We start from the raw sequence: 55,760 nt of genomic DNA on the forward strand, positions 1-55,760 counted from the left end.
ACGCCCGGACCCATTCCGAACCCGGAAGCTAAGCCTCTCAGCGCCGATGGTACTGCCCCGGAGACGGGGTGGGAGAGTAGGACGCCGCCGGACAACCATTCACGAACGGGGGTCGGAGCCTTTGGCTTCGGCCCCCGTTTCGTTGCTCATGGGTCCCGCACCACCGGTGCGGGACCCGGCTGCATTCCCGGGGAAGGCGCGCGAGGGCTGTCGGGCCGCGGCGCGGCAGCGCCTCTGGCGTTCCGTCCTGACGAAATCCTCGCCGGGCGGGTCAGACGAGGACGCGCCGGCCGTGGACGGGGTCCGCGGCCTCGGCGGCGAGCAGGATCCGCCGGGCGGGGCGGTACCGGCCCTCCCGCAGGCTGCGGGCCCGGGCCGGGTCGTAGGCCGCCTGCTGTGCGGCGGCCGCGAGGAGGTACTGGTTCTCGGCCAGCTTGACCAGGCGGCCGAGCGGGTGCGCCGCGCACCGCCGGATGAGGCCGGCGATGTACGGCTCGCCCGGACGCGGCGTCACGGCGTCGATCGCCTCGACGACGACCGCGGGCACACCCAGGACGAGCAGCCGGGCGACGTCGTACCGGCGGGCGGGATCGGGGTGGTCGCCGGTCATCCGGGCGACGTCTTGCAGCACGCCGGCCATCTCGGCATGGGGCCCGTACGGCCGCAGCGACTCGGCGATCGGTCGCAACCGCGCCAGGTAGAGGTCCCGGCCGTGCTCGTCGGTCTGTCCCTCGTGGGCGGCCAGGGCGAGGAGGTGGGCGTCGGGAACGGTGAACGCCACGGTTCGAGGCTAGGCGGTTGCGGGCGCACGGGGTCCCCGTGCGGGCCGTGTCGGGCGGTGCTGCGACGGGATCACAGCCACTCACGGCCGGTGGAGCCCGCCCGGGCCCGCGCTCGGCGCAGCGGACCCGGGCGAGCCGGGTGCCGGGACGGTGCCGGGCCCCGCGGTCACCGACCGCGGGGCCCGGCGGTCCCGGTCAGAAGGGCGGCTCCTCCTCGGCGAAACCGCCGACCGGCGCTGCGGCCCAGGGATCGGGCGAACTGCCCCGGCCGGCACCGTTGCGGCTCTCGCGAGGTCCCTGACCGCCACCGGAGCTCCCGCCGGGACCGTCCCCGGAGCGGGCGACCTTGGCGACGGTCGCCGTCGCGTAGCGCAGGGACGGGCCGATCTCGTCGACCTCGAGCTCGATGACGGTGCGCTTCTCGCCCTCCTTGGTCTCGAACGACCGCTGCTTGAGACGCCCCTGCGCCATGACGCGCGAGCCGCGGGTCAGCGACCCCGCGACGTTCTCGGCCATCTGGCGCCAGACGCTGCAGCGCAGGAAGAGCGCGTCGCCGTCCTTCCACTCCTGGGTCTGGCGGTCCAGGGTGCGCGGGGTCGAGGCGATGGTGAAGTCGGCAACCGCCGCTCCCGAGGGCGTGAATCGCAGCTCGGGGTCGCTGGTCAGGTTGCCGATGACGGTGATGACAGTGTCGCCGGCCATGATCCGGTCCTCCGTGTTGTCAGTGCATCGCTCAGGTGAGCGTCCGGAGGCTACGAGCACGGTCCGACAGTTCCGCGCGCTCGGCGGATTTCGTCATCGGGGGGTGTGACGATCGAGGGCAGGACGGCGCGGCAGCGAGAGGACGGCAGGTGGCAGAGGCGCGGACGGGGGCGGTCCTGGAGGCGACGCTGGAGCGGATCACGTTCGCGAACGCCCAGACCGGCTACACCGTGGCCCGGGTCGACACCGGGCGCGGCGGTGACCTGGTCACCGTGGTGGGCTCGCTGCTCGGCGCCCAGCCGGGGGAGACGCTGCAGCTGCGCGGCCGGTGGGGCGCGCACCCCCAGTACGGCCGCCAGTTCCAGGTCGACGACTACACGACCGTGCTGCCCGCCACCGTGCAGGGCATCCGGCGCTACCTCGGCTCGGGACTGGTCAAGGGCATCGGTCCGCGGCTGGCGGCGCAGATCGTCGACCACTTCGGGGCCGACGCCCTGCGGGTGATCGAGGAGCAGCCGGGCCGGCTGGCCGAGGTGCCCAAGCTCGGCCCCAAGCGCACCCGGCTGATCACCGAGGCCTGGGAGGAGCAGCGGGCCATCAAGGAGGTGATGGTCTTCCTGCAGGGCGTCGGGGTCTCCACCTCCCTCGCCGTCCGCATCTACAAGCAGTACGGCGGCGCCTCGATCGGCGTCGTCCGCAGCGAGCCCTACCGCCTGGCCGCCGAGGTCTGGGGCATCGGCTTCAAGACCGCCGACACGATCGCCGCCGCGGTCGGCATCCCGCACGACAGCACCCAGCGGGTGGAGGCGGGCCTGCAGTTCGTGCTGTCCGAGGCGACCGGGCAGGGCCACTGCTTCCTGCCCGAGCCGGAGCTCACGGCCCGCGCGATCGAGATGCTGCAGGTCCCCGCTGACCTGGTGCGCCACTGCCTGGCCCTGCTGGTCGCCGACCAGGGCCTGATCCGCGACGAGCTGCCCGCCGCGCACGGCGGCCCGCCCACCGTGGCCCACTACCTGGTCCCCTTCCACCGGGCCGAGGTCTCCCTCGCCGCCGGGCTGCGGAGGCTGGCGACCGCCGCCGAGGACCGCATGCCGGCCTTCGCCGGCGTCGACTGGGACGCCGCCCTCTCCTGGCTGCACCGGCGCACCGGTGTCGAGCTCGCGCCCGGCCAGCGGGACGCCGTCCGCCTGGCGCTGACCGAGCGGCTCGCCGTCCTCACCGGCGGGCCCGGCTGCGGCAAGAGCTTCACGGTGCGCTCGATCATCACCCTGGCCAGGGCCAAGGGCGCGCGGATCGTGCTCGCGGCGCCGACCGGCCGCGCGGCGAAGCGGCTCACCGAGCTGACCGGGGTCGAGGCGGTGACCGTGCACCGGCTGCTGGAGCTGCGCCCCGGCGGCGACGCCGCCTACGACCGGGACCGGCCGCTGGACGCCGACCTGGTCGTCGTCGACGAGTCCTCGATGCTGGACCTGCTGCTGGCCAACAAGCTGGTGCGCGCGGTCCCGCCGGGCGCGCACCTGCTCCTGGTCGGCGACGTCGACCAGCTGCCGTCCGTCGGCGCCGGCGAGGTGCTGCGCGACCTGCTCGCCGAGGGCACCTCGGTGCCGCACGTGCGCCTGACGCAGGTCTTCCGGCAGGCCAGCCGGTCGGGGGTGGTGACCAACGCCCACCGGATCAACGCCGGCACCCCGCCGCAGGTGCAGGGCCTCGACGACTTCTTCCTGTTCGCCACCGACGACGCCGAGGAGGCCGCCCGGCTCACCGTGGACGTCGTCACCCGGCGGATCCCGGCCCGCTTCGGCCTCGACCCGCGCCGCGACGTCCAGGTGCTCACCCCGGTGCACCGCGGGCCGGCCGGCGCCGCCGGGCTCAACGAGCTGCTGCAGGAGGCGCTCACCCCCGCCCGGCCCGACCGCGCGGAGAAGCGGTTCGGCGGGCGGGTGTTCCGCGTCGGGGACAAGGTCACCCAGATCCGCAACGACTACGACAAGGGCCGCAACGGCGTCTTCAACGGCACCCAGGGCGTCGTCACCGCGATCGACCCGGTCGACCAGAAGGTCACCGTGGTCACCGACGAGGACGAGGCGGTCGACTACGACTTCGCCGAGCTCGACGAGCTGGTGCACGCCTACGCGGTCACCGTGCACCGCTCGCAGGGCAGCGAGTACCCGTGCGTCGTCGTCCCGCTGACCACCAGCGCCTGGATGATGCTGCAGCGCAACCTGCTCTACACCGCGGTCACCCGCGCCAAGCGGCTCGTCGTGCTGGTCGGCTCGCCGCGGGCGCTGGCCCAGGCCGTGCGGGCCGCCGGCTCCGGGCGCCGGCACACCGCCCTCGCCCACCGGCTGCGCGGCCGCGTGTCCTCCGACGACGGGCCGGACCAGGACTGACGCGGATGCCGGGGGTGGGGTGTCAAGCCGACACGCCGTTTTGTCGGTACCCCTTCCTAGATTCGGGATCGACATCTTCCCCGTGTCATCCAAGGAGTCCGACATGGCCGTCCCTGGCCTCAAGACCCGCAAGCCCACCGGCCGCGTGCCGTGGCCGTGCATCCTCCTCGAGGGCGAGGAGAAGGCAGGAAAGAGCTGGGCGCTGGCCCAGTTCAGCAGCAGTGACCGGATCGGCGCGCTCTACTGGATCGACCTCAACGAGGGTGCCGGTGACGAGTACGGCGCCATCCCCGGCGCGAAGTACCAGCTCATCGAGCACGACGGCTCCTACGCCGCGGTGCTGGCCGCCGTCCAGGCGGTCAAGGCCGAGGCCCGTCGCGCCTGCGACGCCGGCGAGCTCCCGGTCGTGCTCGGCATCGACACCGGCTCGGCGATCTGGGACGGCCTGAAGGACTGGGCCAGCGAGCGCGCCGCGAAGTCCGCCCGCAACCGCGAGCTGCTCAAGCGCGACCCCAACGCCGAGGTCACCATCAGCCAGAACCTGTGGAACGACGCCGGCGCCCGCTGGCGCAAGCTGCAGACCGAGCTGCTCACCTTCCCCGGCATCGTCGTCGTGACCGCCCGGGGCAAGGAGGTCACCGAGGTCGACTCCAACGGCCGCCCGATCGAGGGCCAGAAGACCTGGTCGGTGCAGACCCACCGGGAGTTCCCGTACGCGGCGTCGGTGTGGATGAGGCTGCGCCGCGGCCGCCGGCCGCTGATCGTCGGCGCGCGCAGCGTGCACGTGGGCATCAAGCCCAACGACGACCCGGCCCGCGAGGTCACCGACCCGAAGGCGACCGGCCGGCTGCTGGAGTGGCTGGTGTTCGACGCGCTCAAGTGCGACCCGGGCACCGCGCACGTGCGCGACCTCGTCTCCTTCCACGGCGGCGGGCTGCTCGACCACGAGCGCACCGAGGAGGCCCGGCAGGGCCGCCCGGCCGCCCGGGCCGGCGGCCGGGGCGAGCCGGACGCCGCCGACCTGGTCGCGCGGATCGACGACGCCCGCGACGACGACGAGCTGCGCGAGGTCTGGACCGAGGCCAACCGCAACGGCCTGCTGCAGGCCGACGTCCCCACCCCCGGCGGCTCGTACACGGTCGCGGAGCTGATCCGCGCCCGGCACGAGCAGCTGGTCGAGGCGTCGATGACGGAGCACCCCGCCGGCAGGCGCCGGGTCGCGGCCGGCGACCCGTCGGTCCCGCAGACGCCCGCCGGGGTGCTGCAGGCCGCCCAAGCCGCGGCCGCGGCGGCGCAGGCCGCCGTCTCGGCCCCCCGGCCCGACGCCGAGGAGGCCGCGCCGGCGAACCCGCTGCTGGAGTCCTCGCCGACCCCGGACGACCCGCGGGAGCGGCGGAACACCGCGGCCCGGCGGGGCGTGCTCGCCAGCCTGGAGAGCCTGGGCGTCACCGACGAGCAGATCGGCGCCCGGTTCGGCCGGTCCGTCGAGCACGTGGCGACCAAGCGGCTGACCGCGCTGGTGCGCGCGGTCATCGCCGAGCGCCGGGACGGCGACGACGGTCGTGCGGACGTCGCCTGAGCCGCGGGACGGAGCGGGGCCGGTCCACCCGGCCCCGCTCCGCCGCCGCCTCCGGAGGGCGGGACGGTGACCGCCGTCCTGCCCGCCCGTCCCAGCGCCGCCGAGCGGCGGGCCGCGCCCAGCCTGGCCGCGGCGGTCCGGGACCTCGACAGCCGCCGGGCCCGCTCCCGGCAGCGGATGATCGGCGCCTCGGAGGTCGGCGAGTGCCGGCGCCGGGCGGCCTACCGAATCGCCCGGCGCCGCCCGACCAACGCCCGCGCCGGGCTGCAGGCCTTCATCGGCACCGAGCTGCACCGCGGGGTCCTGCGCGCGCTGCGCCGCCAGTACGGCGGGCTCACCGAGGTGGGCCTGCGGGGCGAGCAGGTCAAGGGTCGCTGCGACTGGTGGCACGAGCCGGTGGTCGAGGACCTCAAGACGACGTCCCGGTTCGGCTTCGAGCGGGTCCTCACCCGCGGGGTGCCGGTCCGGCACTGGTTCCAGGTGGCCCTGTACGCGTGGCTGCTGCGCACCGGGCAGACCGCCGACCGGCGGCTGCCGTCGGGCGACGGGCAGGACGTCGAGGGCCTGCGCCTGCGCTACCTGTCCCGCGACTCCGGCGAGGACGTCGTCTTCGAGGCCGACCACGACCCGGCGCTGACCGCCGAGGCGCTCATGTGGCTGACCGACGTCTACGCCACCGTGGAGGAGGACGGCGTCGACGCCGTCCCGCGCGACGGGTTCGGGCCGGGCGTGGACGGGATGTGCGACTGGTGCCCGTTCCTCGACCTGTGCTGGGGCCCGCCGGTGGACCCGGAGACCGAGGGCGAGGTCTCCCGCCAGTCCCGGCTGACGGTCACCGACGCCGACTATGTCGAGGCCGTCCACGACTACGACGCCTGGCGGGCGGCGGAGAACGAGGCCCGGCGGCACAAGGAGTTCGCCCGCGAGCGGCTGCGGGGCCGGTCCGGGCCGGCCGGCGACCTGCACTGCGAGTGGTCCGGCGGCGGGCTGCGCACGCAGGTCGACAAGGACGCCGCGGTCGAGCGGCTGGCCGAGCTGGGCGAGGTCGTGCCCACCCGGCGGACCCGCAGCGCGTCGACGATCCGGGTCACCCGGACCGGCATCCGGCCCGACTGAACCCCCGGTGGCGCGACGTCCCCCTCCGGGTGCACCATCGAACACACGTTCGAACACTCGATCCCGGAGGCCCGCGATGACCACCGTCCCGACGTCCCACCTGTCCGCCGGGGAGCCGGTCCTGACCGGCGACGTCATCGGCACGGACTTCGGCCTCCCGCTGGTCCGCCCGGTCAAGACCGCCCGCGGGGGGCAGGTCCGGGTGGTGCGCTCGCGCTGCCGGGCGCACGGGGGCGTCGTCGTCTGGTTCACCGACGGCACCAAGACCCCGCCGCTGCACGGGCGCACCAGCTGGATCCTCGCCGAGCCCGGGCCGGACGCACCCGCACGGGACGTGGCCTGACGCCGGCCCTCACACCCAGGCGGTGCGCCGCAGCGGCGGCGGCGCACCGCCGGGCCGCTGGACGAGCACCTGGTCCACGCCCATCGTGCCCGCCTCGAACGCCAGCGCGCAGGCCGCCATGTACAGCCGCCACACCCGGGCGCGCCCCTCGCCGGCGGCGGCCACGGCCTCGTCCCAGTGCTGCTCCAGCCGGGCGACCCAGGCGCGCAGCGTCAGGCCGTAGTGCCGGCGCAGCGCCTCGACGTCGAGCACTTCCAGGCCGGCGTCCTCGAGCGCGCCGACGGTCTCCGCGAGACCGAGCAGCTCCCCGTCGGGGAAGACGTAGCGGGCGATGAACGAGTCGGGGTCCGGCCGCCACCGCCCGTCGCGCCAGGCGATGGCGTGGTTGAGCAGCCGGCCGCCGGGGCGCAGCAGGTCGCGCAGGTGCGCGGCGTACCCGGGCATCTGCTGCCGGCCGACGTGCTCGGCCATCCCGATCGAGGCGATGGCGTCGAACGGCCCGTCGGTGACCTCGCGGTAGTCCTGCACCCGGACGTCGACCCGGCCGGCCAGCCCCGCCTCGGCAATCCGCTCCCGCGCCAGCGCCGCCTGCTCGGCGGACAGCGTGACCCCGACGACGTCGGCGCCGTACCGCCGGGCGGCGTGCAGCGCCAGGCCGCCCCACCCGCAGCCCACGTCGAGCAGGCGCATGCCCGGCCGGAGCCCGAGCTTGCGGCAGACCAGGTCGAGCTTGGCCTCCTGGGCGGCGTCGAGGCCGGTGCACGCGTCGGTCCACACCGCGCACGAGTAGACCAGCGTGGGCCCGAGGACGAGGGCGTAGAAGTCGTTGCCGACGTCGTAGTGGTGGGCGATGGCGGCGGCGTCCCGGCTCCAGGTGTGCCGGGCACCCGTCCGGCCGACGCGGGCCTCCTCCGCCGGCGGGGGCGGCGGGGGACCGACGGCGCCCAGCCGGGCCGCGGTGCGCAGCAGCGCCCAGCGCGCCGACGGGGGCAGCGGCGGGGCCGGTTCCCCCTGCCCCCACGTCGTGAGCACGCCCAGGGCGGTGAGGGTGGCGAACACGTCGCCGGGGACGTCGACGTCCCCGGCGACGTAGGCGCGGGCCAGGCCCAACTGGGCCGGCGACCACAGGACCCGGCGGAACGCCCGCCGCGAGCGGAGGACGACCACCGGTGCGCCGGCCGGCCCGACCTCGCTGCCGTCCCAGGCCCGCAGCCGGACGGGGAGCCCGTCGGCGCCGAGGACCGCCGCCAGCGCGTGCGCCGCCCGGGGCGCGACCTCCCTCGTGCGCATGCCGGCTCCTTCCCGGCGCGACTGCTCACGCCGCAGGAGGCACCGTGCCAGGGAACCGGCGGGATGTGCACCGGTTTCGATCACGCGGTGTCAGGCGGCGCTCTCCGGCGTCAGGGACCGGTCCGGACGCCCGGTGGCCGGCGGCCCACCTGCCCGGCCCGGCGGAGGGCGTCGAGGGTCACCGCGGGGACCGGGCCGAGGGGGTGCTGCGCTTACCCCCGGACCGTGGCGCCGGGACGGCGGAGGTCCGCAGCGGGAGCTGCACGAGCCAGGCGTCGACCGCCGCGTCCCTGCCCTTGAGCTGCAGGCCGGACACCGGCACCAGGTCGACCGCGCCCGGCAGCTGGTCGCGCGTCCCGGTGCCGACGAGGATGCCGCCGACCGGGGCGTGCTGCTGCAGCCGGGCCGCCACGTTCACGGTGTCCCCGACGGCGGGGTAGACCAGGTAGCCGCTCCCGCCCATCTCGCTGAACACCACCGGGCCGCTCTCGACGCCGATCCGCAGCCCCGGCCAGTCGGGGTGCCCGGCGCGGATCCGGGCCACCTCGGCCTGCAGCGCCGCGGCGGCCTCCACCGCGCGCAGCGCGTGGTCGGGCTGGTCCCCGGCGCGGTTGAACGTCGCGAACACCCCGTCGCCCGCGAACTTCTCCACCTCGCCGCCGAACCGCCGGGAGAGCAGCGGCGCGGCCCGCTCGTAGTAGGCCCGCAGCATGGCCGCGACCTCCACGGCGTCGCGCCGGGCGGTAAAGGCGGTGAAGCCGGCCAGGTCGCCGACCAGCACGGACACCTCGCCGCGGTGCTCGCGCGTCGTCGGCAGGTAGAGGGTGCGGAAGCGCTCGTCGCGCCACTCCCGCTGCGCGGCGGCGAAGACCAGGAGGTAGGCGATGACGATGAGCGCGTGCCACACCCACCAGGCGGGGTGCCACTTGCGCTCCCCGGCCAGCGCCACGCCCACCAGGGCCTCCGCGAGCAGGCCGTAGCAGGCGACGACGCTGAAGAGGAGCAGCCCGAAGTGGGCCCGGTTGACCCACCAGAGGCGGACCGCCGCCAGCAGGTAGAGCAGCGCGCCGAGCGCCGCGGCCACCGTGAGCGCGACGTGCTCCCCGCCCTCGGCGGTCACCTGCTGCAGCGGCGGCCACTCGGCCACCGACCACAGCCCCCAGACGACGATCGCCGCGAAGACGGCGCCCCGCAGCGCCTGCCGGTGGCGGGCCACCCACGCCTCGGTCGGGGGCCGGGCGTCCACCAGCGCCGACGCCGCGGCGAAGGGGGCGGCGACGAGCAGCCCGATCGTGATGGCGACGGTGAAGCCGGGCATCGCGTCGTGGGTGAGCACGTGCTGGGTGCCGATGGCGTGCAGCGCCATGAACCCGCTGGTCGCGAGGAACGCCAGGGACAGCAGCAGGACGCGCGCGTCCCCGCGTCGGCGGGCCGCCTCCCCGGCGACCAGCGACAGGCTGGCCGCCACGGCCCCGACGGTCAGGAAGACGGAGAAGTGCAGCGCCGCCCCGGTCCAGTGCAGCCCCTCGAAGTCGCTGCGCAGCAGGAACACCAGCCCGGCCAGCGGGAGGGTCAGTGCGACGAGCACCATCGCCGCGACCGTCGGCCGGCGTCCGTGGACGGCGACCAGGTGGGCGAGGGGGCCGGGCGTGGTCCGGCCCGCGCCCGCGAGTGCCGGGGGGACGGCCTCCCGGCGGTGGCGGAGGGGTGACCCGGTCGCGGGGTCGCGGTGCCGGCCGCTCACCGCACGTCCCCGGCGCGGGCGCGAGCGGGGTCGCGCCGCCGGGGCTCCTCCCGGAGCCGGCGGCGTGCGCACCCGGCCGAGGTGGCCGGCGCCGAGGCCACGGAGGGCAGTCTGCTCCCCGGGAGGGGCGGGCACCAGCACCGCGCGGCACCCGGCCCCTGGCCGGTGCCGCCGGTCAGCGCGCCGGGCGGCCCGTCCGGTCGCGGTAGCGGGCGGCGCGCCGGGCCGCGGCCGCCTGGCGCCGCTCCCGGTCGCGCTGCTCGCGCACCTCCCACCGGGCCTCGCGGTGGGCGGCGGCGGTGCCGACCGGGTAGCCCGCCTTGACCACGCGGTTCTCGGTCGCCTCCACCATGTAGGCCAGCGAGTAGACCATCCCCAGCGCGATGCCGCCGCCGGCCGCCGCGAGGCGCAGGCCCCAGCCGGCCGGCAGCAGCAGCATGACCAGGGCGATCGGGACCGCCATCTGCACCAGGCTGCGCACCACGTGCCGCGCCCACCAGGTGCTCGTCGTCGTGTCGAACAGGACCCAGCCGCGGTTGCGCCGGGGGAGCCCGCCGCCGAGGGCGTACCACACCCACCGGTGCGGGGCGGGACGGACGACGGGGTCGGCAAGGGCGCCGGGTGCCGGACGGGGCTCGCTCATGACGGTGGGGTGCTCCTGCTCGACGACGGCCACGTCCCCATGGTCCCCCCGATCGCGTGGTGCACCAAGCGTTGGGGTGCCATGTGTGTCGGACCAGACAGTGTGCGGGTGGTCAGTCGTGGGCGCGGGCGGCCAGGGCCTCCTGCGAGGCGGCGATCACCCGGGTGAGGGCCCCGTGCAGGCCCATCAGCTCCTCGAGGGGCATCCCGAGCCGCTCGACGATCCCGGCCGGGATCGCCTCCGCCTTCGCGCGCAGCGCCAGCCCCTCCTCGGTCAGCGCGAGCGCCAGGTTCCGCTGGTCCCCGGGATCACGCTCGCGGCGCAGCAGGCCGGCCGCCTCGAGCCGCTTGAGCAGCGGGGAGAGGGTGCCGGGGTCGAGCTGGAGCAGCCCGGACAGCCGCTTGACCGACAGCGACCCGTGCTGCCACAGCGCGAGCATCACCAGGTACTGCGGATGGGTCAGGCCCAGCGGCTCCAGGACGGGGCGGTAGACGGCGACCACGTTGCGCGCGGCCACGGACAGCGCGAAGCACACCTGCCGGTCGAGGGCGAGCACGTCCTCGGCCTCGAGGGCGGCCTGCGGGGTCTGGCTCGGGGTCACCCCGCCAGGGTAGGCCGTTGGGGCACCAACGGTTCCGCGGCCGAGGGGTCGCCGGCCGGTGTCGCGGGGAGCGGGGTCGACGGGGTCGGCGAGGTGAGCAGTGCCGGCTTCCCGGCGTCCGCCGTCCCCGGGTCGGCGTGGTGGACGGCGAGCAGCTGGCCGTCGGTCCCGTTGACGGGGAGCTCCTCGCAGCGCAGGGTCAGCGCGCCACTTGCGGGTCGTCGAAGGTCACGTGCGAGCCCATCGCCACCTCGACGTCGTGCTGGGCCCACAGCTGCCGGACCCGCTCGCCGGCCAAGCTGAGTTCGCCGACGAGCCGCACCACGTGCGGGTCCTCGGTGTCGCCGCCGATCCGCTCGCGGAAGCCGGCCACGAGCCGGGCCGTGCTGGACGGCACCGCGGGGAGCCGCTGACCGCCGCGGGACCGCCCGCTCCGCTCCCGCCGTGCAGCGCGCCGTCCCCGCGCCGTCGCGCTGAGCAGCGGTGCGCCGGGCGGGCGGCACGGCGGGGCGCGCGTCGCCCGCGCGGGGGGTGCCGGCCGGGAGGGTGGCTGCGGACCGGTTCCCCGAGCCCACCCGGGAGGCACCCGTGGCACAGGAGCGCGTCCCCCTCGGGGCCGCCGTCGGCCCGGCCGGGTCCGACGGCAGCGTGGGCACCGCCGGCAGCGGCGCGGTGGTCGGCAGCGCGGCCACCGCCGGGAGCGCGGCCGTCGTGGGCAGCGCCGCCACCGCCGCGTCGGCCGGGGTGGTGGGGAGTGCGGCCACCGTCGCGAGCGCCGGCGTCGGGGCCGGCGTGGCCGTCGCCGCCGGCGCCGGGGTGGTCGGCAGCGCGGGGGTCGCGTTCAGCGCCGGGGTCGTCGGCAGCGCCGGTGTCGTGGCGGGTCTGGCGAACGTCGGCTGCGCCGCATGCGTGGCGTGCGTCGCCTGCGTGGACTGCGTGGGCTGTGTGGCGTGCGTGGGCTGCGTCGGCCTGCGCGGGGCGGTCGGCGCCGTCGGCGTGCGCCGCCGGTAGCGCAGGTCCCGGTTGCGCCGCCTCCGTGGCGGCCCTCGGGCCGGCGACGGCGACCGTCCCGGGGAGCCGCCCGACCCCGGGCCCGCGCGGCCGCGACGTGCGCAGAAGTGCCGACGGCTCCGGCGGGTGCGCTCCGCGATCCTGCCGATGTGCCCCCGCCCCGGTCTCCCTAGCGTGCCGGACACGGATGCGACGAGCAGCGCAGGAGGCGGACATGAGCCAGCACCCGCACGTGACCACGGTCGACCGGATGACCGGGGCCGTCCTCGGGGGCGACCGGGCGGTCCTCGACGAGCTCCTCACCGACGACTTCACGTTCCACTACCGGGGGCCGTACCCGGAGCCCGGGGACTACGCCGGAGCGGCCGGGCTGATGGAGGTCATCGGCGCGGTCGTGGAGGCCACCGGCGGTGACGTCGACCTGCAGCAGCGCTTCTGCGTGCCCGCCGGGGAGTGGGTGTCGGAGTGGGAGCACGCGGTCCTCGGCCGCCGGGACCGTCGCCTGGAGTCGGACAACGCGTTCGTCTACCGCTTCGACGACGGCCGGATCGCCGAGATGTGGATGTTCATCGGGGCGCCCCCGGGGAGCGAGGCGTTCTTCGCCTCCTAGCGCGGTGCTCGCGCCGGTCCGGGGTGCTGGTGTCCCGTCCGGGCCGGCGCGACACTGTGCTGCATGCGACGGCCGACCGGCTGGAGCACGGGTGGTCCGGCCGACTGGGAGAGCGCCCACCGCGAACTCGCGGCCGTCCTCGACGACGGCGAGCCGTCCCCCGACGACCTCGACGCGGTCGCCGCGGCGGCCTACCTCACCGGTCGCGCCGAGGAGGCGTTCGGCCTGTGGGCACGGGCGCACCGCGCCTGCCTCGACGCCGGGCAGGTGCCCGGGGCCGCACGCGTCGGGATCGGTCTCGCGCGGTGCCTGGCCTTCTCGGGCGACCTCGCCCGCGCCCGCGGGTGGGTGGGACGCACCCGGCACCTGCTCGACGAGGCGGGGCCGGACTGCGTGGAGCAGGGACACCTGGAGCACGTGGCGGCGATGTGCCGCATCGTCGAGACCGGGGACGTCCCCGGCGCCCACGCCGGTTTCACCCGGGCGCTGGAGGTGGCGGCGCGCTTCGAGGACCGGGAGCTGGACACCCTCGCCCGCATCGGCCTGGGCCGGTGCCGCGTCTACCTCGGCGAGGTGGCGGAGGGACTGCGCCTGCTGGACGAGGCGATGGTGGCCGTCGAGGGCCGCGAGATCCCGCCGGTCGCTGTCGGCGACGCCTACTGCACGGTCATCGACGCCTGCCACGAGCTGTACGACGTGCCGCGCTTCGAGGGGTGGACCGAGTCGTTCACGCGGTGGCTCCGGTCGCAGCCCGGGCTCACCGTCTACGGCGGGCACTGCGCCCTGCACCGGGCCGAGCTCACGCTCCTCCGGGGCGACTGGGCCGACGCCGCGACCGAGGCGGACCGGGCGGTCAGCCGGCTGGGCCGGCCGCGGAACCTCCTGACCCTGGGCGGCGCCCACTACGTCCGGGCGGAGGTGCACCGCGTGCGCGGGGAGTTCGACGCCGCGGACGGCGACTACCGGAGGGCGCACGAGCTGGGGTGCGAGCCGCACCCCGGCCTCGCGCTGCTGCGCCTGGGCCAGGGCCGCACCGATCTCGTCGAGGCCGCCGTCCGCAGGCTCGAGGCCGAGGTGGGCGAGCCCGTCGCCCGGGCGCGCGTCCTCGGGGCGTTCGCGGAGATCGTGCTCGCCGCCGGGGACGGGCCGGCCGCCGGTGCGGCCGCCGACGAGCTGGCCGCGACGGCGCGGGCGCAGGGGTCCCGCTACCTGGTCGCCGCGGCCGCCCACGCGCAGGCGGCGGTGCTGCTGGCGGCGGGGGAGGCCCGCCCCGCCCTGGTGCTCGCGCGCCGGGCCTGGCACCACTGGACCGAGCTCCGCACGCCGTACGAGGGGGCGCGCACCCGCGTCCTGCTCGCCGGGGCCTGCCGGGCCCTGGGTGACCGGGAGACCGCGGACCTCGAGCTCCGGGCGGCGCGGGCCACCTTCGCGGACCTCGGTGCACGACCGGACGCCGACCGGGTGGCGCGCGCACCGGCTCCCGCCGTCGCGGAGTCCCCGGTCCCGCTCTCGGCCAGGGAGGTCGAGGTCCTCGTGCGGGTCGCGTGCGGCAGCACCAACCGGGCCATCGCGCGGCACCTCCGCATCAGCGAGCGGACGGTCGCCAGCCACGTCAGCCACATCTTCACCAAGATCGGCGTGGCCTCGCGCTCCGCGGCGACCGCCTACGCCTACGAGCACCGTCTGGTCGGACCCGGCGCGCCGGACCCGACCGGCACCGGCGCCGGCCCGGCACGCCGCTGACCCGGGCCGGCCCGACACGCTGTTCCCCGGGCGGGCCTGCGGCTCAGTGCGCCTGCGGACGGCCCAGCCGCGCCTTGGTCTCCTCGACGTCGAACCCGTGCAGGCGGAGCAGGTTCTCGCCGAGGATCTTCCGCTTGGCGACGTCGGTGAGCTGCGGATAGCCGTAGCCCTCGCACAGGTCCTGCGGGATCGAGAAGTCCATGAAGGCCCGCAGCGCCCACTGCGGCTGCCAGATCGGCGCCTCCGAGCCGTAGACGATCTTGTCCTCGCCGCACCAGAACAGCAGCTTGCCGAGGATCTCGGCGAACCCACGCGGGGCCCGCACGATCAGGTTGATCGTCGCCGCCAGCGAGGCGTACAGGTTGGGCCAGCGGATGAGCTGCCAGCAGGTCTCGTCGATGAACGGCAGCCCGACGTGGAAGATCACGAAGTTGATGTCCGGGAAGGCGGCCGCGGCGCCGTCCATGTCCCAGGTCTGGGTCGCCTCGACCGGCTGCGGGCCGAGCGGCACGCCCTTGTGCACGCCGATCAGGTCCACCCCGAGCTCCTGGGCCTTCTCGAACACCGGGAAGGCGACCCGCGGGTCGTCCATCCGCCACGGGAACGGGGAGCCGTAGTCGTAGCGGACGTTGTAGAACTTGAACGCCCGGGCGCCGAACTCGCCGACCTGGCGCTCCATCAGGTCCAGCGCCCGGCGCCCCTCGAGCGGGTTGACCGAGCCCCAGAACACCGTCCGGTCGGGGTCCCGCTGGGCGAGCTCCGCGCACGTCTCCCACGGGGAGAGGCCGTCGCGGAACAGGTCGGTGAGTGGCAGCGGCATCGCGGCCAGCATGTCGGTGTCGGACTGCTCGTAGACCATCTGCCGGATGTCGGCCGGCGTCCACTCCCGGAGGAACTCCTCGGCCGACAGCGTCGGCTCGCCGTCCGGGGTCAGCGTCGTGTGGAAGGCGTACAGGTGGTTGGCGAACATCTGCCCCGGTGACCCGAACGCGTTCTTGGCCGTGAAGTTGAACGGGTGCGCGACCCCGTCGAACACGAACGCGTCGCCGATCATGGTCGTCCTCCTGTGCTGGGGCCGAGCGGCCGGGGGCGGTGGGCGGAGAGGAAGGCGTCGCGGTCGGGGACGGCGACGGGGTCGGGGAGGGACCGCAGCCGGCGGGCGGCCGCGGGGGAGAGCCGGTCGGTCGTCCAGGCCTCGTCCCAGACGACCTCCACCTCGCAGGTCTCGACGCCGGGCTGGCGCAGGATCACCGTCTCGACGTCGGTGACCACCCGCGTGGCGAACGGGCACCAGCCCGAGGTGAGCAGCAGCTCGACCCGGGCGTGGCCGTCGCGGACGTCGACCGACCGGAGCAGGCCCATGTCGACGACGGAGATGCCCTTCTCCCGGCAGCAGGGGTCGAACACCGTGGACAGCGCGCGGGTCGCCCACCCGGGCACCGCGGGGGACGGCTGCGTCATCCCGCCATGGTGTGACCTGTGCCACATCCCGGCCAGGGGTTCGGTCGCGACCGGCGCCGTCCGGGCGGCGGGGGAGGGGGGTGGGAACAGCGCGGCGACCCAGGTGTTGACACCATGGAGGCCCCGCCCCCGGGACCGGAGCGGGTCGCCCACGGCGGCGTCCCGCCGGCGGGGCTCCCGGACCCGCCGCCCGTGGCCTCCGGGAGCCCGGAGGCGTCCCGCCGGCCCAGGGGCACCGGTCCCGTCCGGAGCGTCCCCGCTCCGGCCGCGGGACCGTGCGCGATGCTGCCGCGGCGACCCTGCCCGGCACTGCAGAGGAGGATCCTTGGCTCGACCAGGCCAGCGCCGGTCAGGCGCTCGCCGCAGCGCCCCGCGCGACCAGCGGCGGGGCCGCCGTGACGACGACGTCGTCGCGGTGCTCGCCCGCACCGTCCGGGACGTCGAGGCGGCCGCCCGGCGTGGGCGCGTGACGCCCGCCGTGCGCACGCGGTTCCAGGCCGTCGCGCTGCTGCTGCGCGACGAGCGCGCCCGGGTCCGCGCGGACACGGGCCTCAGCGACGGCCGCCGGACCGAAGAGCTCAAGCGCCTGGACGGCGTCGCGACCATCCTCGCGACGACCGCCGTCCGCGACGCCGGGCTGCTGGCGCTGCTCGGCGAGGACGCCGTCGTCTCCGACGCGGCCCGGTCGCTGGTGCGCGAGATGCAGAGGGCCGCCGGCCTCGAGCCGGTCGCCGAGGAGGCCGCCCCGGCCGAGGAGCCGGCCGAGCCCGCCGCTCCCCAGCGCCGCGCCGTGCCGCAGTCGGTGGTCTCCCGGCAGCTGGCCAACCCGTTCCTGGCGCCGGACTTCTCCGCCGCCGCGCCGCGGGCGCCGCGCCCGCGCCGCCTGGCCGGCTGGGAGCTGCTCGGCCCGCTGCTGACCTCCTTCGAGCGCGCCGGCGGCGGGGCCCCGGCGTGCATGGACCTGCCGTTCCCGACCTCCCGCTTCACCCCGGCCGGGCTCGAGCTGATGCCGCACCAGGGGCAGCTGGTCGCCGCGGCCGCGGCCGGGCACCGGACGTTCCTGCTCGCCGACGAGCCGGGCCTGGGCAAGACCGCGCAGGCGCTGCTCGCGGCGGAGGCGGCCGATGCCTACCCGCTGCTCGTCGTCGTGCCGAACGTCGTCAAGACCAACTGGGCGCGCGAGGCCGGCCGCTGGACGCCGCACCGCCCGGCCACCGTGGTGCAGGGCGACGGCGAGACGGTCGACGGCTTCGCCGACGTCGTCGTCGTCAACTACGACGTGCTCGACCGGCACGTGGGCTGGCTCGGCGACTTCGGCTTCCGCGGGATGGTCGTCGACGAGGCGCACTTCATCAAGAACAAGACCTCGCAGCGCTCGCAGCACGTCCTCGCGCTGTCCGAGCGGATCCGGTCGCGCACCGTGCGGCCGCTGCTCATGGCGCTCACCGGCACCCCGCTGATCAACGACATCGAGGACTTCCGGGCCATCTGGCAGTTCCTCGGCTGGATCGACGACACCAAGCCGCTCGGCGAGTTGATGGACGCGCTCGAGGACACCGGCCTGACGCCCGCGGACCGCGGCTTCTCCGCCGCCGCCCGGCAGCGCGTGATCGACTTGGGCATCGTGCGCCGCCGCAAGGTCGACGTCGCCGCCGACATCCCCGCCCGCCGCATCGCCGACCTCCCGGTCGAGCTGGACGGCGCGGCCGGCCGGTCGATCCGGGCGGCCGAGCAGGAGCTGGTCCGCCGGATGGTGCGGCAGTACGAGACGGCGCTGGCGGCGCGGACCTCCGGCGTCGTCGAGGGCCGGGGCATCGAGGGGATCGACGCCGACCTCGTCCGCCGGGTGGCCCGGTCCGAGCTCAAGGACGCCACCACGACGACCGGCGAGAACGTGTTCGGCATGATGCGGCGGATCGGCCGGGCGAAGGCCGGGCTGGCCGCCGACTACGCCGCCCAGCTGGCGCGCAGCGCCGGCAAGGTCGTCTTCTTCGCCAAGCACGTCGACGTCATGGACGCCGCCGAGGAGACCTTCGCCCGGCAGGGCGTGCGGTTCTCCTCCATCCGGGGCGACCAGACGCCGACGGCGCGGCAGCGGGAGGTCGACGCGTTCGTCACCGACCCCGACGTCCACGTCGCGGTGTGCTCGCTGACCGCGGCGGGCGTGGGGCTGAACCTGCAGGTGGCGTCCAACGTCGTGCTCGCCGAGCTGTCGTGGACCGACGCCGAGCAGACCCAGGCGATCGACCGCAGCCACCGCATCGGCCAGACCGAGCCCGTCACCGCGTGGCGGATCATCGCCGCCCAGACCCTCGACGCGCGGATCGCCGAGCTGATCGACACCAAGGCGGGGCTCGCCGCCCGGGCGCTCGACGGCTCGGACGAGGAGGTGTCCTCGTCGGCCGACGTGCAGCTCGAGGCGCTGGTCGCGCTGCTCACCGACGCGCTGCGGACGTCGTCCGGGCAGGAGGAGGCCCTCGGCGCCTGACCGCATCGCGCCGGTCCCCGTGCCGGGGACCGTTGTCCGGGCGCGGGGAGGGGCGCGATGCTGCCCCATGGCGTCGAACCCCACGTACGAGCAGTCGAAGCAGGTCGCCGAGGCCGGCCGCGAGGCCGCGTGGACCCGGCCGTCGTTCGGCCGGGAGCTGTTCCTCGGCAACCTGCGCCTGGACCTGGTCCACCCGCAGCCCGAGCTCGACCCGGCCGCGGTGGCGAAGGGGGAGGCGTTCCTCGACCGCCTCCGCGCCTTCCTCACCGAGCGCGTCGACCCGCAGCGGATCGAGCGGGAGGCCCGGATCCCCGCCGACGTGATCCGCGGCCTCGGGGAGCTCGGCGCCCTCGGCATGAAGATCCCCGAGGAGTACGGGGGACTGGGGCTGAGCCAGGTCCACTACAACCGGGCGCTGGCGCTGGCCGGCACCTGGCACTCGTCGCTGTCCACGCTGCTGTCGGCGCACCAGTCGATCGGCCTGCCCGAGCCGCTGCGGCTGTTCGGCTCGGAGGAGCAGAAGCGCGCGTGGCTGCCCCGGCTGGCCCGCGACGCCGTCTCGGCGTTCCTGCTCACCGAGCCCGACGTCGGTTCCGACCCGGCCCGGATGAGCACCACCGCGGTCCCGACCGAGGACGGCACCGGCTACCGGATCACCGGCACCAAGCTGTGGGCGACCAACGGCGCCATCGCCGACGTCGTCGTGGTCATGGCCGTCGTCCCGGCGTCGGAGGGCCACCGGGGCGGCATCACCGCGTTCATCTGCCCCACCGACCGGCCCGGCGTCACGGTCGAGCACCGCAACGCGTTCATGGGGCTGCGGGGCATCGAGAACTCGGTGACCCGCTTCGACGACGTCCTCGTCCCCGCCGACGACGTCATCGGGGGCGAGGGGCGGGGTCTGCGGATCGCGCTGACCACGCTGAACACCGGCCGCCTGTCGCTGCCGGCGTTCTGCCTGGCGGAGGCCCGGTACGCCCTGAAGATCGCGCGCGAGTGGTCGGCCGAGCGCCGGCAGTGGGGCCGGCCGATCGGCGAGCACGACGCGATCGCGCAGAAGCTCGCCTGGCTCGCGGGCACGGCCTTCGGGCTCGAGGCGGTGCTCGAGGTGTCCAGCCGCCTGGCCGACGACAAGCGCAACGACATCCGCATCGAGGCCGCGCTCGCCAAGCTCTACGGCTCCGAGCTCGGGTGGACCGCCGTCGACGAGATGGTGCAGATCCGCGGCGGCCGCGCCTACGAGACCGCCGAGTCCCTCGCCCGGCGCGGCGAGAAGCCGGTGCCGGCCGAGCAGATGCTGCGCGACATGCGCATCAACCGGATCTTCGAGGGCTCCACCGAGATCATGCACCTGCTCATCGCCCGCGAGGCCGTCGACCAGCACCTGCAGGTCGCGGGCGGCCTGCTCGGCGACTCCGGCCTGGCCGACAAGGCGCGGGCCGCCGGGAAGGCCGGCGCCTTCTACGCCCGGTGGTTCCCGACGCTGACCACGGGCCCCGGCCGGCGCCCCGGCGCGTTCGCCGAGTTCGGCGAGCTGGCGAGGCACCTGCGCTGGGCCGAGCGCTCCGCGCGCAAGCTCGCCCGCTCGACCTTCTACGCGATGGGCCGCTACCAGGGGCGCCTGGAGCGCAAGGGCCGGCTGCTCGGGCGGATCGTCGACATCGGCGCCGAGCTCTACGCCGTCGCGTGCGCCTGCGTGCACGCCGACACCCTCGCCCGCGAGCGGCCCGACCGCCGGCAGGAGGCGGTCGAGCTGGCCGACCTGTTCTGCGGCCAGGCCCGCCGCCGGGCGGGCCGGCTGTTCCGCGAGCTGTGGGCCAACGACGACGACCGCCAGTACGCGGCCGCGCAGCGGGTGCTCGCCGGCCGCTACGCGTGGTTCGAGGAGGACGTGCTCGACCCCGCCGGCGACGGCCCGATGATGCCCGCGCACGCCCGGCCGGACGGGGCGCCGGTCAGGGTGGAGGCGACGGCCGCGCCGTAGGAGGCGGCCCGGGTGGCGGTCCACCGGGTGGAGCACGGGAGCGGGCGGCCCGTGCTGGTGCTGCACGGCGCGGACGTCGACCACCGCGAGACCGAGGCGTGCTTCGAGCCCCTGCTCGCCGGCGTGCCCGGGCTCCGGCGCGTCTACCCCGACCTCCCCGGGACGGGCCGCACGCCCGCTCCGGCGACCCTGCGCAGTGCCGACGACGTCCTCGAGGCGCTGCTCGCCCTCGCCGACGAGGTGGCCGGCGGGGACCGGTACCTGCTCGTCGGCCACTCCGCGGGCGGGTACCTGGCGCAGGCGATGGCGGCGCGGCGCCCGGCACAGGTCGCGGGCCTCGCGCTGGTCTGCCCGCTGCTGCCGGGCGTGCGCGACGTCCCGGGGCACCGCGTCGTCGCCGGGCCCGGCGGGATCGGCGACGACGTGTTCCGGAGCTACTTCGTGGTCCAGACGCCGGAGATGCTCGAGCGGTACGAGCGCACCGTCGCCCCGGCCGCCGCCCTCGTCGACGAGGCGGCGATGGCGCGGATCGGCGCCCGCTGGGAGCTGACCCCGGACGGTGCGCCGCCCTACCCGGGCCCGACGCTGGTCGTGGCCGGGCGGCTGGACTCGACGATCGGGTACGCCGCCGCGGTCGACCTGCTGGGCGCGCACCCGCACGCCACGCTCGCCGTCGTCGACGACGCCGGGCACGCGCTGCCCCACGAGCGGCCGGAGGTCCTCCGCGCCCTCCTGGCCGAGTGGCTGGCGCGCGTCGGGCGGCGGGATCGCGGCAGGACGTGACCGCCGCGACCGGCTCCCGGCCGGCGGGAGGAGCGGCCGCCCGGGCCCTGGCCCGGCTGCGGCGGCGCGACCCCTCCCTGGCCGCCGTCCGGCGGGCCGGCCGGGTGACCGTGGCCTCCTGCGCCGCGTTCTACACCTGCCGGTACCTGCTCGACGACCCGACCGCCGCCGTCTACGCGGTGTTCGCGGCGGTCGCGCTGGGCAGCCTGTCCGAGGTGACGGGGCGGCCGGCGGAGCGGACCCGGGTGTACGCCGGCAGCCTCGCGGCCGGCGCGCTGCTGGTCACCCTCGGCACCCTGCTGGCGGTCACCACGTGGACGGCGGTCCTCGGCATGCTGGCCGTGGGGTTCGCGGTGGCCTACGCGGGCGTCGGCGGGCCACGGGTGGCCGGCGTCGTCAGCGGGCTGCAGCTGTTCTACGTGCTGCCGTGCTTCCCGCCGTACGCGCCCGGCACCCTCGGCCAGCGGCTGCTCGGGATCGGGCTGGGCATCGCGCTCCTCGCCGTCGCCGACCGGGTGCTGTGGCCGGCCCCGGCGCCGGGAGACCCCGCCGTGCGCCTGGCCGACGCCGCCGGGCGGGTGGCGGCGTACGCCCGGGTGCTGGTCCGCGAGCTGCAGGACGGCGGCGGGGCGGGGTCGCCCGCGCTGCGGGCCGCCGCCGCGGACGCCGCGGCCGGTCTACGGCTGAGCGCGCTGCCGGTCGCCGAGCGGCCGCTCGGGCCCGGCGTCCGCGACCGGTGCCTCGTGCGGGCCGCGGCGGCGCTCCGGGTGGTCGCCGGCCGCCTGGGTGCGCTCGCCGACGCGTGGCCCCCCGGCGGGCGCGGGACGCACCCCGCGACCGCGCACCTGGTGGCGGCCGTGGGGGACGCGGTGGCCGGGGCGGGGGAGGCGCTGCGCGGTGCCGGGCCGCCGCCGTCGACCGGCCGGCTGGAGGCCGCGCTCGCCGGCCTCCGCGAGCGGCGTGGTCAGCAGCTGCCGGCGGCCGACCCCGCGGCGCTGCGGGCCGGTGTGGGCGCCGTCGCCGTCGCGGAGGCCGCGCGGAGCCTGGTGCTGACCGTCCGCGGCGCCGTCGGCGCCCCCGTCGCCGACCCGGCGGACGTCCCCGCGGACCTGTGGTTCCTCACCGCCGCTCCCGGCCGGCTGTGGTGGCAGCGGCTGCGCGCACACCTGACACCGCGGTCGGTCTACCTGCAGAACGCGGTGCGGCTGGCCCTCGGCCTCGCCGCGGCGCGCACCGTCGCCGGGGTGTTCGACCTCGCGCACGGTTTCTGGGTGCTGCTCGCGACGCTGAGCCTCATGCGGACCAGCGCGGTCGCCGACCGCTCGGTGCTGGCCCGGGCCGTGGCCGGCACCGCCGTCGGCGCCGCGGTCAGCGGGGCGGCGCTGTTCCTCGTCGGCGGGGACACGGCGGTCTACGCCTGGGCCCTGCCGGTGCTGATGGTGGTGTGCCTCGCGGCCGGCCCCCTGTTCGGGGTGGCGGCGGGACAGGCCGGGTTCACCGTCGTCGTCGCCCTGCTGTTCGCCCAGGTCGGACCGGTGGACTGGCGCATCGCCGAGGTCCGCTTCGAGGACGTCCTCGTCGGCGGCCTCGTCGGCACCCTGGTCGGTGTCGCGGTGTGGCCGCGCGGAGGGCGCGGGGAGCTGGTCCGGGCCGCCGGGGAGTGCCTGCGGGCGGGCGCGGCGGAAGTGGTGGCCGTCGTCGGTCAGCTGACCGGGGCGGGGCCGGCGCCCCCGACCGCGCTCGGCCGGCTGTCCGGGCTGCTCGACCACACCTACGCGCAGTACCGGTCCGAACCGGCCCGGCCGGGGGCCCGCGTGGACTGGCTGGCCGTGCTCGGCGTGGTGCACCGCCTCGACCACTACGCCCGCACCCTGCGGTCCCGCCACCCCGACGCGGCGCCGCCGCCCTGGCCCCGGCCGGCCGCCCAGCTGCGGACCGCGGCCGCGGACGTCGCCGTCGGATACCGCGAGGCCGCGGCCGCGCTCGAGGCCGGCCGGGTGCCCACGGCCCGTCCGGCCGTGCGGGTGGACCCGGTTCCCCGCGAGGAGCTCGCCGCGTCCCCGGACGCCGCCCTGCGCCTGCTCGACGCCTGGGGCTGGCTGCTGACGACGGCGGACGACCTGGCCGGTGTCGGCCGCGCGCTCGCGCCCGCCGCCCCGGCCGCGGTGGCGGGGGGTCAGCGCTCGAAGCGGTAGTGCAGGACGACCGTCCCCCGGCGGGACCAGGCCGTGCTGTGCGACGCGAGCCGGTGGTAGAGGCGCAGCAGCGGCGGGAACAGGGCGACCTCGGGTTCCCGGCTGAGCAGGATCTCCCGGACCAGGCGCAACCGGGGGTCCCAGCGCTCCAGCTCGTGCGGGTCGTCGACGCCGGGGAAGCGGAGGAGCCCGGAGACCGCCTTCGTGCCGGGCACGAGCCGGGTCGCCCGGAGGGCGAAGCGCGAGTAGCTGTTGAAGGCGACCTCGCCGGAGGGGAAGTGACCGACCAGCCGGCCGAGCAGGGCGGTCACCTCGTCGCGGCCGAGGAACCCGATGAGGCCGTCGGCGACGACCACCGCCGGCCGGCCGGCCGGGACGGCGTCCAGCCAGTGCCCGTCCCGCACGTCCGCGGCGACGGTGCGGGTCCTCGCGCGTGCGGGCACGACGGCGTCGCGGGCGGCGACCACCGCGGGGAGGTCGACGTCGTACCAGTCCACGGTGGGCGGCGGGGCGATCCGCGCCCACCGGGTGTCCAGCCCGGCGCCCAGGTCGAGCCCGACGGCGTCCGGGTGGCGGTGCACGAAGTCGGCGGCGATCTCGTCGAGGCGCTTGGCGCGCAGCGCGCAGCTCGTGACCAGGTTGGCGTCCACGTGCGCGCGGGTGGCGTCGGCGTCGAGCTCCCGGACGATCTCGCCGGCCAGCGCGTCCCCCAGGACGGGCCGCGGCGAGCGGGCGTCCAGGGCCCGGGAGCGGAGCGTCACGAAGAGGCTCTCCTCCAGCGGGCTGAGGGTCGGCAGGGTGGTGACCATCGGATCGGCTCCCCGGGACGTCGGGCACCCCCGTGGGACCAACCAAGCCCTCCGGGGCGCGCCGCTCCAGGGCCCTCCGTCCCGTCGCGCCGCCGTCCGGCCGGGTCAGGCGGTGCGTCGCAGGAGCGGTGCGGCGTCGGCGAGGAAGTCCTGCAGCGACCGTGCCGGCCGCCCGGTCACCCGCTCGACGGTGTCGGTGACGGCGGCGAAGACACCGGCCCGCACGCGGTCGAAGGTCAGCGCGGTGAGTTCCCGCTCGAACCCCTCGAGGCCGGCGAGGGCCTCCTCGACCGGGACGTCGCGGTGGGTCACGGGGTGTCCTGCGGCGCGGGTGAGCAGCTCGGCGGTGCGCGGCAGCGGGACCGCCTCCGGGCCGGTGATCTCGTACACCGCGCCGTCGTGCCCCGGCTCGAGCAGGGCGTGGGCGGCCACCGCGGCGATGTCGCGGGCGTCGATCCAGGCGACCGGCGCGCCGCCGCTGGGAAAGGGGAGATCGCCCGCGGCGACCGCGTCGCGGTAGAAGCGCGGGTCGGTGAGGACCTGCACGAACCAGCTCGGCCGCAGCACCGTCCAGCCGTGCCCGCTGTCGCGCACCGCGCGCTCTCCGCGCGGCGACCACCCGTCGGGGCCGACCTGGTCGGCGGCCTGCTCCGACAGCAGCACGACGTGCGCGCCGGCCGGGACCACCGTCATCAGCGCACCCAACAGGCCGGGGGCGTCGGCGCGGTCGGGGCGGACGACGTAGACCGCGTCGACGCCGGCGGTGGCCACGGGCCAGCCGGACGGGTCGTCCCACGAGAAGGCGGTCGGCCGCACGCCGTCGAGGGCGACCCTCGACGGATCCCTGCTGCCACCGAGCACCTCGACGTCCCGGGCGACGAGGAGCTCGGCCAGCGGGGCGCCGGTCTTGCCGCGGACCCCGGTGACGAGCACGCGGGTCACGACGGCTCCTCGGTCCTCGGGTGGTCCACGCGGGGCTCCTGTCGTGTCGGGGCTGCGGGTGCCCATGCAAGCACGGACCGCCTGTCGAGGACGGGTGTCCGGACCACCGGGAGCGCAGGCCTGTCCCGGTGGGGGCGCCGCTGGGAACATCGCTGCGTGCCCGTACGGCGCACCTGGTCCGCTCTCGCGTCGGTCGTGCTGGTCGCCTCGGCCGCGTGCGGGTCGGACGGCGGGACCGAGGGAGGCCCGTCGCCGACCGCCGCGCCGCCGAGCGTCGGCCCGGACGAGCCGTGGATCGTGTTCCAGGGCGTCGAGCGCGGTCTCACGCTGGCGCGCCCCGGTGGATCCGGCGTGCACACCGTCCTCGAGGGGGAGACGCTGCACCCCGACTGGTCGCCCGACGGATCCGAGATCGCCTACGTCGACGCCGGGAACGGCCCCGGCCAGGTGTGGCTGACGGACCCCGCGGGAGAGGAGCCCCGGCCGCTGCTCGAGTCCCACCCGGCCGGCCTCGAGGACCTCTACTGGGAGAACCCGGCGTGGTCCCGCGACGGTGCGCGCATCGCGATGGTCGGCTACGACGGCGACCCGAACACCGGAGCACCCGCCCGGTCCGTCCTCGCCGTCGTCGACGTCGCCACCGGCGACCTCACCGTGGCCGGCGAACTCGCTCTCGCCGACGGCCGGCTGCACAGCTTCCCCCGCTGGTCGCCCGGCGGCGACGCGCTGGTCATGAACGTCGACCACTTCACCGGCGAGGTCTGGGACGGTGCGACCGTCGCGGTGAGCCGGTCCGGCGAGGGCGGCTGGAGCCCGCCGGCGGACATCACCGAGGTCGGCCCGTTCGGGAGGGTCGACTGGCACCCCGTCGAGGACCTCATCGTGTTCGGCGACCACGACATCGGCGGTGAGCAGGACACCGACGAGCCGACGAACCTGTTCACGATCCGGCCGGACGGCACCGAGCGGCGCCCGGTCACGGACTTCGGTCCCGGCGAGGCGCGGGCGACCCAGCCGACCTGGACGTCCGACGGCCGCATCCTCTTCACGTACGTGACCGGGGACGGCGACCTCGACCGGGCCGTCGCGCAGGTCGACGCCGACGGGTCGGACCTCGAGGTCCTCGTCGAGCCGGAGCTCGTCGGCCCGGGGAACCGGCCGCACCCGCGCCTCCGACCGGTCCCACCCGGCGGGGAGTGAGCGCCGTCGAGCGCACCGGCGGCTGCCTCCTACCGGGCCAGGCGCAGCGACGCCGCGGCGGGGGCGGGACCGTCGGCCGGTGCCGATCCTCCGGGGAGGAGGACCAGCGCGGGACGGGACGCGGTCGCCCGGGGTCCCCCGAGCCGGGCCCGGAGGGAGGCGTTCGGGTAGCCGGCGGGGAGCCGGTGGCACTCCTCGGAGGAGGGTCGTGGCGCCGGACGGGTGCCGGGGTCCTGCGCCAGGTGGACGTAGAGGACTCCGTCGGCGGGGTCGTAGGTCCTCATCCGGCCCTCGCCTCCTCCCGGCGGTGCGGTGGCCGAGGTGTGCGGTGGTGACACCTGCGGTGCGATCCGGACAGGCACGGTGCGATCCGGACAGGCACAGTGCGATCCGGACAGGCACAGTGTCGTCCCGGGGTGTGACAGGAAGCGGGCCCGGAGGCGGGATCCGCCGTGGTCAGCGGGCGAGGAAGTGCACGCCGAGCCAGGCCCACACCAGGAGCACCGTCAGCCGGCCGGGGGTGGTGCGCATCGCCGCACCGAGCGCCTGCGCCAGGGGAGCCGGGTGCCCCCTGCGGCGGGCCGAGACCTCCAGGGACAGGCCGGCGACCAGGAGCAGCACCACCGCCGTGACGGACACCGCGGTGCCGGTCACGACCGCTCCGGAGGGGCTGCGGGCCGGGTCAGCAGCCAGGCGCCGGCCGCCAGCCAGCCCAGGGTCGCCGCCGCGCGTGCGGCCGGGTGCGCGAGGAGCGGGTCGGTGAGGTCGCTCAGGGTCGGCAGGTCGCCGTCGAGGAGGGCGACCGCCTCCCACGCCAGGGCCGCGGCCAGCCAGGCGAGCCAGGGCAGCGCCCGGCGGCCGGCCCGCGGGGCGGCCGCACCGGCGTGCGCGGTCAGCCCGGCAGCCGTCGCCAGCAGGCCGGTGCCGCCGACGGCCAGCAGCGCGCCGGGGGACAGCTCCCCGGACACGGCGACGGCGGCGGTGCACCCGGCGGCCACGACCGCGGCCGCGAGCCGGAGGGTGCGGCGGGGAGGTCCCACCGGTGCATGCTCGCCCATCCCGCCGCCGGGGGACCGGTCAGCCGACCACCCAGGTGTCCTTGGCGCCGCCGCCCTGCGAGGCGTTGACCACCAGCTCGCCCTCGGTCAGGGACACCCGGGTGAGGCCGCCCGGGAGCACGGTCGTCCCGTCCCCGGCGCAGAAGGCGTAGGGCCGGTAGTCGACGTGCCGTGGCACGAGCGCGCCGTCGACGACGGTGGGGTGGGTCGACAGCGCCACCGGCTCCTGGGCGATCCACTCCCCGGGATCGGCCAGGACGGCGGCGCGGGCGCGCGCGAGCCGGTCGGCGTCCGCGCGCGGGCCGATCAGCACCCCGTGGCCGCCCGAGCCCGAGCGCGGCTTGAGCACCAGCTCGGGCAGCCGGTCCAGGACCTCCCGGCACCGGGCCGGGTCGCCGAGGTCGTAGGCGGGCTGCGAGCGCAGGAGCGGCTCCTCGCCCAGGAAGAAGCGGACCAGGTCCTCGACGTAGGGGAAGGTGCGCTTGTCGTCGGCGACCCCGGTGCCGAACGCGTTGACCACGGTCACCCTGCCGGCGCGGAGCGGGCGCAGCAGCAGCTCGCCGAGCTCGTTCGGCCGGCCGTCGTCGCCGGTCAGCCGCTCCTCGCTCGTGCGCCGCCAGAGCAGGTCCACCCGGCGCCCGTCCGGCAGCAGCAGGTCGTCCCCGCGGAGGGTCAACTGCGACGGCAGCACCACCGGCGCCCCGCCCATCTCGCCGAGCCGGTCGATCTCCCAGGTCACCGCGCTGCGCGGCCCGTCGCCGAGCACGGCCACGACCGGGTCGGGGAGGTCGGTGGCGGCAGCGAGCATCCGCCGCACCGCCGCGGCGGCGGCCTCCCGCACCGGCGCTGGTGACGTGCTGGAACGGCCTTGCTGCAGGGCCCCGCGGCGAGCCTGCGAGGCGTGGGGGGCAGCGAGGTCCTCCATCAGCCGCGGGGCCACCAGGTCCCGCGCGGCGAGGGCGTAGGCGAGCAGCGTCGGCGTCCGCACGTTGTCCTCCAGGACGACGAGCCGCCCGTCGGCGCCGCGGACCAGGTCGGGCCCGGCCATGCCGATCCAGCGCCGCGGCGGCGGCAGGCCCGGGGCCAGGTGGCGGTTGGTGTCGAGCACCGCGGCCGGGACGACGCCGGCGCGGACCGCCTCCCGCGGACCGTGGGCGTCGGCGACGAAGGCCTCCAGCGCCCGCAGCCGCTGGGTCAGGCCGGCCGCCACGGCCTCCCACTCCGCGCGCTCGAGCACCCGCGGGACCGGGTCGACGGTGAACGGGTGCGCCTCCTCGGCGGGCCCGTGCACCAGGCCCAGGGCGGCGGCATCGCGGGCGACCTCCGCGGCCAGCGCGCCCGGGCCGTACGCGCGGACGGCGGCCAGGGCCGCGGCCGCGTGCGGGCGGTCGCCGCCGTCGGGCAGCAGCGCCTCGTCGAGGCCCGCCTCCGGGCTCACGCGGCCGCCGCCGGGCGGTGGGCGGCCGCGCGCTCGGCGGCAGCGAGGGCGGCGCGGGCCACCCACCGGCCCTGCTCCGGGTCGGTGACGTCGAAGCCGAAGGGCGCGTTGGCCTCCAGCGCGAGCAGCCGGCCGTCCGGCTCGACCAGCACGTCCACGCCCATCAGCCCGCCGCCGAGCGCGGCGACCATCCGCTGGGCCAGCTGCGCCATCTCCGGCGGCGCCTCGTACACCCGCGGGTACACCGTCCCGTGGGTGACCAGCGCGCCCTCCTCCCGGGACTTCTCGTAGACCAGGGAGGTGGTGGTGGGCGTGGCGAAGACCCGCGCGCACGCCGGCTCGGCGATCCACTCCTGCAGCAGCGACGTGCCGCGCCGGTGCCCGCCGGCCGCCTCGTGCTCCCGCCAGCCGGCCTCCACCGCGCGCGCGGCGTCGAGGTCGTCGACCAGCTCGACGTAGCGGGCGCCGTCGCCGAGCGAGGGCTTGAGGACCATCCGCCGCCCGGGCATCGGCCACTCCCGCACCCGGGCGAGGTCCCACGCGGCCGGCTGCGGCACGCCGGCGCCCGCCCACACGGCGTGGGTCACCAGCTTGTCGGCGGAGGCGACGAGCGAGGTGACGGGGTTGAGCAGCGGCACGCCGGCCGCCTCGAGCAGCGTGGCCAGGGCGAAGGTCGGCGCGTAGGCCACGACCTCCTCGACCAGCACGTGCGCGATCGCCAGGTCGTGGCGACCGGGTGGCGGGCCGGTGACCGGCCAGTCGTCCGGCACCCGGGCCAGCCGCTCGACCTCCGCACCCTCCGCCTCCAGCGCCCGCACCCACGCGGCCGCGTAGCCGGCGTCCTCGTACCAGTCCTCGTCGGTGATCACCAGCAGCACGCGCACGCCGCCCTGATGCCCGCGAGCCGGGCCCGTCGAACCCCACGGGCCCGGTGCAGCACGGACGCAACACGCGGAACACCTCCGCGGACACGCACCGGCCCTACGGTGCGGCGCATGACGCAGGTGGTGCCGGGGAGCCGGTCCCGGGACGGGCGCTCCGCCGCGGCCCGGCGACGGCGCTACACCGCCGAGCTCGCCGGGGTCCTGCCGCCGAGCGCACCGTTCGAGGCCTGGCTCGCGGCCGGCGGGGACCCGGCGCCGGACTTCGCCCGGCTGCCGGCCCGCACCGGCCTGTGGTCGCCGGTCGAGGGCGTGGCCGACGCCGCCGGGTGGCCGGCCCGGCGGGCGGTGCTGCGGGCCCGCTGGCGCCGGTGGCTGACCGGGGACCTCCCGCCCGCGCCCCGGCGCACGCCCGCCCGCGTCGGCCGGGTGCGGACGGCGGGCGGCGTGGAGGTCCGCGAGATCACGGTCGGCGGAACCACGGTCGGGGCGGGCTGGTCGGTGCGGGCGCGGCTGCTGCTGCCCGTGCCCGCGGCCGGCGTGCGCCGCGACGTCCCCGTCTACCTCCTGCAGTCCAGCCACGGGCCCTGGGCGGAGGCGGCGCTGGCCCGCGGGTGGGGCGCCTGCCTGGTCTCGGCCGCGGACGGGGACGACGACACCGAGGACGTCGCGCGGGCCTTCCCCGCGGTCGTCGCCGGCCGGCTGGCCTGGCGGGCGTGGGCGCTGTCCCGCGTCCTCGACGCGCTGCAGGACCAGCCCGGCGTGGACGCCCGCCGGGTGCTGGTCGGCGGGCACAGCCGCAACGGCAAGACCGCCCTGCTGGCCGCCGCCTCCGACGACCGCTTCGCCGGCGTCGTGTCCAGCTCCAGCGGCGTGCTCGGTGCGATCCCCGCCCGGCTGTGCACCGACCGGCACTTCGGCGAGGGCGTGGAGCTGCTCACCCGGCACTACCCGGGCTGGTACCACCCGCGGCTGCGCTGGTTCGCCGGGCGGGAGCACCGGCTGCCCACCGACGCGCACGAGCTGCTCGCGCTGGCCGCGCCGCGGCCGGTCCTGGTCTCGGTGGCGGTGGAGGACCCGGTCGAGCGCGTCCCGGCCGCCCGCGCCGCGGTGGACGCCGCGCGGGAGGCCTACGCGCTGCTCGGCCGGCGCGACGCCCTCGAGCTGGCGCTGCGCCCGGGCGGGCACCGGGCCGAGGAGACCGCGGTGGCCGCCCAGCTGGACTGGGCGCAGTCGGTGCTCGGCGGCCCGCCCCGCCGCCCCGGGCGCGCGCCGACGGCGCCGGCGCCGGTCCCGTGGCCGGCCGACCGCGTGCGTCCCGGCCCGTCCCCGGTCCGCGGCGAGCAGCTGCGCGCCGCCGTCCGCGCCGCGCTCGGCCCGGCCGGGACCGCCGCCGGCGGCGCGGGGGAGGGCCTGCGGACCCCGGACGGGGTCGCGGTCACCCTCCTGCGCCCGCCGGGCGGGGGGAGCGGCCGCGGGCTGGTGCTCTGGCTCGGCCCGCCGTGCGCGGCGACCGGGTGGCGGGCGGGCTACGAGCAGGCCGAGCCGCTGCCGGCGCTGCTGGCCGCGGCGGGCTGGGTGGTCGCCTGCCACGACCCGGTCGGCAGCGGCTCGCGGCACGGCGAGCGGCCCGGGCCGGGCTCCTCGCCGCTGGGCCGGATGACCGCCGACGCGGCCGCGGTGGCCGCCGTCGCCGCGGCGGCCACCGGTCACGACCGGGCCTGGGTCGCCGCCTACGGCACCGGCGCGCTGGTGGCGCTGCACCTGTCCGCCCTGGGGGGCGTGCCGCCGGCCGGGATGGTGCTCGCCGCCCCGAGCTGCGGCGAGCCGCTGCTGCGGGCCCGGCCCGGGTACACGCTGGCCGACCTGCTCGCGACGACGGCGGACCGGCCCGCGGTCGTGCTGGACCCGGCGTGGGACCCGGAGGCGCCGCCCGGCGCGGTGGCCGCCGCCTGCCGGGCCGCCGGCGTGCCCCGGGTGCCGCTGGCCGACTGGCACCGGCTCTCCGGCGCCACGCGGGCGGCGATGGTCGACTGGCTGGACCGGCACGGCTCCCGGCAGGCTCCGTGACCAGGACCCGCTGACCCGCCGAGGAGGCACCCCGTGATCGACGACGTCGTCGCCCGCTGGCACCGCTACACGGCGAGCAGGGCGCCGGGCGCCCTCGACGAGCTGCTCGCCGACGACGTCGTCTTCTACTCGCCGGTGGTGTTCACGCCGCAGGAGGGCAGGGCGATCACCACCCGGTACCTGGAGGCGGCGGCCGACGCGCTGGCCGGCGACGGTCCCGACGGGACGTTCCGCTACACGAAGCAGGTCCTCGCGGGGGACACCGCGGTGCTGGAGTTCGAGACGAGCGTCGGGGGCAGGTACGTCAACGGGGTCGACATCGTGCGCTGCGACGACGCCGGCCGGATCGTCGAGTTCCGCGTGATGATCCGCCCGCTGCAGGCGATCCAGGCCGTCCACGAGCAGATGGGCAGGCGCCTGGCCGCGCCGCCCGGGGAGTCCCCGGCGGGCGCCGGCCGGTGACGGGGTTCGACCTCGCCCTCCCGCGGCGGGTCGTCTTCGGCCCGGGACGCGCGGACGACCTCGCGGACCTGCTGCCCACCCTGGGACGCCGGGTGCTGCTGTGCGCCGGGCGGGACCCTGCGCGTCACCGGTCCCTCCTGGGGGGCGTCGACCCGGTCGCCGTCGTGTCGGTCGCGCACGAGCCGACCGTCGACGGGGTGCGCGCGGCGACCCGGCGGGCGAGGGACGCCGGGGTCGACGTCGTCGTCGCGATCGGCGGCGGGAGCGTGCTGGACACGGGCAAGGCCGTCGCCGCCCTGCTCGGCAACGGCACCGACCCCCTGGACCACCTGGAGGTCGTCGGCCGCGGGCTGCCCCTGCAGCGGCCGGCCCTGCCCTGCGTCGCGGTCCCCACGACCGCGGGCACCGGTGCGGAGGTGACCGCCAACGCGGTGCTGGCGTCTCCGGAGCACGGCGTCAAGGCGAGCATCCGCGGTCCGCACCTCCTGGCGGCGGTCGCGCTGGTCGACCCGCTGCTCACGGTGAGCTGCCCACCGGAGGTCACCGCCAGCAGCGGGCTGGACGCGCTCACCCAGTGCCTGGAGCCCTACGTCTCACCCCAGGCCAACCCGGTGACCGACGCCGTCGCGGCGGCCGGGCTGGCGCGGGGTGCGCGGGCGCTGCGGGCCGCCCACGAGGACGGCGGGGACCGCGCGGCCCGCGAGGAGATGGCCCTGTGCAGCCTGTTCGGCGGCATCGCGCTGGCCAACGCGAAGCTGGGGGCGGTGCACGGGATCGCCGGCGTCGTCGGCGGCATGGTGGACGCCCCGCACGGCGCGGTGTGCGCGGCCCTGCTGGCGCCGGTGGTCGAGGCCAACGTCCGGGCGCTGCGGGAGCGCGAGCCGGCCTCGCCCGCGCTGCGTCGCTACGCCCGGGTCGCCCGGCTGCTGACCGGGCGGGACGACGCGACCGTCGAGGACGCGGTGGCCTGGCTGCGTGAGACGGTGGCCGCACTCGGCGTGCCGCCCCTCGGGGTGTTCGGCCTCCGCCCGGCCGACCACGCCGAGGCCGCCGCCAAGGCCGCGCGCTCCAGCAGCATGCGGGGGAACCCGGTACGGCTCACCGACGACGAGATCGGCGCGGTGCTGCGCGCGGCGTCATGACCTCGTGCGCAGCACCACCCGGGAACCCACGGCCGTGACCACGCGCCCGCGGCGGTCGGTCAGGTCTTGGCCCTCCGCGGGTGCATCAGCCGCTCCATCTCCCGGGTGGCCCGCTGCTTCTCCTTGCGCTCGCTGCGCTTGGCCTTCACGGACTTGCCCGACTTCTTCGCGGAGTGGTCGTCGTGGGGCGACTTGTCGGCCATCGGAGTGCTCCCTCGTCGACGGCGGGAGGCACTCTCTCTACATCCGGCCGCCCCGCCGCGCCAGGGAGTCCGGCGCGTCCGCTCGACCCGTTCGCGAGCCCGCCCCTGCTCGCGCGTCGGATCCGGCTCAGCGCGGCCGGCGCACCTCGATGCGGGTGACGGAGACCTCGATCCACACCCCGGTGGGACGCGGGGACAGCGCCTCCCGGGCCGCCTGCTCCAGGACCTGGCGGGCCGCCTCGGCGGCCCGGGCGGTGACGGCCGCCGCGACGGCGAGCGCCGACGCGGTGACCAGCGACCCGGCGGTCGTGCGGGACAGCGCCGGGAGCAGGGACCGCACCGCGGCCGGCACCGTGCCCAGGGCCGTGCGGCGCCGGGGCACCCGGCTGCCGTCCGCCCGGTAGATCTCGCTCGGCTCGATCGGCTGCTGCCCGGCCACGGCGCCACCCCTTCCGGTCCCGACGCCCGATCCTCCCACCGGGCACTCCCCGCGACGAGCGGACCGGACGGCACGCCACGCGACGGTGCGCTGCCGCCGACGGCGGTCCGCGGGCACCCGCGTCGATCCCGGTCGTCCTCGCGGGGACGGAAGACGCCCCGATCCCGGGGACGGGTCCCTACGCTGGCGTCGTGGGCAACATCGGCAAGGAAGTCCGCCGCATCGAGGTCCTGCCCGTGCCCGAGCCGCCCCTCGAGCCGGCCGCGCCGGAGCGACCCGAGCGGCCCCGGGATCCGTCGCCCGTGAAGTAGCGGCGGTGGATCCCTACGGTGGCTTCGAGCCACGTGTGGGACAGATCAGAGCGCTGCGCACCTTCCGGATCGGTCCGGACGGTGCCCTCTACCCCTTGTTCTCGAACGACCCCTGGCGCGACGGTGCCAACGAGGCGCGCTGCCTGAGGAGGGACCGCCCGCCGCACCCCAGCCCCGACCCGGACTGCACGTGCGGCTTCTACGCCTTCGGCGCGGAGCAGTGGGCCGGTGACCAGCCGCGCAGCCGTCACGTCCTCGCCGTGGTCGCCTGCTGGGGTCACGTCGTCGCGGGGACCCGCGGCCTGCGGGCCGAGCACTGCCGGATCGAGGCGCTGTGGCTGTCGGGCGCCGTGCCGGTGGACCTCACCGAGCGCGTCCGGCGGAACCACCCCTCCGTGGCGGTGTACGAGGACCGGTCCCGGATGCTCGCCGAGCACCCACCCACCGAACTGGACTGCTACGAGCCGCCGGGCCGGGGGAGTGGCCGCCCCGCCGGACGCCTGTGGTGGTCGGCCGCGATCGCGGCGGCCGTGCTGGGCGTCCTCCCCGCCGGCCTGCTCGGGGGTGCGCACGCCGCCGCGCTGCTGTCGGCCGTCCTGGGCACGGCCTTCGGCGTCGGTGCGCTGCCCCTCGCCCGGCGCGGCGCCGGCGACGAGGGGTCCGGCCGGCGCCTGCTGTGCCTGGCGACCTCGATGTGGCTGTTCGCCTCCTTCCTGGGTCCCCTCGGCGCGGTGTTCGTGCGGTTGCCCCTGCTGCAGGCGGCGTCGATCGTCGGGTTGCAGCACGTGTGCCTGCTCGTCGAGGGCCGCCGCATCCCGGACCGGATCGCCTGACCGCACGCCGTCGGCTCCGCCCGGCCCGCGTGCGGCGACCGCGGTACGCCGGTCAGCCGTCCTCCTCAGCCGCCCAGCTCACCGCGGCGGAACGCTCGGCGAGCGGGAAGGCGCGGGCCTTGCCGGGCCAGAGCACGGTGAACACCGTCAGGGCAGGCCGCGCCCACCGGGCGTCGGTGACGACCGCGATGCGCTCGAACGCGGTCGGGTGCCTGACGCCGAGCTCCAGGTCCTCCCAGACGGCGCCGCCCTCGTAGTCGTCGAACTCGCGGCCGAGCACGTGGACGAGGCGGACCTCGCCGTGCCGTGCGATGGCCTGCTCGATCGCGGGGAGGACCAGGTTCTCGTAGTCCTCCCGCTCGACGTCCTCCCGCTCGACGTCGTCGACGGCCTCGAGGCCCAGCACGCCGTCGGGCACGTCGGTCAGGAGACGGATCACCGGTGCCTCCGCGAGGGTCGCCGGGATCTCGGACGCCGGTCATCCTCGGTGGGCCGGGGCTCGTACCGACTCCCCTGGGACGGATGAGCCCGCCACCCGCGACGTGCCCGGTCCCGTCCGGACGCCTCCCCCCGCCCCTCGGATCCGGGCTCCGGTGCCGCCGCGTCCGCTCGACCGGGGGAGCGGCGTCCCGCACCCAGCCGTGTCGGGGCGGTCCGGCGACGTCGGCTACCCCGCACCGTCCGCCGCGTCGCGGCCGGGGACGGGCAGGCCCCGGTCGTGGTCCCGCCCGGGGCCGGGCGGTGGCCCGCCGGCCGGCTCGCCGTCGCTCCCCGGTGCGGTGCCTGCCGGCGGGGTCGCCACGCGCCGCCCACGTCGCCGCCCGACCCCGGTGGGGCGTCGCCCCGTGCGCTCGCCGCCCGACGCCCCGGCCAGCAACGTGCGGGCCCATCGACGCCCCGGGTCCTGGCCCACGAGCACGGCGTGGAGGAACAGCGTGAGCGGGACGGCGAGGATCGCCCCGAGCGGGCCCAGGACGACGGTCCACACGAACACGGACAGGAAGGTCACCGTCACGGAGAGCCTGACCACGTCCCCGACGACCACCGGCTGGATCACCGACTGCAGGACGAAGTTCGCCACGGTGTAGACCACCACCACGAGCAGTGCCGTACCGGGCCCGTGGACCAGGAGCGCGAGGAGCGTCGGCGGCGCCAGCCCGAGGAAGAACCCGATGTTGGGGATGTAGTTGGTCAGGAACGAGACCAGACCCCACAGCAGCGCGAGCGGGATGCCGAGGACGACGAGGGCAATCGTGTCCACCACGGCCACGGTGAGGCCGAAGACCGTGGTCACGACCACGTAGCGCCGGGTGTTCCTCGCGAACGCACCCAGCGCCTCGTGCAGCTGCGACGTGCCGGGCACCTCGGCCAGACGCGCGGGCAGTCCGGTCGCCTCGGCGGTCATGAACAGGACCGTCGCCACCACCAGGAACAGCGCACCGGCGGCTCCGGCGACACCCGACAGCACGTTCCCCAGGACCGCGGCGACCGTCTCGGGCTCGATCGAGCGCAGTGCCCGTTCCACCTGTTCCGGGCCGACCCCCCACCCGGCCAGGGTGGAGCGCAGGCCGTCCAGGAGCTCCTGCCACTCGTCGGTGTACTCCGGCAACACGGTCGCCAGCTGGCCGAGGGAGATCGCGAGGGCGAGTGCGAAGGCGATGATCCCCCCGTCGACGACGAGCACGGCCACCGCGATCGCGAGCCCCCGCCGCACCCCGCGGCGCACCAGCGCGGCGACGAGCGGATGGGCCACGACGGTCAGGACGAACGCCAGGACGACGGGTCCCAGGATCGGCGCGGCGGCGTGGATGCCCCACAGGGCGACGGCCGTGCCGGCCACCCCCAGCACGACGGTGAGCCACAACGGCAGAGCGCGTCGTTCCACGGGTTCGGACACACCGTCTCCCGCGGTCAGCCGACGCACCCGTCGGCGGTGGAGGGCAGGACCGCGCCGACCGCCGTGGCCGCTCCGAGGAGCCGCGGGGTGGCAGGTCCACCGGCCCGCAGCCGGTCCGCGCCGACCGTCGGCCGTACCGGTGGGGGAGATCCGGGAGTCGCGCTCACGACGTGCCTCCGGAGGGGGACGGACTCGTCGGACGCCGACGCTAGGAGGGCGGCCCGGACGCGCGACTCACCTCCGGCGGGTGATGCTGTGGCCCCCACCCCGGCGCGATCCGGTGCGCCGTGCGGGTCGTCGATGCCGGGTCCCCGCCGATCCCGGACAGGTCCTGACCGGTCCCGGGGACGGACGACGGCTGCTCCGGCCGGGGCCGCGCCGTCGCGGTGCCCGTCACGCCTGCTGGTCGGCGGGTGCGCGCGCGGCCGGGGGTGCCGGGGTCCGCGGCCGCGGTGCCGGCTCGGCCGCGACCGCCCGTCCCGCCGTCCGCAGGGCCGCCTCGGCCTCGGCGACGAGGCGGGCGACCAGCTCGCGGGCCGGGACGACGTCGTGGACGAGCTGGACCGACTGCCCGGCGAACGGCAGCAGGTCGTGGCCGCCGCCGGCCCGCACGCGGGCGCGCAGCTCGTGTCCCACGCGCTCCGGGTCGACCGTCTCCGGCGCCCGCTGCAGCCGGGAGACCAGCTCGGTCCGCAGCGCCCGCGGCGCGTACGGCTCCCCGAGCTGCGGGAGGGTGAACCGGGGCATCACCCGCTCGCTGTGCGGGACCTTGACCGCGTCGGTGGCGTCCGCGGCCACGATCCGGTCCTTCCACTCCTGGTCGACGCCCATCTCGGGGGTGGCGAGGAAGCGGGTGCCCAGGCTCGCGCCCTGCGCCCCGAGCGCGAGGGCGGCGGCCAGGCCCCGTCCGTCGGCGATGCCGCCGGCGGCGACCACCGGCACGTCCCCGGCCAGGTCGACGACGGCCGGCACGAGCACCAGGGTGCTGACCCAGCCGGCGTTGCCGCCGGCCTCCGTGCCCTGCGCGACCAGCACGTCGGCACCGGCCTCCAGCGCCGCCTCCGCGGCCCGCACGTCGCCGACCGCCTGGATCCAGCGGATCCCGGCGTCGTGCGCACGCGCGACGAGGTCGGCGGGGACGCCCATGTGGAAGCTGATCGCCGCGGGGGCGAACTCGAGCGTGGCGGCGAAGGCCTCGGGGTCGAACGGCCGCCCGGTGTGGTTGACCGCGAAGGGGCGGTCGGTGGCCTCCCGCACCCGCTGCCACTGCGCGCGCAGCTCCGACGGCCGGCGCAGCGCCGTGCCCAGGCTGCCGAGGGCGCCGGCCCGGCAGGCCTCCACCGCCAGCGCGGTCTCGTCCCAGGGCCCGAACGGCGCGACCACCACCGGCACGGCGATGTCGAGCAGGTCGCACAACCGGGTCCGCAGCATCGCAGGCTCCAGGGGGAGGCGGAACCCGAAGTGTGGCCCCCGGCGGTGACACGGGCCAGGGTGCCGTGCGCGCCGCGGGCCGAGGTGCCGACGGGGTCCCGGCAGAGGGGAACCTAGGGCCCTGTCGCGCGCTCCCGACGTCCCGACACTGGTCCCATGACCACCACGACGGGTCCAGGCAGCGTCCGGTCCACGGCGGCTCCGGTCAGCGACACCGCCGTCGCCGGACTCCGTGCCGCGCTGCGGGGCGAGGTCCTCACCGCTGCGGACGCCGGGTACGACGAGCACCGCAGGCTCTGGAACGGGTCGGTCGACGGACGTCCCGCCGTCATCGCGCGGTGCACGGGCGCGGACGACGTGCGGACCGCCATCCGGTTCGGACGCGAGCAGCAGCTGCCGATCGCCGTCCGGAGCGGGGGGCACAGCTTCCCGGGCCTGTCGACCTGCGACGGCGGCCTGGTCATCGACCTCCGGCGGATGAACGGCGTCCGGCTGGACCCGGACTCCCGGGTGGCGGCGGTGCAGGCCGGGACGCTGCTGGGCGAGCTGGACGAGCGGACCCAGGAACACGGCCTAGTCGTGCCGGCCGGGATCGTCTCCCACACCGGGCTGGCCGGGCTGACCCTCGGGGGTGGCATCGGCTGGGTCATGCGCCGGTACGGCCTCACCGTCGACTCCCTGCTGTCCGCGGACCTGGTGACCGCCGACGGCGAGTTCGTCCGGGCCGGCGAGGACGAGAACGCGGAGCTGTTCTGGGGGTTGCGCGGCGGCGGCGGCAACTTCGGGGTGGTCACCGACTTCCGCTTCCGCATGCACCCCCTGGGACCGCAGGTGGTGGCCGGGGCGACCTTCTGGTCCATGGACGACGCCGAGCCGGTCCTGCGCTGCTACCGGGACTGGGTGGCCGAGGCTCCCGACGAGCTGATGACGATCGTCGTCCAGCGGCTCGCCCCGCCCCTGCCCGTGGTCCCGCCGGAGCTGGTCGGCCGGCCGGTGGTGGCGGTGGCCGCCTGCTACGCCGGCGACGTCGAGCAGGGGCAGCGGGTCCTGGCGCCTATGCGGGGATTCGGGTCGCCGGTGCTGGACGTCGTGGCGCCCAAGCCGTTCCTGGCGCACCAGCAGATGTTCGACCCCTCGTTCCGGCACGGCTGCTGGTACTCCGTCCGCTCCTGCGACGTGGCGGCGCTCAGTGACGACGTCATCGACGTCGTCGTCGAGTACGGCCGCCGGATCACGTCGCCGCTCAGCAGCGTGGCGCTGTGGCAGATGGGCGGGGCGGTCGCGCGCGTCCCGGACGACGCCACCGCCTTCACCGGCCGGTCCACCGGCTTCACCTTCAACATCAACGGGAACACCGCCGGCCCGGACGGGTTCGAGGAGCAACGCCAGTGGGCGCGCGACTACTGGACGGCCCTGGCCCCGTTCCACACCGGCGTCTACGTCAACTTCCTCATGGAGGAGGGGCAGGCCCGCGTGCGGCAGGCCTACGGGGACGCCACGCTCCGACGCCTGACCGCGCTGAAGCGGCAGTACGACCCGACGAACGTCTTCCGGCGCAACCAGAACATCGACCCCGGATGACGTCGTCCGGTCCGGGCGGCCGACGCCCTGGCCGGTGACGCCGCGGCCGACGGCCCCGCCGGGACGGTGGTCACGCGACGGGCGCCGGAGAGGCGCCTCGTATCCTCCGCCGGCATGCGGACCCCGCCGGCGGTCGACTCGCTCCGGAGCTGGGCGATGGTCGCCGCGGCGTTCGCCGCGATGTTCGCCTCGTTCGGGATCGCCTACTCCTTCGGCGCGTTCCTCGAGCCGATGGCGGAGGAGTTCGGTGCCGGTCGCGGCACGACGTCGGTCTTCTTCGCCCTCACCTCGCTCACGTACTTCGGCCTCGGCGCCCTCAGCGGCATCGCGGTGGACCGCTACGGCCCTCGACGGGTGCTGCTCGTCGGGGGGATCGCTCTCGGCGCCGGGCTGGCGGCGACGTCCCGTGCCGGTGAGCTGTGGATCGGACTGGTCACCTACGGCCTGGGGGTCGGGATCGGGGTGGCCTGCGCCTACGTCCCGATGGTGGCCGTCGTCGGCGGGTGGTTCGAGCGGCGCCGCACGCTGGCGATCGGGGTGGCGGTCACGGGGATCGGCCTGGGCACCCTCACCGTCGCACCGGTGGCCGCCGCCCTGATCGGCGAGCTGGGGTGGCGGGACACCCACCTCGTGCTCGGCCTGGCGGGCGCGGCGGTGCTCCTGGCCTGCGCCGCGGTCGTCACCCGCCCTCCGGTGCCGGCCGGCCCGGCGGCGCTGACGCCGGCGGAGGCCGTGCGGAACCGCGACTACCGACGGCTGTACCTGGCGTCGGGTCTCGTGTCCGTCGCGCTGTTCGTCCCGTTCGTGCACCTGCCCGGCTCCGCCGAACAGGTCGGGGTGGACCAGGTCGCGGCGGCGGTGCTGGTCGGGGTGATCGGGGCCGCGAGCACTGCCGGCCGGCTGGTGCTCGGGGCGGTCGCTGCGCGGACCGGGGCGTTGCGCGCGTTCCGGTGGTGCTTCCTGACGATGGGCGCGAGCTTCGTGCTCTGGGGCCTCGCGGGCGGGTACGGCGTGCTCGTCGCCTTCGCCGTCGTGCTGGGGATCGGCTACGGCGGCTTCGTCGCCCTCGGGCCCGCGGTCGTCGCCGAGCGGTTCGGCACCACGCGCCTGGGTGGGCTGCTCGGGGTGCTCTACACCAGCGCCGGGATCGGATCCGCCGTGGGAGCTCCGCTCGCCGGGGCGGCCGTCGATGTCTCCGGGTCCTACGCGCCGGTCATCGCCGGGTGCCTCGTCCTCGGGCTCGCCGCCTGGCTGACCACGCTCACCGTGGCTCGCTGACGGGCACCGCGGCGCACCGTCCGCGCCCGCCGCTGACCGTCCCGGGCACGCGACGTGAGCCGTGGCCCCGCCCGAGCCCCCGGCCCGCGATGAGGACGCCGTCCGGTCCGGCCCGGGCGCCACCGCCCGGCCGGCCCTGCGCGGAGCCCGCGACGCCGCGACGACGTGCCGTGCGACGAGCGCCGTCGCAGGCTCGCTGACAGGGTGGGCGGCATGGCCAGCGTCCCTCCCGTCGTCGTGGTGACCGGTGCGAACGGGTTGGTGGGCACCGCGGTGTGCCGGGCGCTGGCCGAGCGGTCGGCGCAGGTGCGCGCCGTGGTCCGCCGCGCCGGCAGCGCGCCCGCGCTCGACGGGCTCACGGAGTTCGTCGGCGACTTCGCCGACGAGTCCCTCGCCCGCGCGGTGACCCGGGGCGCCGACGCGGTCGTGACGACGGTCCACCCGATGGGCTCGTCGCGGGAGGTCCAGCACCGTGTGGGCGTCGAGGGCACGTCGGTCCTCGCCCGGGCCGCCCGCGACTCCGGCGTCGCCCGGCTGGTGCACGTCTCCACGGCCGGGGTCTACGACCGCTCGGCCGGCATCGGGGACATCGCCGAGGACGGTCCCCTCCTGCCCGAGGGCAGTGGTGACTACCCCGACACCAAGAACGCCGCCGACGCCGCGCTGGCGCAGGTCGGCGGGCTCACCACCGTGCTGGTCCGTCCGCCGGCGATCCTGGGCGCCGGCGACACCTCGGTCTGGAACACGCTGCGACCGCAGGCGATCCGCGACGGCGGGGACCGCCGGGCCGACCCGTCGCGGACCTGGCCCTGGGTGCACGTCGAGGACCTGGCGGCCTTCGTCGCGGACGTCGCCACGGGTGCCGTCGCGACGTCCGACGACCCGGAGCGGGGTCCCGTGGCCGGCGGCACCACCCCGGTCATCGTCGCCGGCGAGCCCGCGACGTGGCGGGACTACCTCGGCACGGTGACCGACGCGCTGGGCGTCGCCCCCGAGTGGACCGACGAGCCGGTGTGGACCGGGCAGCTGCTCACCGACCGCGCGCGGAGGTGGGGCTGGGTGCCCCGGGTCGGCCTCGCGCAGGCCCTGGACGAGCTGCGGCGGGGCCTGACGCCGCGGGCGTGACGGACACCCCGGCGACCGGGACCGTCAGCGCGGGGCCACGCGGAAGACCGGCCAGCCGACCTCGGTCCGCCAGGCCGACGGGTCGGGGGTGTCGCGCGGGCCGGCCAGGTAGGTCTCCCGCACCGGCCCGGCCACCGCGAGCGCGTTGGCCACCACCCAGGCACCCAGCTCGCCGTAGGTGACGTCGATGTCGTGGTGTTCGCCGACGTGGATCGCGACCGCCAGCTCGGCGGCCGGCAGGGTCACCGGGTGCACACGGCCGCTGCGCGGGGGCCGGGCCGTCGGCCGGTACACGAGCGCGTGCCCGCGGCCGGCCTCGAAGAGCGCGTTGTCGTACAGCCCTCCGGGGACGCCGGTCGGCTCGCCGACGACGGCGTCCAGCTCGGCCATGGCGCCGGCGTACCAGGGGAGGAGCTGGTCGTGCGCCACGTCGTCCTCGACCGCGGCGACGGTCGTGGCCGGCTCCGCGCGCACCTCGACGTCCAGCGGGGCCGGCTCCGGTCGCAGCAGCCGGCGCAGCGACGCCACCGCGGCCCGGGTGCGGTCCAGTTCGGACTCCAGCCGCTGCAGGTGGCCGGAGACCAGGGCGGCACGGGTGCCCGGGTCGGGGGAGCGCAGGATCCGCTGGACGTCGGACAGGGGACGTCGAGCTCGCGCAGGCGGTGGATGACCTGGGCGGTCGGGATCTGGTCCGCGGTGTAATAGCGGTAGCCGGTCGCCTCGTCCACGGTCGCCGGCTCGAGCAGGCCCGCGTCGTGGTACCGGCGCAGGGTGCGCACGCTGAGGTGGGTCAGCCGGGAGAACTCGCCGATCGCCAGCACCGGAGCACTGTGCACCCTCTCCCGGGGGGAGGGTCCACCGCTCGACCCTCCCGCCCCGGGAGGACGCACCGTCGGGGCATGACCACCCCGACCAGCAGCCGGCCCGACCAGCTCCCGGCTCCGATCCGCGAGTACCTCGCCGCGCACGCGGCCCGCGATGCGGACGCCGCGCTGCGCGCCTTCACGCCCACCGCCGTGGTCGTCGACGACGGCACGACCTACCGCGGGACCGAGGAGGTCCGGCGCTTCCTGACGAGGTCCGGAGCCCAGTTCAGCTACACCTCCACGCTCGTCGCGACGGAGCGCACCGACGACGCGCACTGGGTCGCCACCCACCGGCTGGAGGGCGACTTCCCCGGCGGCGTCGTCGAGCTCGGCTACCGCTTCGCGATGGACGGCGATCTCGTCGCGGAGCTCGTCATCGCCCCGTGACGACCGCCGTCCGGCGGTCAGGCCTCGGCGCTCGGCAGGCTGTGCCAGGTGTCGTAGGCGACCGCGGCCGCCCCCTCCGCGTCCCCGGCGGCGCAGAGCCGGATCAACTCCTCGTGCCGGGTGACCGAGGCCCGGCCGCGGAGGGAGCCGAACCGCAACCGCTCCGCGCGGCGCACCGTGGGCGTGAACTGCTCGAGGACGCGCGCGAGCGCGCGGTTGCCGGAGAGGCGCACCGGCACGCCGTGCAGGTCGTCGTCGATCCGGAGGGCGGACTCGACGTCGCCGGAGTCGACCGCGGCGGCGAACCGGCGGTTGGCGTCGCGCATGGCGGCCAGGTCCGCCTCGGTGAGGACGGGGACGGCCTCGCGGACCGCGAGCTCGTGCATCGCCGCGACGACGTCGCGGGCGTCCCGGACCGCGCGGACGTCGAGCGGGCTCACGACCGTCGACCGGCCCGGCCGGGCCAGGACCAGCCCGCCCTGCGCGAGGCGCAGCAGCGCCTCGCGGACCGGAGTCCGGCTGACCCCGAGCCAGGTCGCGAGCTCCAGGTCCCTCAGTTGCTCACCGGGGGCGAACGTGCCGTCGACGATCGCGTCGCGGAGGCGGCGGTAGACGTCGTCGCGCAGCAGGCCGCGGTCGACGCCGGGGGCGGTCGAGGGGATCGGCACGGACGGACCTCCCGGGAACGCACGGACTGCGGAACGAGGAAGCGCGGAAAGGAGACTGTCCGCCCGCAGATCCAACATGCAATATATCGCATACCGGCCGTTCCGACGGGGACGCGTACAGGGCGGGCGACCGGACGGGCGACAGGGGCCGCCCGCCGACCGAGAGGGAGAAGCGATGACCAGCAGCACGCCCGACACCCGCACCGGTACGCAGCCCACGGTGGTCCTCGTCCACGGGGCCTTCGCCGACTCGTCGAGTTGGAACGGCGTGATCACCCGTCTCCGCGCGAACGGCTACCCGGTGGTCGGGGTGGCCAACCCGCTGCGCGCCCTGGCAGGTGACGCCGAGTACCTGCGCCACGTCCTGGACTGCGTGGACGGGCCGATCGTCCTCGCCGGCCACTCGTACGGCGGCAGCGTGATGAGCGAGGCGGCCGACGGGCACCCGCGGGTGAGGGCGCTGGTGTACGTCGCCAGCTTCCTGCTCGAGGAGGGGGAGAGCACCGGCGAGCTGGCCGGCAGGTACCCGGGCAACGAGCTCGGCCCCGCGCTGCGCCCGGTACCGGTCCGCGGTCCGGACGGGCAGACGGTCGACGACCTCCGCATCGAGCAGGAGGAGTTCCGGGAGGTCTTCGCCGCGGACGTGCCGGCGGACGTCGCCGCGCTGATGGCCGTCACACAGCGGCCGATCACCGGCGACGCACTGGAGGACAAGGCGACGAAGGCGGCCTGGAAGACCATCCCGTCCTGGACCCTCGTCACGCGTCAGGATCTGGCCGTCCCGGCGGAGGCACAGCGGTTCATGGCCGAGCGGGCGTCGTCGCACACCGTCGAGGTGGACGCGTCCCACGCCGTGACCGTCTCCCGGCCCGACGTCGTCGCGCAGCTGGTCGACGAGGCCGCCCGCGCGACGGCCGCCTGATCCCGACGAGCCCGGCAACCGGGCCGCCAGGAGGGAGCACGGAGGCCCCGCGGTCGGCGACCGAGGGGCCTCCTGCCGTGTCCGAGCGGGACCGTCCGGTGCGGCACCCGTCGGTCAGGTGCTACCCCTGGGTGTGCGGCGGGACGGGGTCGTGACGTCCGCGGACGGCAGGGCCCCGTCGGCCCCGCGGCTGCGCAGCTGCGTGACCAGGACGGCGGCCTGGGTGCGGCGCTGCAGGCCCAGCTTCGGCAGCATGTTGGTGACGTAGTTCTTCACCGTCTTCTCCGCCAGGCCGAGGCGATCGCCGATCTGCCGGTTGGTGAGCCCGTCGCCGATCAGCAGCAGCACGGCGCGCTCCCGCTCGGTGAGGCCGGCCAGTGGATCCGGTCGCCCGGCGCCGCCGCGGGGATCGAGCAGTGCGGTGACCTCGGGGGCGAACACGGTGCCACCCGCGGCCACCCGGCGCACGGCCGCCGTCAGAGCCGGACCGCGCACGTGCTTGACCAGGTATCCCGACACCCCCGCCCGCACGGCTGCCGCCACCGTCTCCGGATCGACGTACTGGCTGAGCACCAGGCAGCGCACCCCGGGGACGTCCGCACGCAGCCGGGTGCAGGCCTCCGCCCCGGTGCCGTCGGGCAGGCGCATGCCGATCACGGCCACGTCCGGGCGCACGGCCCGGCCCCGGGCCACCGCCTCACCGACGGAGGCCGCCTCCGCGACGACCGTCATCCCGGCGTCACCCGCGAGCACCTGGATCACGCCGCGGCGGACCACCTCCTGCTCGTCGAGCACGAGAACCCGTACGACAGCGGTTCGTGACGGCATCGGCATCAGCTCCCCGGGGGTCGAGGGGGCGGCACAGCGTCGTCGGCCTGCAGGTGGAACGCCATTCGGCCGCGTGGTAGTCCGGCACCCGCGTCGGCACCTCGCGGGTGGGGGCCCGAGACCACGGAGCGGACCCGGCCGACCGCCGGCGGTGCCCGGCCGGCACGGCGTCACCGGCGCAGGTGGCCCGGAGGGCGCGCCACGGCAACCGCCCTCGCGCGGCCCACCGACAGCGCCCCGGAGGCCCGGACGTGAAGCGCCCCGGGTCCCTGACCTGCAGGAACACCGGGGCGGTGCTGTGTCCGAGGGGGGACTTGAACCCCCACGCCCGATAAAGGGCACTAGCACCTCAAGCTAGCGCGTCTGCCATTCCGCCACCCGGACGAGTGCGGGACCGAGACTACCCGACGCCCTCCGCGGTCCGGCACGGGTACCCCGCCGTGTCGCATCGCCCGGTCGTCCGTCCCGATCGGAGGCCGGGGCGGGCCGTAGTGTCGCCGGGGTGGAGAACCGAGGTCCCGTCCAGGCCCAGGCCGAGGTCGCCGAGCTGCTCAGCGAGCTGATCCGGATCGACACGACCAACACCGGCGACACCGCCACCAGCGCCGGCGAGCGGACCGCCGCCGAGTGGGTCGCCGGCAAGCTGGACGAGGTCGGCATCGCCTCGCAGATCCTGGAGTCCGAGCGCGGGCGGGCCAGCACCGTCGCCCGCGTCCCCGGCGCCGACCGCAGCCGCCCGGCGCTGCTGGTGCACGGCCACCTCGACGTCGTCCCCGCGGACCCGGCCGAGTGGAGCGTGCACCCGTTCTCCGGCGAGGAGCGCGACGGCTACGTGTGGGGCCGCGGCGCGGTCGACATGAAGGACATGGACGCGATGGTCCTGGCGCTGGTGCGCGAGTGGGCCCGCACCGGCGTGCAGCCGCCGCGCGACGTCGTCCTCGCCTTCGTCGCCGACGAGGAGGCCGGCGGGAGGCTCGGTGCCCGCTGGCTGGTCGACGAGCACCCCGACCTGTTCGCCGACTGCTCCGAGGCGATCAGCGAGGTCGGCGGCTTCTCCATCACCGTCCGCGACGACCTGCGCCTCTACCTGGTCCAGACGGCGGAGAAGGGCCTGGCGTGGATGCGCCTGACCGCCGGCGGGCGGCCCGGGCACGGCTCGTTCGTCCACGACGACAACGCCGTCACCCGGCTGTGCCAGGCCGTCGCGCGGCTGGGCTCGACCCGGCTGCCCACCGTGCTCACCCCGCCGATGCGGCAGTTCCTCGCCGCGGTCGAGGACGCCTACGGCATCGAGATCGACCCGGACGAGCCGGAGGAGGCGCTGGCCCGGCTGGGCAGCATCAGCCGGATGATCGGCGCGGCGCTGCGCAACACCGCCAACCCCACGATGCTCGCCGCCGGCTACAAGACCAACGTGATCCCCGGGACGGCGAGCGCCACCGTCGACGGCCGCTTCCTGCACGGCCAGGAGGAGGAGTTCGAGCGGCAGCTCGCCTCCCTCGTCGGCGAGGGCATCCAGCGCGAGTGGATCGTCCACGACCAGGCCGTGGAGACGACGTTCGACGGCCCGCTGGTCGACATGATGACCGCGGCGCTGGAGGCCGAGGACGACGGCGCGCGGCCGGTGCCGTTCACGATGAGCGGCGGCACCGACGCCAAGAGCTTCGAGCGGCTGGGCATGCGCTGCTTCGGCTTCTCGCCGCTGCGGCTGCCCGCCGACCTCGACTTCGCCTCGCTGTTCCACGGCATCGACGAGCGGGTGCCGGTGGAGTCGCTGCGCTTCGGCGTCCGGGTGCTCGACCGCTTCCTCCGCGGCGTCTGACGCGGCCCGGGAGGGCCCGGGAGCGCCGGGCGGGCGCCGTGGTGTGATGCCGGGGTGACCTCTCCCACACCTCCCGGACCGGGTTCCGTCGCGCTGATCACCGGAGGGACCGGCGGCTTCGGCCGCGCCCTCACCCAGAAGCTGCGCGAGCGGGACGTCACCGTCGTCGCCGCCGACCTCGACTCCGAGCGCAACCGGTCGGTGGCCGAGGAGCTCGGCGCGCACTTCGTCGCCCTCGACGTCACCGACCGCGCCGCCAACGAGGCCGTCGTCGCGCAGGTGGAGGCCGAGCACGGCCGGCTCGACGCCGCCTACCTCAACGCCGGCATCTCCGCGGCCAAGAGCGACGACGCCCTCGACCTCGACGAGTTCATGCGCGTGGTCGACATCGACCTGTTCGGCGTCGTCTACGGCGTGCAGGCCGCGCGCCCGGCGATCAAGCGGGCCGGCGGTGGCGCGATCGTGGTGACGGCGTCGCTGGCGGGCCTGTCGCCGATGCCCACCGACCCCGGCTACAGCGTGGCCAAGGGCGGCGCGATCGCGTTCGTCCGGTCGATGGCGCCGCGGCTGACCCGCGAGGGCATCACCATCAGCGCGATCTGCCCCGGCTTCGCCGACACCGCGATCATCGACCGCATCCGGCACGAGTTCGAGGCCGCGGACTTCCCGGTCATCCCGGCCGCCGAGGTCGCCGACGCGATGGTCATGGCCTGGACCTCGGGCGAGCCCGGCGCCGCGTACGTCATCCAGCCCGGCGTCGGCACGGTGCCCTACAAGTTCAAGGGCGTGCCGAGCGCGAAGACCGCGACCGGCGAGACCGCCGTCGTCCCCGAGGCGCTGCGGCCGCCGTCCATGCTCTGAGCGCTCCTGCCGGGGGCCGGCGACCGGCGTCACCGGCCCTCTGGCAGGGTCGGGCGCATGCGTGCGTGGCGGGTACACGAGCTCGGCGACCCCTCGGAGGTCATGCGGCTGGAGGACGTCGAGGAGCCGACCCCGGCCGAGGGCCAGGTCAAGGTCCGCGTGCGGGCGGCGGCGCTGAACTTCCCCGACGTGCTCATGGCGCAGGGGCGGTACCAGGAGCGCCCGCCGCTGCCCTACACGCCCGGCATGGAGCTGTGCGGGGAGACCGAGGACGGCCGGCGGCTGATCGGCCCGCCGGCCGGCGGTCCCGGCGCCTTCGCCGAGTACGCGCTGATGGACGCCCGCGACGCCTGGCCGGTGCCCGACGTGCTGTCCGACGAGAAGGCCGCGGCGCTGTGGATCACCTACCAGACCGGCCACGTCGGCCTGCACCGCCGGGCGCACCTGCAGGCGGGGGAGTGGCTGCTGGTGCACGCCGGCGCGGGCGGCGTCGGCTCGGCGGCGATCCAGCTCGGCAAGGCCGCCGGCGCGAAGGTCGTCGCCACCGCCGGCGGCGCGCACAAGGTCGAGGTGTGCCGCGAGCTCGGCGCCGACCACGTCGTCGACTACACGACCGAGGACTTCGTCCCCGTCGTCAAGGAGCTCACCGGCGGCGAGGGCGCCGACGTCGTCTACGACCCGGTCGGCGGCGACGTGTTCGACAGGAGCCGGAAGTGCATCGCTTTCGAGGGCCGGCTGGTCGTCGTCGGGTTCACCAGCGGGCGGATCCCCGAGGCGCCAGCCAACCACGCGCTGGTCAAGAACTACAGCGTCGTCGGCCTGCACTGGGGGCTGTACAAGAAGAAGGACCCGGCCGTGATCGGGCAGACGCACGACGAGCTGGTCCGGCTGGTCACCGCGGGCGCGATCGACCCGCTCGTCGGCCAGGTCCTGCCGCTGGACCGGGCGCCGCAGGCGCTGGCCGCGCTGGCCGACCGCGGCACCGTCGGCAAGGTCGTGCTCGTCCCCTGACCGGACGCGCCGGGCGGCCGCGGGCCGCCCGGCGGACCGGGGTCAGGCGTGGCGGAAGACCGCCCGCTCCCGCCGCCGGAACGGGCGCCGGAGGACCAGACGCCAGACGGCCACGAGGGCCCGCCCGCGCTCCTGCCGCTCCAGGGCGGCCACGCCCTCCGGGGGCATCTCGTGCAGGACCCAGGCGACCAGGTCCAGCAGCCGCGGGGTGGTGTACGCGGTGTCGAAGAACCGGGCGCCGACCCACTCCCAGTCGGCCGGCTGCAGGTGGTCCTGCAGCACCCGCATGGCGTCGCGCTCCTCGTGGGCCAGGTGCCGGTCGACGTGGACGTGGGCGGACGTGACGGCCGCGGCCAGCGCCTCCCGTGCGGGCCCGTCGGCCACGCCCGCCAGCCGCGCGAAACCGTGCGAGCACTCCCCGAGCAGCGGGTCGATCGCCGCGTGCTCCGCCGCCATGGCCTCCAGGGTCGCCCGGCCCTCCGCGTCCCCGGCCGCGGCCGTCCGCTCGAGCAGCAGGGGCCACAGCCCGGCGTCCTCGGCGGTGTGGTGGTGGTGGAGGGTCGCGGCGAAGTACTCCCAGCGGCGGCGCAGCAGCTCCCACGTCCGGCGGTCCTCGAGCGGCGTGCGCTCGACCGCGCGGCCGAAGGCGGCGAGGTCACGGCGGAAGCCGTGGTGCATCACCCACATCAGGGTGAGGTCGACCGGGCCGTCCGGTGCGTCGGCCTGGCCGGGGAGGCGGAGCTGGGCCGAGGCCGGTCGGTGCGGGGTCAGGGTGGTGGACATGGCGTCCTCCGGTGGGTGGGGGTTCAGGCCGGCGTCCGCCGGTCGTCGGACGTGCCGGTCCCCGCGCCGCACTCGATCTCCTCGACCAGGCGGGGACCGGCGGCGTCGGCGCGGAGCCGGGTCCCGAGTGCCCGGGCGGCGCGCCGGTAGCGGGGGTCGGCGAGCAGCCGCCGCACGGCGGCCGCGATCCGGTCGGGTGAGGCGCCCGGCCGGAGGCTCAGGACCGCACCGTGCCGGCGGGCCCGGACGACGTTGTCCCGCTGGTCGCGGCCCATGGGCAGGCACAGCGCGGGGACGCCGGCCGCGAGGGCCTTCAGCAGCGTCCCGTGCCCGGCGTGCGTGACGACGACGTCGGCGACCGCGAACAGCGGGGCGTGTGCCGCCGACGGCACCACCACGACGCCGCCGGCCCCCGGGACGCAGGCGGGGTCGACCATCGGGCCGGTGGGGACGACGGCGCGCACCGGCAGGCGCCCGAGGGCGGTGGCGACGCGGCGCAGCACGTCCTCCTGGGCCTGGTAGGTGCTGGAGAACCCCGCGACCACCAGCGGCCCGTCCCCGGCCGGCGGTGCGACCGGCCCGGCCCAGACCGGGTCGTCGAGCACCGGCCCGACGTACCGCACGTTCGGCGGCAGCCGCGCGGGCAGGTCGAAGGCCGCGGAGGTGAGCACGAGCACCCGGGCGGCACGGTCCCACTGCGCCCACAGGTCGCGCAGCGGGGCCAGGCCGAGCCCGGCCCGGACGGCGTTGAGGTCGGGGAGACCCCGGTTCCACGCGCGCCGGACCAGGGTGTCGAGCGACCGGTCGCGCGCCCGGCCGAGGGGCCCGCGCGCCGGGGGCAGGCCCGACCCGAACGGCGGCAGGTCCGGCGTGGGCCGGGAGTAGGCGTTCGCGCAGAGCGCCACGGAGGGGGTGCCCGAGGCCTCCGCGGCCACCAGGGCGCCCAGGAGCACCCCGCTGGCCACGAGCACGTCGGCCGGCCGCGCCGCCAGTGCGGCCCCGACCTCAGCGGCGTAGGCCACGGCGGGGCCGGTGAGGACCCGGGTGAGCAGCCGGTCGAGCACCTGCAGCGGCGTCCGGCAGGTCGTGTCGTCGACCAGGTCCCGGTCGGCCGAGGACCGGCGGTGCGGCGCCTGCCGCCAGGGGCGGAACGCGGCCCCGGCCGCGCGGACCCCGGGCTCCAGCGTGGGATCGCCCAGGACGTCGACCGTGTGGCCCCGGGACACCAGCCGCCGCACGACCCCGACCTCCGCCGGCACGGTGCCGCCGCCGTCCCACAGCGCGACCTGCACGTGCACGGCACGCCTCCTCAGGACGGGGCGGTCGCGAGGGCGGCCCGGACGAGGTGGGTGAGGACCGCCGTGGTCTCGGCGCGGGAGTGCCCGAGGTCGCGGCGCAGCAGCTTCCACGCGTGCACGTCCGTGACCGCGTAGAGCGCGGCCAGCGCGCGTCGCCGGGCCCGCGGCTCGTCCGGCAGGTCCGGGGCGAAGGCCTGCTCGAGCAGCGCGCGGTGGTGGACACGGGCCCGGCCGACCGCCACGGCGAGGTCGGCGATGCGCTCGGCGACGGCCTCCAGGCGGACGTTGGCGTCGCCGAGCGCCTCGTACTGCCGCACCAGCCCGCGGACGAACCCGGGGACGTCCCCGGGGACGACGCGGCCGCGCAGTGCCTCCACCTCGGGCCGCAGCAGCTCGGCGACGGCGAGGAACAACCCCTCCTTGGACCGGAAGTGGTTGAGCAGCGTCTGCTGGGTCACGCCCGCCGTCGCGGCGATCTCGGCGATGCGGACCTCGTCGTAGGGCCGGTCCACGAAGCGGTCGCGGGCGACGGCGAGGACGCGCTCGCGGGTGCGCTCGACGGCACCCGCCCGCGTGCCGGACGTGCTCTGCGTCACACGCAGAGCGTGGCCCTCGTTTGACCTGTGGTCAAGCGAGTCCTTGACGTCGGCTCAAACGGGAGCCGGGGTCAGGTGACGGGCATCGGCAGGTAGGACAGCCGCGCGCGGCGCCGCAGGACGACCTTGCGGGTGCCGTCCGCGTGCAGCTGGAGGCGGGCCAGCTCCCACCCGCCGACGTCGGATTGGAGGCTCAACATGGTCGCCGCTGCGGAACGGGACGTGCCCGGGGGGATCCGCAGCGGCGCGTACTCCCAGTCGGCGGCGTTCACCCGCCCGATGTTGCCACGGTGGACACCTGCTGGTCACCCGGGCGGCGGCCCCCGGACTGCCGCTGCCGGGGACCGGCGGCAGGATGGACGGCGACCCGGTCCGCACCCGAGGGAGGACGACGTGACCGATCCCGGTTCCGCCACCGACGCCGACCGCGCCGAGCAGGAGGCCCTCCTCGAGCCCGCGGCCCCCGCCGGGGCCGGCGACGCGGGACCGGTCGGCGACCTCGACGCGAACGAGGCCGACGCGCTCGAGCAGCAGCTGGCGACCGCGCCGGGCTCGGCCGGCCCGCTGCGCCCGGTCGGCGACGTCGACGCCAACGAGGCCGACGTCCTGGAGCAGGAGGCGGACGTCCCCTTCGACGACGACGACCGCACCGCCTGACCGGGACCGTCGGCGGGGGCCGGTGGACCCCCGGCACGGCCGCGGTCCTGCGGGACGCCAGGTCCGAGGGCCGCGCACCGTCCCCACCACCACGCCGGCGACGCTCGCCTCCCGGGCGCACGAGCACCTGCGCCCGCTGCCCGCTCAGGCGCCGTCGAGCCCCGGGTAGTCCGCCCCGGGCGCCTCGGCGGGCGGCCGCAGCAGGGTCACCGTGGCCCACCCCTCCTGCAGCAGGGCGTCGTCGGTGCCCGGCACGGGCCCGTCGGGGGTCTCGCGGAAGGTGAGCGCCACGAAGTCCTCGCCGGTCTCGCCCACCTCGACCTGCACCGCGCCGAAGGACGCCAGCCGGGCCGGGCACAGCCCGCGCAGCCGCTCCGGCGGGACGTCGGGGACGTTGACGTTGACCACCACCGGCCCCGGCGGGTGCGCGAGGGTCCACCGCAGCGCCCGGCGGGTGACCTCCTCGGCGGTGGCCCACGCGTGCGCCGCGGTCGGGTCGGCGCTGCCGGCCAGGGACACCGCCAGCCCGGGGAGCCCGTGCAGGGTGCCGGTCAGCGCGGCGCCCACGGTGCCCGAGTGCAGCACCGCCGTCCCGGTGTTGGGACCCCGGTTGACGCCGGAGAGCACGAGGTCCGGCCGCGGCCCGAACGCGCCGCGCACCCCGGCGAAGGCGATGAGCGCGGGGGAGGCCTCGACGGCCAGGGAGCGGACGGCGCCCGCACCGGGCGGCCGGCGCTCCCGGACCGCCAGCCGGTCGCCCTGCAGCAGCGCGGTCAGCGACGCGCTGGACCCGCTGGACTCCCGGTCGGGCGCGGCCAGCGTCACCTCCAGGCCGGTCTCCGCCGCCACCCGGGCCAGCAGGTGCACACCCGGGCTGTCGATCCCGTCGTCGTTGGTCACCAGTGCGTGCACGCCGCCCCCTCCCGGTCGGGTCGGCGACCCGGTGCCCCGCGGGCGCGTCCGGCACACCCGTCCGGGGTGGCCACGTCCCCGGGCGGGCGCCCCCCGGCATGCTCGGCGGGTGCCCCTCGTGCTGGTGTTCCTGCTCCTCGTCGCGCTCGTGCTGCCGCTGCTGGCCTGGTCGCTGGCCGGCCGCCGGTTCTGGGCGGACCTGCGCGGCCCGGGCACCCGCGACCTGCGCGCCGAGGTGGTCGCCCGGCACGGGCTGAGCGGTGCCGAGGCCGACACCGTGCAGACGGCGGTGACCCGCGGCCGGGCGGTGGGCGACGCGCGGCTGCGCCCGGCGGCCGCCGACTGGGCCGGCACGACGCTGGCCGTCCTCGACGAGCAGTCCGCCGCGCACGCCCGCCGCGACCGCGCCGCGTCCGTCGTCCTCGGGCTGGCCGGGCTGTGCCTGCTGGCCGCGGTGGTCCTGGCCGTGGTGCTCGACGCCGGCGGGGTGGTCTACCTGCTGGTGGTGCTCGCCGCGGGGGCGATCGCCAACCTGGCGCTGCTCCCGGCGACGGTCCGGCGCAACCTGCGGCGGGCGCGCACCGCCAACGGGGGATGACGTTCCGCTTCCCCTGCGCCGGGAGTGTGGTTAGGCTTCCCTTACCGTCGTCCTGAAGGGGAGCCATGACCACCTGCCCGGGTTCTCCTGCGCTCTCCGTCGCCGGCGCCCCCGAACGGGCCCGCACCGCCGCGACCCGCAGCGCCGCGGCGCTGTGCGTCGCCGGCCGCGAGCCGAGCCGCCCCCTCGCGCACGCCACCACCGCCGCCGGGCAGGTGCTCGTGCTGGTCCCCGCCGACGGCGAGGTCGCCGCCGCGCTCGGGGCCGCGCCGGGCCGGGACGTCTCGGCGCTGCTCATGGTCAGCGACCGCGCGCCGGTGCCGCTGCGCGACCCGGTGCGGGCCACCCTGTGGCTGGCCGGCTGGCTCACCCCGGTGCCCGAGGTCGACCGGCGGGCGGCCGCGGTCGCCTTCGCCGAGGTCCGGCCCGAGGGCGCGCTGCTCGACGTCGGGACGGCGGCCACGCTGCTGCGCCTGGACCTCGCCGAGGTCGTGCTGCGCGAGGGCGACGCGTGCACCGAGGTGGCGCCGGGCGAGTTCGCCGCCGCCCGCCCCGACCCGCTCGCCGCCGTCGAGGCGCGGATGCTGCAGCACCTCGACCGCGACCACCCCGACGTGCTCGCCGTCCTGCGCAGCCGGGTGCCGGCCGCGCCGGGGGAGACGGTGCGCCCGCTGGGCGTCGACCGGTTCGGCTACCGGCTGCGCGTGGAGCGGCCGGGCGGGCACCGCGACGTCCGGGTGCCCTTCCCCCGGCCGCTCACCTGCCCCGGCCAGCTGCGCGCGGCGACGTCCCAGCTGCTGTGCGCCCTCCGCGCCGGCCTCACCCGCCGGGACTAGGGACCAACAGCGCTGCACGGGCCGTTCAGGCGTCCAGGTTCTCCTGGAGCAGCCGGGCCAGGCGGGTGCGCCGCGGGCGGACGTCGACCTCCCGCACCGCCCGCGCCAGCGCCGCGCCCGACGCGTGCACGATCGACAGGTGCTGCTGCG

General features: G+C 76.8%; 56 protein-coding genes, 1 tRNA gene, 1 rRNA gene and 1 pseudogene (1 of these 59 running past the window's edge). 28 read left to right on the forward strand and 31 right to left on the reverse strand.

Translation table 11 applies throughout. The features are described from left to right. Positions 1-93, forward strand: a 5S ribosomal RNA gene (rrf, locus tag ACI798_RS16340); the annotation flags it as partial. A gap of 178 nt (positions 94-271) precedes the next feature. Here the strand turns inward: rrf and ACI798_RS16345 are convergent. Both ACI798_RS16345 and ACI798_RS16350 read right to left on the reverse strand, forming a co-directional pair. Then, on the reverse strand, positions 272-781 hold the full coding sequence (locus ACI798_RS16345) for a phosphohydrolase (RefSeq protein WP_456939867.1): 510 nt from the start codon (positions 779-781) through the stop codon (positions 272-274). Positions 782-977: 196 nt separating this feature from the next. After that, positions 978-1,484: a single-stranded DNA-binding protein gene (locus ACI798_RS16350; protein WP_456939868.1), complete on the reverse strand. Its 507-nt coding sequence runs from the start codon at positions 1,482-1,484 to the stop codon at positions 978-980. Positions 1,485-1,633: 149 nt separating this feature from the next. Here ACI798_RS16350 and recD2 point away from each other — a divergent pair, with 149 nt between their 5' ends. The 4 genes from recD2 to ACI798_RS16370 all read left to right on the forward strand — a co-directional run bounded on the left by recD2 (position 1,634) and on the right by ACI798_RS16370 (position 6,912). Continuing rightward, the gene (gene recD2 / locus ACI798_RS16355; protein WP_457048402.1) at positions 1,634-3,874 is read left to right on the forward strand and encodes an SF1B family DNA helicase RecD2; all 2,241 of its coding nucleotides are present in this window, start codon (positions 1,634-1,636) and stop codon (positions 3,872-3,874) included. Between the two features lie 103 nt (positions 3,875-3,977). Next, complete coding sequence (locus tag ACI798_RS16360; protein WP_457048403.1) at positions 3,978-5,453, forward strand: hypothetical protein; 1,476 nt, start codon at positions 3,978-3,980, stop codon at positions 5,451-5,453. Between the two features lie 66 nt (positions 5,454-5,519). Further along, positions 5,520-6,569: a PD-(D/E)XK nuclease family protein gene (locus ACI798_RS16365; RefSeq protein WP_457048404.1), complete on the forward strand. Its 1,050-nt coding sequence runs from the start codon at positions 5,520-5,522 to the stop codon at positions 6,567-6,569. Positions 6,570-6,645: 76 nt separating this feature from the next. Then, on the forward strand, positions 6,646-6,912 hold the full coding sequence (locus ACI798_RS16370; protein WP_456939872.1) for a hypothetical protein: 267 nt from the start codon (positions 6,646-6,648) through the stop codon (positions 6,910-6,912). A gap of 9 nt (positions 6,913-6,921) precedes the next feature. Here ACI798_RS16370 and ACI798_RS16375 read toward each other — a convergent pair whose 3' ends face one another. The 5 genes from ACI798_RS16375 to ACI798_RS16395 all read right to left on the reverse strand — a co-directional run bounded on the left by ACI798_RS16375 (position 6,922) and on the right by ACI798_RS16395 (position 11,587). Continuing rightward, positions 6,922-8,202, reverse strand: a complete 1,281-nt coding sequence (locus ACI798_RS16375) for a class I SAM-dependent methyltransferase (RefSeq protein ID WP_457048405.1) — start codon at positions 8,200-8,202, stop codon at positions 6,922-6,924. Positions 8,203-8,380: 178 nt separating this feature from the next. Next, a complete protein-coding gene (locus ACI798_RS16380) occupies positions 8,381-9,793 on the reverse strand; it encodes an adenylate/guanylate cyclase domain-containing protein (RefSeq protein WP_457048406.1) in 1,413 nt (470 codons plus the stop codon). A 328-nt stretch (positions 9,794-10,121) separates the two neighbouring features. Next, the gene (locus ACI798_RS16385) at positions 10,122-10,622 is read right to left on the reverse strand and encodes a DUF5313 family protein (protein WP_456939875.1); all 501 of its coding nucleotides are present in this window, start codon (positions 10,620-10,622) and stop codon (positions 10,122-10,124) included. A gap of 79 nt (positions 10,623-10,701) precedes the next feature. Next, positions 10,702-11,190 carry a MarR family winged helix-turn-helix transcriptional regulator gene (locus tag ACI798_RS16390; RefSeq protein ID WP_457048407.1) on the reverse strand — a complete coding sequence of 163 codons (489 nt, stop codon included), beginning with the start codon at positions 11,188-11,190 and terminating at the stop codon, positions 10,702-10,704. Positions 11,191-11,389: 199 nt separating this feature from the next. Next, positions 11,390-11,587 (reverse strand): MmyB family transcriptional regulator, encoded by a 198-nt coding sequence (locus ACI798_RS16395; protein ID WP_456939877.1) that lies wholly within the window; start codon positions 11,585-11,587, stop codon positions 11,390-11,392. A 191-nt stretch (positions 11,588-11,778) separates the two neighbouring features. Here ACI798_RS16395 and ACI798_RS16400 point away from each other — a divergent pair, with 191 nt between their 5' ends. The 3 genes from ACI798_RS16400 (at position 11,779) to ACI798_RS16410 (ending at position 14,554) form a co-directional block, all read left to right on the forward strand. After that, positions 11,779-12,201, forward strand: a complete 423-nt coding sequence (locus tag ACI798_RS16400; RefSeq protein ID WP_456939878.1) for a hypothetical protein — start codon at positions 11,779-11,781, stop codon at positions 12,199-12,201. Positions 12,202-12,415: 214 nt separating this feature from the next. Beyond that, the gene (locus ACI798_RS16405) at positions 12,416-12,811 is read left to right on the forward strand and encodes a nuclear transport factor 2 family protein (protein WP_456939879.1); all 396 of its coding nucleotides are present in this window, start codon (positions 12,416-12,418) and stop codon (positions 12,809-12,811) included. A gap of 63 nt (positions 12,812-12,874) precedes the next feature. Continuing rightward, on the forward strand, positions 12,875-14,554 hold the full coding sequence (locus tag ACI798_RS16410; RefSeq protein ID WP_457048408.1) for a LuxR C-terminal-related transcriptional regulator: 1,680 nt from the start codon (positions 12,875-12,877) through the stop codon (positions 14,552-14,554). A gap of 43 nt (positions 14,555-14,597) precedes the next feature. Here the strand turns inward: ACI798_RS16410 and ACI798_RS16415 are convergent, their stop codons facing one another. Continuing rightward, positions 14,598-15,608, reverse strand: a complete 1,011-nt coding sequence (locus ACI798_RS16415; RefSeq protein WP_456939881.1) for an amidohydrolase family protein — start codon at positions 15,606-15,608, stop codon at positions 14,598-14,600. Next, positions 15,605-16,015 (reverse strand): metal-sulfur cluster assembly factor, encoded by a 411-nt coding sequence (locus ACI798_RS16420; RefSeq protein WP_456939882.1) that lies wholly within the window; start codon positions 16,013-16,015, stop codon positions 15,605-15,607. Before ACI798_RS16420 ends, ACI798_RS16415 begins: the two co-directional genes overlap by 4 nt. Positions 16,016-16,340: 325 nt before the next feature. Here ACI798_RS16420 and ACI798_RS16425 point away from each other — a divergent pair, with 325 nt between their 5' ends. The 4 genes from ACI798_RS16425 (at position 16,341) to ACI798_RS16440 (ending at position 23,465) form a co-directional block, all read left to right on the forward strand. Then, complete coding sequence (locus ACI798_RS16425) at positions 16,341-18,503, forward strand: DEAD/DEAH box helicase (RefSeq protein WP_457048409.1); 2,163 nt, start codon at positions 16,341-16,343, stop codon at positions 18,501-18,503. A 67-nt stretch (positions 18,504-18,570) separates the two neighbouring features. Beyond that, positions 18,571-20,487: an acyl-CoA dehydrogenase family protein gene (locus ACI798_RS16430; RefSeq protein WP_456939884.1), complete on the forward strand. Its 1,917-nt coding sequence runs from the start codon at positions 18,571-18,573 to the stop codon at positions 20,485-20,487. Between the two features lie 12 nt (positions 20,488-20,499). After that, positions 20,500-21,270, forward strand: a complete 771-nt coding sequence (locus tag ACI798_RS16435; RefSeq protein ID WP_457048410.1) for an alpha/beta fold hydrolase — start codon at positions 20,500-20,502, stop codon at positions 21,268-21,270. After that, positions 21,267-23,465: an FUSC family protein gene (locus ACI798_RS16440; protein ID WP_457048411.1), complete on the forward strand. Its 2,199-nt coding sequence runs from the start codon at positions 21,267-21,269 to the stop codon at positions 23,463-23,465. Before ACI798_RS16435 ends, ACI798_RS16440 begins: the two co-directional genes overlap by 4 nt. Here the strand turns inward: ACI798_RS16440 and ACI798_RS16445 are convergent. Together ACI798_RS16445 and ACI798_RS16450 are read right to left on the reverse strand one after the other, a co-directional pair. Beyond that, the gene (locus tag ACI798_RS16445) at positions 23,447-24,274 is read right to left on the reverse strand and encodes a class I SAM-dependent methyltransferase (RefSeq protein WP_456939887.1); all 828 of its coding nucleotides are present in this window, start codon (positions 24,272-24,274) and stop codon (positions 23,447-23,449) included. The two genes, ACI798_RS16440 and ACI798_RS16445, sit on opposite strands and share 19 nt — an antisense overlap. A gap of 105 nt (positions 24,275-24,379) precedes the next feature. Further along, complete coding sequence (locus ACI798_RS16450) at positions 24,380-25,216, reverse strand: NAD(P)H-binding protein (RefSeq protein ID WP_457048412.1); 837 nt, start codon at positions 25,214-25,216, stop codon at positions 24,380-24,382. A 156-nt stretch (positions 25,217-25,372) separates the two neighbouring features. Between ACI798_RS16450 and ACI798_RS16455 the strand changes: the two genes are divergently transcribed. Beyond that, positions 25,373-26,416: a hypothetical protein gene (locus ACI798_RS16455; RefSeq protein ID WP_456939889.1), complete on the forward strand. Its 1,044-nt coding sequence runs from the start codon at positions 25,373-25,375 to the stop codon at positions 26,414-26,416. A gap of 456 nt (positions 26,417-26,872) precedes the next feature. Here ACI798_RS16455 and ACI798_RS16460 read toward each other — a convergent pair whose 3' ends face one another. The 4 genes from ACI798_RS16460 to ACI798_RS16475 are packed head-to-tail and all read right to left on the reverse strand — an operon-like array spanning position 26,873 to position 29,796. Continuing rightward, on the reverse strand, positions 26,873-27,070 hold the full coding sequence (locus tag ACI798_RS16460; RefSeq protein WP_456939891.1) for a DUF6186 family protein: 198 nt from the start codon (positions 27,068-27,070) through the stop codon (positions 26,873-26,875). Beyond that, entirely contained in the window at positions 27,067-27,456 is a 390-nt protein-coding gene (locus ACI798_RS16465) for a hypothetical protein (RefSeq protein ID WP_456939892.1), read from the reverse strand. Before ACI798_RS16465 ends, ACI798_RS16460 begins: the two co-directional genes overlap by 4 nt. A 37-nt stretch (positions 27,457-27,493) precedes the next feature. Beyond that, entirely contained in the window at positions 27,494-28,912 is a 1,419-nt protein-coding gene (locus tag ACI798_RS16470; protein ID WP_457048413.1) for a circularly permuted type 2 ATP-grasp protein, read from the reverse strand. After that, a complete protein-coding gene (locus ACI798_RS16475) occupies positions 28,909-29,796 on the reverse strand; it encodes an ATP-grasp domain-containing protein (protein WP_457048414.1) in 888 nt (295 codons plus the stop codon). Before ACI798_RS16475 ends, ACI798_RS16470 begins: the two co-directional genes overlap by 4 nt. 111 nt (positions 29,797-29,907) lie before the next feature. Here ACI798_RS16475 and ACI798_RS16480 point away from each other — a divergent pair, with 111 nt between their 5' ends. The 3 genes from ACI798_RS16480 to ACI798_RS16490 are packed head-to-tail and all read left to right on the forward strand — an operon-like array spanning position 29,908 to position 33,467. Continuing rightward, positions 29,908-31,863 (forward strand): glucuronyl esterase domain-containing protein, encoded by a 1,956-nt coding sequence (locus ACI798_RS16480; RefSeq protein ID WP_457048415.1) that lies wholly within the window; start codon positions 29,908-29,910, stop codon positions 31,861-31,863. A 33-nt stretch (positions 31,864-31,896) separates the two neighbouring features. Further along, entirely contained in the window at positions 31,897-32,325 is a 429-nt protein-coding gene (locus tag ACI798_RS16485) for a nuclear transport factor 2 family protein (protein WP_456939896.1), read from the forward strand. Then, positions 32,322-33,467 carry an iron-containing alcohol dehydrogenase gene (locus tag ACI798_RS16490; RefSeq protein WP_457048416.1) on the forward strand — a complete coding sequence of 382 codons (1,146 nt, stop codon included), beginning with the start codon at positions 32,322-32,324 and terminating at the stop codon, positions 33,465-33,467. Before ACI798_RS16485 ends, ACI798_RS16490 begins: the two co-directional genes overlap by 4 nt. 59 nt (positions 33,468-33,526) lie before the next feature. Here the strand turns inward: ACI798_RS16490 and ACI798_RS16495 are convergent, their stop codons facing one another. Together ACI798_RS16495 and ACI798_RS16500 are read right to left on the reverse strand one after the other, a co-directional pair. Then, a complete protein-coding gene (locus ACI798_RS16495) occupies positions 33,527-33,670 on the reverse strand; it encodes a hypothetical protein (protein WP_456939898.1) in 144 nt (47 codons plus the stop codon). A 127-nt stretch (positions 33,671-33,797) separates the two neighbouring features. Further along, on the reverse strand, positions 33,798-34,109 hold the full coding sequence (locus tag ACI798_RS16500; protein WP_456939899.1) for a hypothetical protein: 312 nt from the start codon (positions 34,107-34,109) through the stop codon (positions 33,798-33,800). Between the two features lie 406 nt (positions 34,110-34,515). Here ACI798_RS16500 and ACI798_RS16505 point away from each other — a divergent pair, with 406 nt between their 5' ends. Beyond that, entirely contained in the window at positions 34,516-35,253 is a 738-nt protein-coding gene (locus ACI798_RS16505) for a hypothetical protein (RefSeq protein WP_456939900.1), read from the forward strand. Between the two features lie 52 nt (positions 35,254-35,305). Here ACI798_RS16505 and ACI798_RS16510 read toward each other — a convergent pair whose 3' ends face one another. The 3 genes from ACI798_RS16510 to ACI798_RS16520 all read right to left on the reverse strand — a co-directional run bounded on the left by ACI798_RS16510 (position 35,306) and on the right by ACI798_RS16520 (position 38,581). Then, on the reverse strand, positions 35,306-35,692 hold the full coding sequence (locus ACI798_RS16510) for an STAS/SEC14 domain-containing protein (RefSeq protein ID WP_457048417.1): 387 nt from the start codon (positions 35,690-35,692) through the stop codon (positions 35,306-35,308). Positions 35,693-35,920: 228 nt separating this feature from the next. Next, complete coding sequence (locus tag ACI798_RS16515) at positions 35,921-37,138, reverse strand: AI-2E family transporter (protein ID WP_457048418.1); 1,218 nt, start codon at positions 37,136-37,138, stop codon at positions 35,921-35,923. A 405-nt stretch (positions 37,139-37,543) separates the two neighbouring features. Continuing rightward, positions 37,544-38,581 carry an NAD(P)H-dependent flavin oxidoreductase gene (locus ACI798_RS16520; protein ID WP_457048419.1) on the reverse strand — a complete coding sequence of 346 codons (1,038 nt, stop codon included), beginning with the start codon at positions 38,579-38,581 and terminating at the stop codon, positions 37,544-37,546. Between the two features lie 156 nt (positions 38,582-38,737). On the opposite strand from ACI798_RS16520, the gene ACI798_RS16525 reads away from it, so the two are divergent. The 3 genes from ACI798_RS16525 to ACI798_RS16535 all read left to right on the forward strand — a co-directional run bounded on the left by ACI798_RS16525 (position 38,738) and on the right by ACI798_RS16535 (position 42,565). Further along, positions 38,738-40,162, forward strand: coding sequence for an FAD-binding oxidoreductase (locus tag ACI798_RS16525; protein WP_457048420.1), 1,425 nt, complete (start codon positions 38,738-38,740; stop codon positions 40,160-40,162). A 114-nt stretch (positions 40,163-40,276) separates the two neighbouring features. Then, positions 40,277-41,440 carry an MFS transporter gene (locus ACI798_RS16530; protein ID WP_457048421.1) on the forward strand — a complete coding sequence of 388 codons (1,164 nt, stop codon included), beginning with the start codon at positions 40,277-40,279 and terminating at the stop codon, positions 41,438-41,440. Between the two features lie 213 nt (positions 41,441-41,653). Further along, entirely contained in the window at positions 41,654-42,565 is a 912-nt protein-coding gene (locus ACI798_RS16535; protein ID WP_456939906.1) for an NAD-dependent epimerase/dehydratase family protein, read from the forward strand. A gap of 24 nt (positions 42,566-42,589) precedes the next feature. Here the strand turns inward: ACI798_RS16535 and ACI798_RS16540 are convergent, their stop codons facing one another. Next, complete coding sequence (locus ACI798_RS16540) at positions 42,590-43,093, reverse strand: GyrI-like domain-containing protein (RefSeq protein ID WP_457048422.1); 504 nt, start codon at positions 43,091-43,093, stop codon at positions 42,590-42,592. Positions 43,094-43,260: 167 nt separating this feature from the next. Next, positions 43,261-43,533, reverse strand: a pseudogene (locus ACI798_RS16545) (MerR family DNA-binding transcriptional regulator); the annotation flags it as partial. On the opposite strand from ACI798_RS16545, the gene ACI798_RS16550 reads away from it, so the two are divergent. Beyond that, the gene (locus tag ACI798_RS16550) at positions 43,465-43,818 is read left to right on the forward strand and encodes a nuclear transport factor 2 family protein (RefSeq protein WP_457048423.1); all 354 of its coding nucleotides are present in this window, start codon (positions 43,465-43,467) and stop codon (positions 43,816-43,818) included. The pseudogene ACI798_RS16545 and the gene ACI798_RS16550 sit on opposite strands and share 69 nt — an antisense overlap. 17 nt (positions 43,819-43,835) lie before the next feature. Here the strand turns inward: ACI798_RS16550 and ACI798_RS16555 are convergent, their stop codons facing one another. Beyond that, the gene (locus ACI798_RS16555) at positions 43,836-44,486 is read right to left on the reverse strand and encodes a GntR family transcriptional regulator (RefSeq protein ID WP_457048424.1); all 651 of its coding nucleotides are present in this window, start codon (positions 44,484-44,486) and stop codon (positions 43,836-43,838) included. A 175-nt stretch (positions 44,487-44,661) separates the two neighbouring features. Here ACI798_RS16555 and ACI798_RS16560 point away from each other — a divergent pair, with 175 nt between their 5' ends. After that, complete coding sequence (locus ACI798_RS16560) at positions 44,662-45,408, forward strand: alpha/beta fold hydrolase (protein WP_457048425.1); 747 nt, start codon at positions 44,662-44,664, stop codon at positions 45,406-45,408. A gap of 114 nt (positions 45,409-45,522) precedes the next feature. Here the strand turns inward: ACI798_RS16560 and ACI798_RS16565 are convergent, their stop codons facing one another. Together ACI798_RS16565 and ACI798_RS16570 are read right to left on the reverse strand one after the other, a co-directional pair. Further along, positions 45,523-46,203, reverse strand: coding sequence for a LuxR C-terminal-related transcriptional regulator (locus ACI798_RS16565; RefSeq protein ID WP_457048426.1), 681 nt, complete (start codon positions 46,201-46,203; stop codon positions 45,523-45,525). A 332-nt stretch (positions 46,204-46,535) separates the two neighbouring features. After that, positions 46,536-46,620, reverse strand: a tRNA-Leu gene (locus tag ACI798_RS16570). Between the two features lie 118 nt (positions 46,621-46,738). Here ACI798_RS16570 and ACI798_RS16575 point away from each other — a divergent pair. From ACI798_RS16575 to ACI798_RS16585, 3 genes are read left to right on the forward strand one after another with little or no spacing between them, the layout of a single operon-like run. Continuing rightward, a complete protein-coding gene (locus tag ACI798_RS16575; protein ID WP_457048427.1) occupies positions 46,739-48,058 on the forward strand; it encodes a M20/M25/M40 family metallo-hydrolase in 1,320 nt (439 codons plus the stop codon). 54 nt (positions 48,059-48,112) lie between these two features. Further along, positions 48,113-48,919 carry an SDR family oxidoreductase gene (locus tag ACI798_RS16580; RefSeq protein ID WP_456939941.1) on the forward strand — a complete coding sequence of 269 codons (807 nt, stop codon included), beginning with the start codon at positions 48,113-48,115 and terminating at the stop codon, positions 48,917-48,919. A gap of 57 nt (positions 48,920-48,976) precedes the next feature. Beyond that, positions 48,977-49,930 (forward strand): NADPH:quinone oxidoreductase family protein, encoded by a 954-nt coding sequence (locus ACI798_RS16585; protein WP_457048428.1) that lies wholly within the window; start codon positions 48,977-48,979, stop codon positions 49,928-49,930. Between the two features lie 42 nt (positions 49,931-49,972). On the opposite strand, the gene ACI798_RS16590 is transcribed toward ACI798_RS16585, so the two are convergent. From ACI798_RS16590 to ACI798_RS16605, 4 genes are all read right to left on the reverse strand, one after another. Further along, complete coding sequence (locus ACI798_RS16590) at positions 49,973-50,713, reverse strand: hemerythrin domain-containing protein (RefSeq protein WP_457048429.1); 741 nt, start codon at positions 50,711-50,713, stop codon at positions 49,973-49,975. A gap of 23 nt (positions 50,714-50,736) precedes the next feature. After that, positions 50,737-52,011 carry a nucleotide disphospho-sugar-binding domain-containing protein gene (locus tag ACI798_RS16595; protein ID WP_457048430.1) on the reverse strand — a complete coding sequence of 425 codons (1,275 nt, stop codon included), beginning with the start codon at positions 52,009-52,011 and terminating at the stop codon, positions 50,737-50,739. A gap of 11 nt (positions 52,012-52,022) precedes the next feature. Then, on the reverse strand, positions 52,023-52,607 hold the full coding sequence (locus tag ACI798_RS16600) for a TetR/AcrR family transcriptional regulator (RefSeq protein ID WP_456939945.1): 585 nt from the start codon (positions 52,605-52,607) through the stop codon (positions 52,023-52,025). A gap of 71 nt (positions 52,608-52,678) precedes the next feature. Further along, positions 52,679-52,879: a DUF5703 family protein gene (locus ACI798_RS16605; protein WP_387989578.1), complete on the reverse strand. Its 201-nt coding sequence runs from the start codon at positions 52,877-52,879 to the stop codon at positions 52,679-52,681. 121 nt (positions 52,880-53,000) lie between these two features. Between ACI798_RS16605 and ACI798_RS16610 the strand changes: the two genes are divergently transcribed. Further along, a complete protein-coding gene (locus ACI798_RS16610) occupies positions 53,001-53,264 on the forward strand; it encodes a hypothetical protein (protein ID WP_456939946.1) in 264 nt (87 codons plus the stop codon). A 144-nt stretch (positions 53,265-53,408) separates the two neighbouring features. Here the strand turns inward: ACI798_RS16610 and surE are convergent, their stop codons facing one another. After that, positions 53,409-54,176: a 5'/3'-nucleotidase SurE gene (surE, locus tag ACI798_RS16615; protein WP_457048431.1), complete on the reverse strand. Its 768-nt coding sequence runs from the start codon at positions 54,174-54,176 to the stop codon at positions 53,409-53,411. 109 nt (positions 54,177-54,285) lie between these two features. Between surE and ACI798_RS16620 the strand changes: the two genes are divergently transcribed. Both ACI798_RS16620 and ACI798_RS16625 read left to right on the forward strand, forming a co-directional pair. Then, complete coding sequence (locus ACI798_RS16620) at positions 54,286-54,774, forward strand: hypothetical protein (RefSeq protein ID WP_456939948.1); 489 nt, start codon at positions 54,286-54,288, stop codon at positions 54,772-54,774. 65 nt (positions 54,775-54,839) lie between these two features. Beyond that, positions 54,840-55,610: a DUF2470 domain-containing protein gene (locus ACI798_RS16625; protein ID WP_456939949.1), complete on the forward strand. Its 771-nt coding sequence runs from the start codon at positions 54,840-54,842 to the stop codon at positions 55,608-55,610. A gap of 25 nt (positions 55,611-55,635) precedes the next feature. Here the strand turns inward: ACI798_RS16625 and ACI798_RS16630 are convergent, their stop codons facing one another. Continuing rightward, a protein-coding gene (locus ACI798_RS16630) for an AAA family ATPase (RefSeq protein ID WP_457048432.1) crosses the window boundary here: on the reverse strand, positions 55,636-55,760 show its end. Its footprint extends 1,852 nt past the window's final position; 125 of the gene's 1,977 nt are visible here — the last part of the coding sequence; its start codon lies beyond the right edge, outside the window; its stop codon occupies positions 55,636-55,638.

Source organism: Geodermatophilus sp. SYSU D01045, from assembly GCF_054050295.1.

What these genes read in the sequence shown, in the direction of transcription:
- ACI798_RS16405 (WP_456939879.1), top strand. Translation starts at nt 12,416, where the DNA reads ATGAGCCAGCACCCGCACGTGACCACGGTCGACCGGATGACCGGGGCC.
- ACI798_RS16370 (WP_456939872.1), top strand. Translation starts at nt 6,646, where the DNA reads ATGACCACCGTCCCGACGTCCCACCTGTCCGCCGGGGAGCCGGTCCTG.
- ACI798_RS16410 (WP_457048408.1), top strand. Translation starts at nt 12,875, where the DNA reads ATGCGACGGCCGACCGGCTGGAGCACGGGTGGTCCGGCCGACTGGGAG.
- ACI798_RS16420 (WP_456939882.1), bottom strand. Translation starts at nt 16,015, where the DNA reads ATGACGCAGCCGTCCCCCGCGGTGCCCGGGTGGGCGACCCGCGCGCTG.
- ACI798_RS16375 (WP_457048405.1), bottom strand. Translation starts at nt 8,202, where the DNA reads ATGCGCACGAGGGAGGTCGCGCCCCGGGCGGCGCACGCGCTGGCGGCG.
- ACI798_RS16535 (WP_456939906.1), top strand. Translation starts at nt 41,654, where the DNA reads ATGGCCAGCGTCCCTCCCGTCGTCGTGGTGACCGGTGCGAACGGGTTG.
- ACI798_RS16445 (WP_456939887.1), bottom strand. Translation starts at nt 24,274, where the DNA reads ATGGTCACCACCCTGCCGACCCTCAGCCCGCTGGAGGAGAGCCTCTTC.
- ACI798_RS16380 (WP_457048406.1), bottom strand. Translation starts at nt 9,793, where the DNA reads ATGGTGCTCGTCGCACTGACCCTCCCGCTGGCCGGGCTGGTGTTCCTG.
- ACI798_RS16430 (WP_456939884.1), top strand. Translation starts at nt 18,571, where the DNA reads ATGGCGTCGAACCCCACGTACGAGCAGTCGAAGCAGGTCGCCGAGGCC.
- ACI798_RS16525 (WP_457048420.1), top strand. Translation starts at nt 38,738, where the DNA reads ATGACCACCACGACGGGTCCAGGCAGCGTCCGGTCCACGGCGGCTCCG.
- ACI798_RS16530 (WP_457048421.1), top strand. Translation starts at nt 40,277, where the DNA reads ATGCGGACCCCGCCGGCGGTCGACTCGCTCCGGAGCTGGGCGATGGTC.
- ACI798_RS16415 (WP_456939881.1), bottom strand. Translation starts at nt 15,608, where the DNA reads ATGATCGGCGACGCGTTCGTGTTCGACGGGGTCGCGCACCCGTTCAAC.
- ACI798_RS16590 (WP_457048429.1), bottom strand. Translation starts at nt 50,713, where the DNA reads ATGTCCACCACCCTGACCCCGCACCGACCGGCCTCGGCCCAGCTCCGC.
- ACI798_RS16625 (WP_456939949.1), top strand. Translation starts at nt 54,840, where the DNA reads ATGACCACCTGCCCGGGTTCTCCTGCGCTCTCCGTCGCCGGCGCCCCC.
- ACI798_RS16560 (WP_457048425.1), top strand. Translation starts at nt 44,662, where the DNA reads ATGACCAGCAGCACGCCCGACACCCGCACCGGTACGCAGCCCACGGTG.
- ACI798_RS16550 (WP_457048423.1), top strand. Translation starts at nt 43,465, where the DNA reads ATGACCACCCCGACCAGCAGCCGGCCCGACCAGCTCCCGGCTCCGATC.
- ACI798_RS16350 (WP_456939868.1), bottom strand. Translation starts at nt 1,484, where the DNA reads ATGGCCGGCGACACTGTCATCACCGTCATCGGCAACCTGACCAGCGAC.
- ACI798_RS16495 (WP_456939898.1), bottom strand. Translation starts at nt 33,670, where the DNA reads ATGGCCGACAAGTCGCCCCACGACGACCACTCCGCGAAGAAGTCGGGC.
- ACI798_RS16480 (WP_457048415.1), top strand. Translation starts at nt 29,908, where the DNA reads ATGACGCAGGTGGTGCCGGGGAGCCGGTCCCGGGACGGGCGCTCCGCC.
- ACI798_RS16360 (WP_457048403.1), top strand. Translation starts at nt 3,978, where the DNA reads ATGGCCGTCCCTGGCCTCAAGACCCGCAAGCCCACCGGCCGCGTGCCG.
- ACI798_RS16520 (WP_457048419.1), bottom strand. Translation starts at nt 38,581, where the DNA reads ATGCTGCGGACCCGGTTGTGCGACCTGCTCGACATCGCCGTGCCGGTG.
- ACI798_RS16585 (WP_457048428.1), top strand. Translation starts at nt 48,977, where the DNA reads ATGCGTGCGTGGCGGGTACACGAGCTCGGCGACCCCTCGGAGGTCATG.